Source organism: Streptomyces sp. NPDC051286 (assembly GCF_044455345.1).
In the GTDB taxonomy this organism is placed as follows: Bacteria; Actinomycetota; Actinomycetes; order Streptomycetales; family Streptomycetaceae; genus Streptomyces.
The window spans coordinates 1-44,655 of the sequence record NZ_JBITER010000047.1 but is presented as its reverse complement, the minus strand read 5'-3'; the positions used below and the strand labels follow the sequence as shown (position 1 = coordinate 44,655).

The 44,655-nt window shown below is 69.1% G+C and carries 36 protein-coding genes and 4 pseudogenes; 23 read left to right on the top strand and 17 right to left on the bottom strand.

What is annotated here, in order from left to right:
* From ACIBB8_RS31305 to ACIBB8_RS31295, 3 genes are all read left to right on the top strand, one after another.
* A partial coding sequence (locus ACIBB8_RS31305) for a tyrosine-type recombinase/integrase (protein ID WP_398957852.1) occupies nt 1-701 on the top strand: 701 nt, incomplete at its 5' end.
* A complete protein-coding gene (locus ACIBB8_RS31300; protein ID WP_398957850.1) occupies nt 698-1,030 on the top strand; it encodes a helix-turn-helix domain-containing protein in 333 nt (110 codons plus the stop codon). The genes ACIBB8_RS31305 and ACIBB8_RS31300, both read left to right, overlap by 4 nt.
* A gap of 4 nt (nt 1,031-1,034) precedes the next feature.
* On the top strand, nt 1,035-2,627 hold the full coding sequence (locus ACIBB8_RS31295; protein ID WP_398957848.1) for a hypothetical protein: 1,593 nt from the start codon (nt 1,035-1,037) through the stop codon (nt 2,625-2,627).
* A 52-nt stretch (nt 2,628-2,679) separates the two neighbouring features.
* Here the strand turns inward: ACIBB8_RS31295 and ACIBB8_RS31290 are convergent, their stop codons facing one another.
* The 3 genes from ACIBB8_RS31290 to ACIBB8_RS31280 form a co-directional block, all read right to left on the bottom strand.
* The gene (locus ACIBB8_RS31290) at nt 2,680-3,087 is read right to left on the bottom strand and encodes a hypothetical protein (RefSeq protein WP_398957846.1); all 408 of its coding nucleotides are present in this window, start codon (nt 3,085-3,087) and stop codon (nt 2,680-2,682) included.
* 347 nt (nt 3,088-3,434) lie between these two features.
* Nucleotides 3,435-4,361, bottom strand: coding sequence for a recombinase family protein (locus ACIBB8_RS31285; protein ID WP_398957856.1), 927 nt, complete (start codon nt 4,359-4,361; stop codon nt 3,435-3,437).
* A 569-nt stretch (nt 4,362-4,930) separates the two neighbouring features.
* Nucleotides 4,931-6,868, bottom strand: coding sequence for a BTAD domain-containing putative transcriptional regulator (locus tag ACIBB8_RS31280; RefSeq protein WP_398957843.1), 1,938 nt, complete (start codon nt 6,866-6,868; stop codon nt 4,931-4,933).
* Nucleotides 6,869-6,980: 112 nt separating this feature from the next.
* On the opposite strand from ACIBB8_RS31280, the gene ACIBB8_RS31275 reads away from it, so the two are divergent.
* Nucleotides 6,981-7,859 (top strand): alpha/beta fold hydrolase, encoded by an 879-nt coding sequence (locus ACIBB8_RS31275; RefSeq protein WP_398957840.1) that lies wholly within the window; start codon nt 6,981-6,983, stop codon nt 7,857-7,859.
* A gap of 156 nt (nt 7,860-8,015) precedes the next feature.
* Here the strand turns inward: ACIBB8_RS31275 and ACIBB8_RS31270 are convergent.
* Together ACIBB8_RS31270 and ACIBB8_RS31265 are read right to left on the bottom strand one after the other, a co-directional pair.
* A pseudogene (locus tag ACIBB8_RS31270) lies at nt 8,016-10,997 on the bottom strand (Tn3 family transposase); the annotation flags it as partial.
* Between the two features lie 199 nt (nt 10,998-11,196).
* Entirely contained in the window at nt 11,197-12,372 is a 1,176-nt protein-coding gene (locus tag ACIBB8_RS31265) for an IS630 family transposase (RefSeq protein ID WP_398957838.1), read from the bottom strand.
* Nucleotides 12,373-12,450: 78 nt separating this feature from the next.
* Between ACIBB8_RS31265 and ACIBB8_RS31260 the strand changes: the two genes are divergently transcribed.
* Nucleotides 12,451-12,777, top strand: coding sequence for a hypothetical protein (locus tag ACIBB8_RS31260; RefSeq protein WP_398957836.1), 327 nt, complete (start codon nt 12,451-12,453; stop codon nt 12,775-12,777).
* Nucleotides 12,778-12,932: 155 nt separating this feature from the next.
* Here the strand turns inward: ACIBB8_RS31260 and ACIBB8_RS31255 are convergent, their stop codons facing one another.
* The 5 genes and pseudogenes from ACIBB8_RS31255 to ACIBB8_RS31235 all read right to left on the bottom strand — a co-directional run.
* Entirely contained in the window at nt 12,933-13,583 is a 651-nt protein-coding gene (locus ACIBB8_RS31255; RefSeq protein WP_398957834.1) for an alpha/beta hydrolase, read from the bottom strand.
* Between the two features lie 47 nt (nt 13,584-13,630).
* A complete protein-coding gene (locus ACIBB8_RS31250; RefSeq protein WP_398957832.1) occupies nt 13,631-15,253 on the bottom strand; it encodes an alpha/beta fold hydrolase in 1,623 nt (540 codons plus the stop codon).
* Nucleotides 15,254-15,322: 69 nt separating this feature from the next.
* The gene (locus ACIBB8_RS31245; protein WP_398957830.1) at nt 15,323-17,806 is read right to left on the bottom strand and encodes a site-specific integrase; all 2,484 of its coding nucleotides are present in this window, start codon (nt 17,804-17,806) and stop codon (nt 15,323-15,325) included.
* Nucleotides 17,799-18,995, bottom strand: a complete 1,197-nt coding sequence (locus ACIBB8_RS31240; protein WP_398957827.1) for a tyrosine-type recombinase/integrase — start codon at nt 18,993-18,995, stop codon at nt 17,799-17,801. The genes ACIBB8_RS31245 and ACIBB8_RS31240 overlap by 8 nt, the downstream gene beginning before the upstream one ends.
* Nucleotides 18,996-19,055: 60 nt before the next feature.
* A pseudogene (locus tag ACIBB8_RS31235) lies at nt 19,056-19,232 on the bottom strand (DUF4158 domain-containing protein); the annotation flags it as partial.
* Between the two features lie 86 nt (nt 19,233-19,318).
* Between ACIBB8_RS31235 and ACIBB8_RS31230 the strand changes: the two are divergent.
* The 9 genes from ACIBB8_RS31230 (at nt 19,319) to ACIBB8_RS31190 (ending at nt 30,420) form a co-directional block, all read left to right on the top strand.
* Entirely contained in the window at nt 19,319-19,549 is a 231-nt protein-coding gene (locus ACIBB8_RS31230) for a hypothetical protein (protein WP_398957825.1), read from the top strand.
* Nucleotides 19,550-19,913: 364 nt separating this feature from the next.
* On the top strand, nt 19,914-20,063 hold the full coding sequence (locus tag ACIBB8_RS31225; protein ID WP_398957824.1) for a hypothetical protein: 150 nt from the start codon (nt 19,914-19,916) through the stop codon (nt 20,061-20,063).
* A 298-nt stretch (nt 20,064-20,361) separates the two neighbouring features.
* Nucleotides 20,362-21,777, top strand: coding sequence for a helix-turn-helix domain-containing protein (locus tag ACIBB8_RS31220; protein WP_398957822.1), 1,416 nt, complete (start codon nt 20,362-20,364; stop codon nt 21,775-21,777).
* A 103-nt stretch (nt 21,778-21,880) separates the two neighbouring features.
* Complete coding sequence (locus ACIBB8_RS31215; protein WP_398957819.1) at nt 21,881-24,670, top strand: ATP-binding protein; 2,790 nt, start codon at nt 21,881-21,883, stop codon at nt 24,668-24,670.
* Nucleotides 24,671-24,834: 164 nt separating this feature from the next.
* On the top strand, nt 24,835-25,329 hold the full coding sequence (locus tag ACIBB8_RS31210) for an SRPBCC family protein (RefSeq protein WP_366693507.1): 495 nt from the start codon (nt 24,835-24,837) through the stop codon (nt 25,327-25,329).
* Between the two features lie 1,325 nt (nt 25,330-26,654).
* Nucleotides 26,655-27,176 (top strand): hypothetical protein, encoded by a 522-nt coding sequence (locus tag ACIBB8_RS31205; RefSeq protein ID WP_398957817.1) that lies wholly within the window; start codon nt 26,655-26,657, stop codon nt 27,174-27,176.
* A 45-nt stretch (nt 27,177-27,221) separates the two neighbouring features.
* Complete coding sequence (locus ACIBB8_RS31200; protein WP_189282234.1) at nt 27,222-27,635, top strand: hypothetical protein; 414 nt, start codon at nt 27,222-27,224, stop codon at nt 27,633-27,635.
* 368 nt (nt 27,636-28,003) lie between these two features.
* Nucleotides 28,004-29,269 (top strand): ParA family protein, encoded by a 1,266-nt coding sequence (locus ACIBB8_RS31195; RefSeq protein WP_398957813.1) that lies wholly within the window; start codon nt 28,004-28,006, stop codon nt 29,267-29,269.
* Nucleotides 29,266-30,420: a ParB/RepB/Spo0J family partition protein gene (locus ACIBB8_RS31190; RefSeq protein WP_398957811.1), complete on the top strand. Its 1,155-nt coding sequence runs from the start codon at nt 29,266-29,268 to the stop codon at nt 30,418-30,420. Before ACIBB8_RS31195 ends, ACIBB8_RS31190 begins: the two co-directional genes overlap by 4 nt.
* A gap of 31 nt (nt 30,421-30,451) precedes the next feature.
* On the opposite strand, the pseudogene ACIBB8_RS31185 reads toward ACIBB8_RS31190, so the two are convergent.
* Nucleotides 30,452-31,106, bottom strand: a pseudogene (locus tag ACIBB8_RS31185) (IS200/IS605 family accessory protein TnpB-related protein); the annotation flags it as partial.
* 98 nt (nt 31,107-31,204) lie between these two features.
* On the opposite strand from ACIBB8_RS31185, the gene ACIBB8_RS31180 reads away from it, so the two are divergent.
* Nucleotides 31,205-31,753: a CGNR zinc finger domain-containing protein gene (locus ACIBB8_RS31180; RefSeq protein WP_398957809.1), complete on the top strand. Its 549-nt coding sequence runs from the start codon at nt 31,205-31,207 to the stop codon at nt 31,751-31,753.
* An 87-nt stretch (nt 31,754-31,840) separates the two neighbouring features.
* Here the strand turns inward: ACIBB8_RS31180 and ACIBB8_RS31175 are convergent, their stop codons facing one another.
* Entirely contained in the window at nt 31,841-32,686 is an 846-nt protein-coding gene (locus ACIBB8_RS31175) for a prephenate dehydratase (protein ID WP_398957807.1), read from the bottom strand.
* A 3-nt stretch (nt 32,687-32,689) separates the two neighbouring features.
* Nucleotides 32,690-33,091, bottom strand: a complete 402-nt coding sequence (locus tag ACIBB8_RS31170; protein WP_398957858.1) for a hypothetical protein — start codon at nt 33,089-33,091, stop codon at nt 32,690-32,692.
* On the opposite strand from ACIBB8_RS31170, the pseudogene ACIBB8_RS31165 reads away from it, so the two are divergent.
* The 5 genes and pseudogenes from ACIBB8_RS31165 to ACIBB8_RS31145 all read left to right on the top strand — a co-directional run.
* Nucleotides 33,072-34,049 (top strand): annotated as a pseudogene (locus tag ACIBB8_RS31165) (Mu transposase C-terminal domain-containing protein); the annotation flags it as partial. The gene ACIBB8_RS31170 and the pseudogene ACIBB8_RS31165 overlap by 20 nt on opposite strands.
* Nucleotides 34,043-34,951: a TniB family NTP-binding protein gene (locus ACIBB8_RS31160; RefSeq protein WP_398957805.1), complete on the top strand. Its 909-nt coding sequence runs from the start codon at nt 34,043-34,045 to the stop codon at nt 34,949-34,951. The pseudogene ACIBB8_RS31165 and the gene ACIBB8_RS31160, both read left to right, overlap by 7 nt.
* Nucleotides 34,948-35,439 carry a TniQ family protein gene (locus tag ACIBB8_RS31155; protein ID WP_398957803.1) on the top strand — a complete coding sequence of 164 codons (492 nt, stop codon included), beginning with the start codon at nt 34,948-34,950 and terminating at the stop codon, nt 35,437-35,439. The genes ACIBB8_RS31160 and ACIBB8_RS31155 overlap by 4 nt, the downstream gene beginning before the upstream one ends.
* Before the next feature lie 38 nt (nt 35,440-35,477).
* Nucleotides 35,478-36,146, top strand: coding sequence for a hypothetical protein (locus ACIBB8_RS31150; RefSeq protein WP_398957801.1), 669 nt, complete (start codon nt 35,478-35,480; stop codon nt 36,144-36,146).
* A 161-nt stretch (nt 36,147-36,307) separates the two neighbouring features.
* Nucleotides 36,308-36,898 carry a recombinase family protein gene (locus ACIBB8_RS31145; protein WP_398957799.1) on the top strand — a complete coding sequence of 197 codons (591 nt, stop codon included), beginning with the start codon at nt 36,308-36,310 and terminating at the stop codon, nt 36,896-36,898.
* A 100-nt stretch (nt 36,899-36,998) separates the two neighbouring features.
* Here the strand turns inward: ACIBB8_RS31145 and ACIBB8_RS31140 are convergent, their stop codons facing one another.
* Genes ACIBB8_RS31140 through ACIBB8_RS31130 form a run of 3 tightly spaced genes read right to left on the bottom strand, consistent with a single transcriptional unit; the run spans nt 36,999 to nt 40,362 of the window.
* Nucleotides 36,999-37,835, bottom strand: coding sequence for an ABC transporter permease (locus ACIBB8_RS31140; protein ID WP_398957797.1), 837 nt, complete (start codon nt 37,833-37,835; stop codon nt 36,999-37,001).
* Nucleotides 37,832-39,418, bottom strand: a complete 1,587-nt coding sequence (locus tag ACIBB8_RS31135; protein WP_398957795.1) for an ABC transporter permease subunit — start codon at nt 39,416-39,418, stop codon at nt 37,832-37,834. The genes ACIBB8_RS31140 and ACIBB8_RS31135 overlap by 4 nt, the downstream gene beginning before the upstream one ends.
* Nucleotides 39,415-40,362, bottom strand: coding sequence for an ABC transporter ATP-binding protein (locus tag ACIBB8_RS31130; RefSeq protein WP_398957793.1), 948 nt, complete (start codon nt 40,360-40,362; stop codon nt 39,415-39,417). Before ACIBB8_RS31130 ends, ACIBB8_RS31135 begins: the two co-directional genes overlap by 4 nt.
* 125 nt (nt 40,363-40,487) lie before the next feature.
* Between ACIBB8_RS31130 and ACIBB8_RS31125 the strand changes: the two genes are divergently transcribed.
* The 3 genes from ACIBB8_RS31125 to ACIBB8_RS31115 all read left to right on the top strand — a co-directional run bounded on the left by ACIBB8_RS31125 (nt 40,488) and on the right by ACIBB8_RS31115 (nt 44,368).
* Nucleotides 40,488-41,741, top strand: coding sequence for a sensor histidine kinase (locus tag ACIBB8_RS31125; protein WP_398957791.1), 1,254 nt, complete (start codon nt 40,488-40,490; stop codon nt 41,739-41,741).
* Nucleotides 41,738-42,415 (top strand): response regulator transcription factor, encoded by a 678-nt coding sequence (locus ACIBB8_RS31120; protein ID WP_398957789.1) that lies wholly within the window; start codon nt 41,738-41,740, stop codon nt 42,413-42,415. The genes ACIBB8_RS31125 and ACIBB8_RS31120 overlap by 4 nt, the downstream gene beginning before the upstream one ends.
* A gap of 702 nt (nt 42,416-43,117) precedes the next feature.
* Nucleotides 43,118-44,368: an MFS transporter gene (locus tag ACIBB8_RS31115; RefSeq protein ID WP_398957854.1), complete on the top strand. Its 1,251-nt coding sequence runs from the start codon at nt 43,118-43,120 to the stop codon at nt 44,366-44,368.
* 14 nt (nt 44,369-44,382) lie between these two features.
* On the opposite strand, the gene ACIBB8_RS31110 is transcribed toward ACIBB8_RS31115, so the two are convergent.
* Nucleotides 44,383-44,655: Tn3 family transposase (locus ACIBB8_RS31110; protein ID WP_398957787.1), on the bottom strand; the 273-nt coding region annotated here is incomplete at its 5' end.

Genomic DNA, 44,655 nt, shown 5'->3' with positions numbered 1-44,655 from the left:
CGAGTTCGAACGCACCATCAGCGAAGCACGAGCCGAGCACCACCAGAAGGACCAAGCCGCGTAAGGAAGGCCTCTACGTTTCCAGGGGATTGACAACCTGCCGGAAGTTCGCCCCCACCGCCCGGAACTACACCGCCTCGAAGCTGATGTCCCAGGTCGGCCTGCGGGTGAGCGAGGCATGTGGGCTCGACCTGGACGACATCAAGTGGGACCTGGGCCGCTTCGGCAAACTCCACGTCCGCCACGGCAAGGGGTCCCGTGGCTCGGGGCCGCGCGAGCGGATGGTGCCGCTGATCAATGGTGCCGACCGGACACTGCGGTGGTTCATCGAGGACGTGTGGGGCCAGTTCGATGACGATCACACTCGCCCTGGTGCCCCGCTGTTCCCCTCTGAGCGCAAGAACACCGACGGCTCCGCCCGCCGGGTCGGCGACGACGCGCTGCGCAACGGACTCGACAACGCGGTCCAGGCTCATCTGGCGAGCTGGACGGACAGGTTGACACCGCACGTCCTGCGGCATTTCTGCGCGTCCCAACTCTACGGAAACGGACTGGACTTGCTCGCAATCCAGGAGGTCTTAGGACATTCCTGGATCGCCACCACGATGCGGTATATCCACGTGCAGCAGACCCGGGTCGAGGACGCCTGGGTCGCCGGGATGGAACGGGCCGCGAAGCGGCTGGAAGGACTGGCCCGATGAGGTGGAACCTGCGGCTGACCGCCGCGAACAAGGGCATCTGGAAGGCGTCCGAACTCCAGCGGAGCCTGGCCGAGCACGGCCTGGTGATCTCGGCCGGCAAGATGTCCGGGCTGTGGTCCGGCCAGCCGGTCTCGCTCAAACTGGAGGACCTGGACGTCATCTGCGTGGCCCTCGGCTGCGAGATCGGAGACCTGCTGATCCCCGAACCGGAGAAGGTCCGCTGCCCCGGCGAGGCAGAGGAGACCGAACGGGCCGCGGTCGGTGCGGAAACCGCCGCACCGAAGGTGATCCCCAGGCGCCGGGACGGCCGGTCGCTGCCGCCGGAGTGATTCGGTGGCACGGTTCCCGAAGGGCTACGTCAAGCCCACCGACTCCTGCGACAGCTGCCTGGCCTGGGGAAACTTCAGCGGCCGCCTCTGCCCCACCTGCTACATGTTCGGCCGCGGCCACGACGCGGCCGCATGCACCGGCTGCCACCGCGTCCAGCCGCTGAAGTGGAACTACTGCCGACTGTGCTGGTGCCAGGCCCGCCTCAGCGCGAAGGCCGTCGCCGGCCAGCCCACGGACAATACGGACGTGCGGGACCGGCTCGCGGCCGTCCGGCATCACCAACTGTTCTTCGTCGGGATGCACTACCGCAGGAGACCGACCCCCGCGGCTCGGACCCGCGGAGGACGGCGGGGAGCCCCGCCCAAGCCACCTCCTGCACCGGCCTGGCGCCCGGATCCCGGCTGGCGGCAGCTACCGCTGTTCACACAGATCCCCCGTGACTACAGCCGGCTCGCTCTGGCAGACGCCGACCTGGCCAGCCCGTGGCTGGCCTGGGCAAAGTACCTCGCCCACCGGCTCGCCGAGGCCCGCGGCTGGGGACGCAACATCCGCTTCGCCGTCAACCGCGGCCTGGTCCTCGTCCTCACCGGCTACGTCGAGGGCGACGTCATCCGACACACGGAGATCTTCGCCCCGCTGCGGGCCTTGGACCTGCCGGTCGGCCACACCGTCACGGTCCTGGAAGAGATGGGGATCTTCGAGGACGACAGCGAACCCTCCTTCGAACGCTGGCTCGCCGAGAGGTTGGAGGGTCTCGCACCCGGCATCCGCTCGGAGGCCGAGCGCTGGACCCGAGTCCTGCGCGACGGCGGCCCCCGCAGCCTCCCGCGACGGGAAGGCACGGTCTGGCTCTACCTCAACCGAGCCCGCCCGGCCCTGCTGGAATGGTCGAACCCCTACGACCACCTGCGGGAGGTGACCCGCGACGACGTCCTCACCTACATCAAGACACTGCACGGCCATCAGCGCCACGACCAACTCGTCGCCCTGCGCTCGCTGTTCACATGGGCCAAGCGGAACGGGCTGATCTTCCGCAACCCCACCAGTCGGATCAAGGTCGGGCAATACGAGTACGCCGTGCTGCAACCGCTCGTCCCCGAGCAGGTCGACCGCTCCGTCGCGGCGGCCACCACCCCGGCGACGCGGCTCATCCTCGCCCTCGCAGCGGTCCACGCCGCCCGGGTCGCTCAGATCGCCAACCTCATGCTCGACGACCTCGACCTCGGCAACCGTCGGCTGACCATCGCCGGACGTGTCCGCCCGCTCGACGACCTCACCCTGAAGCTGCTGCTGGACTGGCTGGAACACCGGCGCCGCCGATGGCCGAACACCGCGAACCTCCACCTCCTGATCAACAACCAGACCGCCACGAAGACCAGCCGCGCCAGCAACCACTGGATCAGCGCCGCGATGCGCGGGCAGGACGCGACGCTGGAACGGCTCCGCGTCGACCGCCAACTCGAAGAGGCCCTGACCCACGGGCCCGACCCGCTCCACCTCGCCGAGGTGTTCGGGCTCGACGAGAAGACCGCGATGCGCTACGCGGACTCCGCACGAGCGCTGCTGCACCAGGCCGCTGAACAGCCACTTCAGTGAAGCCTGCTTGACCGGTCCACGCCTTTGCTGAGGATGAGCACGCGAGGCACAGTCAGCATCCGGGGCCGATCGGCGGAGACGACGTCAGGGCGAGGGCAGCGTCCCGCAGCTGGGTCGCCCACGTCTGCTGGTCGAGCCCCAACGTGTACTCGATGCAGCAATCGCATTGCGGGATCAGCGCCACGAACGATTGCTCCGCCGCCGTCTCGACCTCCGTCTCCCACCAGTCGTCCGTCGCCAGGTCAGCAGGAGTTATCTCTCCATCGATGAGCCTCGCCGCCATCCGGCGCAGAGCGTGGCGCCGTGCCAGTCCCCGATCCGGCAACCCGATCCCGGACTCAGCAAGTGCCTGCTCGAACGCGTCGCGAATATCGCGGGCATCCGCGTTGCGAGGCCAACCGGCGAGCTCGCACAATGTCGGGGTGTCCAGTCCGGCTGCGAGCGCCTCAGCCGCGATCATCGGCAGATCCTCCGGGCGTATCTCATCCGCCCGATAACGACACGCAACCTCACCCAGAGATGTGAGCCCACTCTGCACAGAGGTTTCCGGTTCTGGTGTCGTTCCTTCTGCTCTCATGACTCCTACGGTGTCAGCACCGTCTCCAGGGAAGGCACCCAGGGGTGGGCCTGCTCGGCACCCACCCCGCGTGTTCGCATGAACCCGGGGCACGAACCCACGACAACACGACCGTCCGCCCGCGGGTTCCCACGGAAAGTCCTTCAGTTTCCCTGAACTCGCGGGCCTCCACGGGTGTGAGTAGTTGAGGTACAGGAAATCCCGGTGAGATTGATCTTGCTGTGCTCCCCCTACCGGTCGCCGTTCCGGGCCTGCGCGAGCAGCTGGGCCACCAGGTCGTCGGAGCCGCCTTCGGCCTGGCGGGCCAGGTCGTCCAGCACGGTGTCGCGGTTGAGGACCTGCGCGGTGAGCCGTTCCATCAGCGCCGGGTCGGTGCCGCTGCCGGGCCCGGTGATGCAGGCGTGGACCGGACGGCGGGGGTCGATGACTTGTGCATCGTCGGACCCGGCGGCGTCTTCGGCCTCGGCGAGCGCCCGGTAAAGCGAGGCGACCGAGGGGTGCTTGCCCGCGTTCTTGCCGGTCTTGATGGTGAGGTTGCCCGCGATCTCGGGGACGGGAACGCCGCGGTCCCTCAGTGCGCGGGCGAACAGCAGCGAGTCGTCGTCGATGACCTTGGGTCGTCCGCCGTGGTTGCCCTTGGCGGCCGCGGCCTGCTGACCCTCCAGGGTCTTCTCGCGGATGTAGTTGCGGTCGAGCTGGGCGGCGACGGCGAGGACGGCGAAGAACATGGCACCCATGCCGTTGGGGTCGTAGATGCCGGTGAGCGGGCCGGTGAGGAGTTCGAGCTGCACGCCGGCGGCCTGGAGCTGGCCGGAGAGGGTCATCAGCTCGGCGGCGTTGCGGGCGAGGCGCTTGAGCTCGTGGACGGTGAGGATGACCTCCTGGTCGGGGGCGGCCTCCTTGATGTCGTACGCCAGCTTCAGCGCCTTCTCCAGCTCGGGACGGTTCTTGATACGGGTGGAGATCTTCTCGGAGAAGATCCGCTTGCAGACCGGTTCGAGCGCGGTGAGCTGGGGGGCGAGTTCCTGCTGGGCGGTTGAGCAGCGGGCGTACCCGACCCGGATCGGCTTGGCCGCCGGGGCAGCCGGCAGGGACGGGGCGGGCGCGCCCGCCTTCCACGGCCGCCCGGGGCCGCGATCCTCGGGCACGGGCACCATCAGCTCCTCGCGGAGCGCGGGCACGAGGATGAAGCGGGCGGTGTGGTACTTCGTCGCACACTTCCCGCTCCGGGTGCGGCACGGGCTGCCGGCCGGGGCTTCACACTTCGGACAGTCGTTTCGTTCTACCGCGTTTGCCGCTTGATCGGGCGTCAGATCCACCCGGGCAGTGTGTCAGAACTGTCTCGCACAACACGCCGGTTTTGAGAGGGGTTCTGCGAACGGCGACCTGCGGATTTGCGGGCGGTTCCGGGGTGTTCGCAGAACTCTCGCAACTGGTCATTTATGCGAATCGCCGAGCGTCACGCTTGTCACCAAGCAGTTGCAGACGGCCCGCTGGCCCCCACGATGCGGTTGACAGCAGGGACCACCGCCAGGGCTGTCGCCTAGATTGCCGCAGCGCCCTGCGCGAACACCTACGGGCAGTGGATCACCACGCGTGGCGTCGAGACCGTCGCCGACCGCCTGGCGTCGGCGACGAATACCCCTGAACGTCATGGCGACCTGTGATTCCGCCGGGGCCGTGGGGTGAGACGCGGACAGGCACGGCGTCTGCGGATTACGGTCGCTTACCCCGCTCCGGCGCATGCCTCCGCCTCTGTCAGGTACCGCGCCACCGGGCCCAGGGTCAGCATTCCGCTAGCGGCGCCGGCATGTTCTGCACAGGCATCACGCAGGGCAGCTGCAGCGTGCGCGGCGATTCCGCGCTCGCCGAGGCGCACGGCGGCGCGGGCGGTCAGGCACCACACGGCCTCCTGCATGTGGTCACGCGGTGGTTCGGGCACCGCGGCGAGGGCGGTACGGGCCTGCTCGCCCCGGTCCTGGGCGAGCAGCACGAGGGGTCGCGTCCAGGGCCTGTACGGGCCCCAGTCGAGGTGCGGGTCGGTGGGCGCGGGCCGGTCGTGCAGCAGGCGCAGTCCCAGTAGGGCGAGCGGGAACAGGCCACGGTGCAGCCCCGGCATTCCGGCCGTCCGGAGGGCGTCCTCGGCAGCGCGGTAGTGCGCTGCTGCCGTGGCGGCGGTCGGTCCGCCAGGTTCGGCGCTGCGGGCGGCCGTGGCCCGGGCCCTGAACCACCCGGTGAGGACGGAGACGAGGGGCGCCTCGGTGGTGGCGGCTAGCTGGTCGGCTGCATCGGCGTGCGAGGTCGCGGCGTCGAGGTCGCCGAGGGCCGAGGCGGATTGCAGGCGGACGAGTCGGCCGAGTACGGCGAAGTTCGGCAGCTCGTGCCGGGTCGCCAGGTCGAGGAGCTCGGCGCCGGTCCTGTCCCGTGCGGCCGCGAGCCCGGGGCTGCTGAAGGACTGAAGGAACACCCCGTTGAGGGCGAAGGCCAGCAGGGCGGGATCGGCCAGGTGTCGTGCCAACTCCTCGGCCTGACGCGCCGCCTGCTGCGCGTGCTTCAGCTCGGTCCCGGACAGATCGGCGCTGCGGCTCTCGACGGCGACCGTGGCCAGGAGGCGGGCGCGCAGGTCGGCGGGGCCGTCTGGGCCGAGCCCGGTGAGCGTGCGCTCGGCAGCCGCGACGACGGCGCGGGACTGTTCGGGGTCGTCGGCCCGGCTCCAGATGGCGGGCACGTCGTAGGCGCCGATGATCCGGGCGGTCAGGGAGAGGTCTCCCGTGCGTTCCGCCGCCTGGATGGCGGCGAGGCGGTCGCGCCGCGAGTGGACGAGGGCGTCGCCACCCGCCAGTGCGAGAGTGCGGGCCAGATCCACGGTGGTGCGCGGGCCGAGCCGGACACCAGGGCCGGTCCACGCGGTAGGTACTCCTTCGGGGCGCGCGGACCCGTTGAGGATGTCCGTCTCCAGACGCTGAAGGTCGCCACCCGGGTCGAGTCCGAGTTGGTCAACAAGCATCGCGCGGGCGCGGCGGAGGGTGGCCAGCGCGTCGGCCTGGCGGCCCGCGCGGTACAGAGCGCGGGCAAGCAGCTCCCAGGCCGGCTCACGCCACGGGTGTTCGGCGACATGGGCACCCAGTTCGGCGACGAGATCGGCCCCTTCCCCGGAGTCGAGGAGGATCCGGGCGCGCAGTTCCACCCCCTCCAACCTCAATTCCTCCAGTCGGGTCCGCTCGCGCTGCGCCCATGCGGAGCCGGTCACATCGGCGTAGGCGGGTCCGCGCCAGGCCGCGAGTGCCGCGCCGAGGTCGGTCACCCCGTTGGGGTTGCGGCGGGCTCGGGCCAGGGTGTCCTGGAACCGGTGGACGTCCACGTCCTCGCGCGGCAGGCGCAGCGCGTAGCCGGGACCTTCGGTGACGATGACGCGCGGCGGATTGCGGGGCGGCCGGTCGGGTTCGAGGGCGCGGCGCAGCGCGGCGACGAACGTACGCAAAGCGCCCACGGCGCGGGCAGGCGGATCGGTCCACAGGTCATCGACAAGGGTATCGGTGGTGACCATCCGTCCCTCGGCGGCGACGAGCCGGGCGAGTACCTCACGATGGCGGGGTCCGCCCAGGTCAACCGGGCTGCCGTCGTCGCTGAGGGCCCGCACCACACCGAGCACGTCGATTCGCATGCCACCATCCTCCGTGCCAGGGGCCGGCTGCGCCCAACCGTACTGATCGGCTGCTGATCGCCGTCGCCCAAGCTGATCCGGTCAAGTCCCCGACCCGAAAGGACGGTCCCTCATGACGCCCACCATTCCCGGCTTCGATCACATCCGCCTGCCCGGTGCGGACGGTGTGGAGCTGGCTGCAGCTGTCGGCGGCAGCGGCAGCCCGCTCGTGCTGTTGCACGGCTTTCCCCAGACCCACCTGATGTGGCGACACGTCGCCGAGCGGCTCGCCGACGAACACACGGTGATCTGTCCTGACCTGCGGGGCTACGGCGCCAGCGACAAGCCGACGGCCAACGACCCCGATGTGTACGCCAAGCGCACCATGGCCGCCGACGTCGTGACCCTGGCGGCGGCGCTCGACCACGAGCGCTTCGCCCTCGTCGGCCACGACCGGGGCGCCCTGGTCGCCTTCCGGGCGGGGTTGGACCACCCTGAGACCATCACCCACCTGGGCATCCTCGACATCGTGCCGACGCTCGACATGTGGAACGTCCTGCATGGCACCTCGGCGGCGGTCGGCTACCACCTCTTCCTGATGGCGCAGCCGCCGGGCCTGCCGGAGGCGATGATCGCAGGCAGCGCGGACGCGTTCTTCGGCTCGTTCCTCGACGCCTGGGCCAACAACCCGACCACCATGCCCGAGGATGTACGTGCCGAATACCTGCGCGCGAGCGCCGCAGCAGTGACGTCGATCGTCGCGGACTACCGGGCCTCGGCGGACATCGACGTCACGCACGACCAAGCGGACCTGGACGCCGGGTCGCAGCTGGCCATGCCCGTGACGGTCGTCCAGCAGGACTGGGGCGCACAGCTCGGCTACGACGCTGCCGGGGTGTGGAAGGCATGGGCGCCGGACCTGGACCACCGGCTGACCCGAGCAGGCCACTTCATGGCCGAAGAGGCACCCGACGAGATCGCAGCCGCAATCCGAAGCCTGCTGGCCCGCTGAGCCTCCTGCTCTCGACTCGTCGGCTGGGCCACGGCCGGTCGGCGAGCGCCAGGTATTCGGCGATCAGCATTCTTTTCTTGCGCTGGGTACCCAGGCGATGCCGCCCGGCCTGCACGGGGTGCAACGAACGGCCTAACGTCTTGGGTGCGCCGGCGGTCAGTCCTCTTCCTCGTCGTCCTCGGCCGCGGGGTCGCGCAAAGGCCGCAGGCCCTGGCCGGGGCCGCTGGCCGTGATGTTGAACAGGTAGCGGCCCAGGAAGTTGATGTGCCGGTCCTTGAGCGGGGAGAGGCGAGCTGCGTCCTCGTCCTTGATGTCGTGGCCCTCGGCGCGGAGCCGGGCCAGGGCGGCATCCAGGTAGCGGGTGTTCCACAGCACCACCGCATTGAGGGCCAGGCCCAGGGCGGCCAGCTGGTCCTCCTGGCCCTCGCGGTACGCCTGGCGGATCTGGCCGCGGCCGCCGTGGCAGATCGCGCGGGCGAGCCGGTGGCGTGACTCCTGGACGGTGAGCTGCCGGTTCATCAGCCGCCGGTAGGTGTCGTCCACCGGGTCGACCAGGGCGAGCAGGTGCATGGTCTTGTCGATCCGCCCGTACTCGGCGAACGCGGCCCCCAGCGGGGTCGGGTGGCCCTCGCGGCCGAACATCCGCAGCAGGTCATAGGCGCGGACCTGGTTGGTGATGAGCGACCCGGCCACGCGGAGCATGTCCGGCCAGTGCGTGGCGATCTTCTTCAGGTTGACCTTGTTGCAGGCCACGTCGTCCAGCGGCCCGTACCCGACGGCCGGCTCACCGCCGTCGTCGGGCAGGTCGACCCGCCAGAAACGCTGATCGGCCAGGTCCCGGAAGCGCGGAGCGAAGCGGAAGCCGAGCATCTTGTACAGGCCAAACGCCATGTCCGAGTACGAGGCGTTGTCGGTCGCGACCATCTCCGGCTTCACCCCGCCGTCGAGGTTCAGCAGGGTGTCCAGCGTGTACAGGCTGTCGCGCGGCGTGCCGCGCACGACCATCGCGCCAATCCCCGCCACCTGGTCGTTAACTGCATTGAGCCAAGTCACGCCCCGTTTGTAGCCGTAATACTTGGGCGAGGGACCCGTGTTGATGCTCTTGACCGGGACGACGAAGCGCAGCCCGTCGACGGATGCGAGCAGCCCGCCGCCCCACATCTGGGCCAGCTCGATACGGGACTGGGCAGTGATGAGCGCGGCGTTCGCCGCGGCGATGGCGTCGGCGCGCACGTAGTTCTGGTCGACGTGGGACAGGCGCGAGCGGGTCAGCGCCTTGTTCTCCGTGTCGATGACCGGGGTCAGGCCAATGTTGCAGCTCTGGGATACCAGCAACGCGACCAGGGAGACGAGCAGGCCCTCCATGCGGGTGCGCCGCTCGGAGACGTGGCCGAAGGCGTCGAGGAACCCGGTCCAGGAATGGACCTCGAACAGCAGGTCCGGCAGCTCGATCCGGGGGAGCATCGCCTCCGTGGTCTGCTTCAGCCAGGTCAGCGACTCCGGCTCACCCACCGCACCCAACTTGTCCACCGACAACTTGGCCCTGCCGCCGCCCTCAGGGACGACGACCTCCACCTTCGCGTCGTCACCGGCCTCCGCGAGCCGGTCGGCCATCTGCCGCCATGCGGCATCCAGGCCCCGGACCAGCTGGTCCAGGTGCTCGCCGACGTCCTCGGACAGGGACAGGCCCGCCAGCACGTCCGCCTTCATCGCCTCCCACCGTGGCCCGTCCAACAGCCTCGCGCGCGGGTCCGCCCACCGGTTCGACGGCGAGGCGAACACGTCCCGCCGGTTCAGCGCGCGGTGCAGCTGCTCCAGCACGCACACCACGTACGCGTCCCGGTCGACAGCGCCCTGCGGCAGCTTCGCGTTGGAGAACACCGCCCGCTTCCACATCGCCGGCACCAGCTCGGCGTCGACCTCACGGGGCAGCAGCGGCCGGTCCTTCACCCGCCGCCGCGACAGCGCGGGCAGACGGCGCACCGCGGCGAGCACCCGCCGCCCGGCCAGGGCCGCGCCGAGCGCGTCCGACTCACCCAGCAGAGACAGGAACGGCCGGACGGTGTTGTAGCGCAGGGCCAGCTTCTCCCGCATCGCCGCCTCGGCCGACCCGTCGTCCTCCGGCACCAGGGCCTCCACGGTCGCGACCGCCCCCGCGACCGCCGTACGCGGCACGGCCTCCTCGACTGCCGCCCACAACGCGCCGACGTCCAGGTCCGTCCCGGCCTCGGCGACCAGCTCCAGCTCCAGCTCCTCGGTCAGGATCTTCGACGCCTTCGCCAGGATGCGGGCCGCCTTCTCCAGCTGCGGCAGCATCGCGAGACGATCCCGGTCCGACGCCCGCCGGGCCGGGCTGATCAGCCGGTTCGCCATCAGCACCGCGAACAGGTCCAGCGCGTCATCGACCGCCTGCGCCTCCAACTGACGCACCACCGCCGTCAACAGCGCGGTCCGCCGCGGCTCCGGCGCCCGCTCGATCGTCTGCGCCTTGCTCAACTGCCCATACTGGGCCAGCGTGGACAGCCGGTTCACCGGCACCCGGGACAGGTTCACCCGCCCCAGCGCGAACGCCGAGATCTCCTCCACCCGCTCCATGGCCCGCACCATCGCCGTACCCGTCGACTTGGTCGGCGGAATACGCAGCCGCTCCAGCTCAGAGACCCGCTTGCCCGCCGGCACCACCAGCAGCTCAGCCAGCGCCGGCGCGAGCGACGGATCAGCCTGGGACGCGGCGCGGGCCACCGCCTCGTACAAGCGCCGCTCGGCAACCGTCCGGGCCTCCGACACCTGCCGTGCCAACACCGAAACGCCGGGCAGCAGCACCCGGTTCTTCCGCAGCCACGTCACCGCGTGGTTGAACAGCGCCACCGGCCCCTCGGCATGCGTCCACGCCCGCCCGTACAGGAAGCCGCGGAACTCCCGCCCCCACTTCCGATCCGCGAAGTCCCGGTACTTGAACCGCTTCTGGATCTCCGCCGCGTGCTCGTACACCGTCGACCGGCGCTCCGGGTACCGCTTCACGCACGAGGCATCGGCGATGCCGAGCTGTCCGGCCAGGTACTCCACGGCCTCCCACGGCACCGCGAGTGGGTCCTCACCGAGGAACCGGCCGATGTAGCGAACCGTGCTTCTCTGCACCAAGTCAAGTCAGGCGAACACTGAAGGCGGTGCCGAGAGTACGAGGGGACGTTGCGCAGCCACGTGATCCGCCAGGACGGCACGCGCCGTGACTCGCTGTACTACAGCATGCTTGCGGACGAATGGCCTGCCCCGCGCGACAAGCTGCTCACCAGGATCGCGGCTAAGTGGTCGGCTCTCGAAGTCCTTCGGGGGTTGATCACGCTGCCAGCTCGACGGAGGATTCTTCCTGGTGACCGGTGGTGTGCCGGTCGAGTCTGGCCAGCAGATCGTTCAGGTCGGAGGTGGTGAACCTCCACTGGAACGGCTGTGCCGTGGCGTTGTAGCGGTCTTCGAAGGCTCGGAGCCGGTCCCCGACCTGGGCTAGGTCGGTGAAGTCGTTGGGCGAGACGACCTTGCGCTGCACGACGGAGAAGAAGATCTCCACCTGGTTCAACCAGGAGGCGTGCACCGGGGTGTGCACCAGCACCGCGTTCGGGAAGGCGGTGGCCAGCCGGTCGGCGGCCTTCTTACCGCGGTGGGAGGAGCCGTTGTCGACGATCCAGAACACCCGCTTGGCGCTGGCGTAGGGCTCCTGGCTCATGACCTGGGCGACCAGGTTCATGAATGGGTCGATGCCGGTGCGCGGCTCGGTGCGGCCGAACACCTTCGCGCGGTGGACGTCGTAGGCGGCCAGGTAGGCCAGCGCGCCGCCGCGGCCGTAGGTATGGTTCACCCGCATCGCCCTCGCCTGTCCGGGTGCCAGGGTGGGGTGGCAGCGGCAGCGGGCCTGGATGGAGGTCTTCTCGTCGGCGCTGATCACGTACTCGTCCACGCCCAGGGGCCGGCCGTCCCAGGTGCGGGCGTACAGGTCCAGGACGCGCTCGGCCTTGCGGCGGAAGTCGGGGTCGGTGATGAAGATCCAGGAGCGGTGCTGCCAGGGCTTGATCGCGTCTTCGCGCAGCCAGCGCCGCACGGTGGAGGCGGAGATCGAGCCGGCGATGGCCCGGGCGGCCACTTCACGGGCCAGCTCCGGGGCCGACCAGCGCGAAAGCGGAACCCCGCTCTCGGCGGGCAGTTGGCACGCCAGTGCCTTGACCTGGGCGGCTTGCAGGGCGGTGAAGCGGGCCGGGCGCCCCGAGCGCTGACGGTCCGCCAGCCCGACAAGGCCCCGCGCGGCGAAGCGGCCCCGCCACGTGCGCACGGTGTCCAGGTGCAGCCCGGTCTCGCGGGCGATGCGAGCATTGGAGCGCCCGCGGGCCGCGTGCAGGACGACCTGGGCGCGCATCCTCAACCGGTGCTCGGTCTTCTGTCCGTAGGCCATCTTCTTCAGCCGGGCGCGTTCGGCGGCGGTCGGGGCTATCGGGCGGGCAGTGGCAACGGGCAAGGCAGACACGCCGATCCGGAGTAGTTGATCACTGTGCCCGGCATTCTGCCGCGGCCGTGGACCGGGCCATGGGGCAGGATGGTCCTCGTGCCCACGCCTACGGAGTACGTCCGCCTCTCCCTCGAGCAGCAGCTGCTCGAGCACGCCGACACGGCCTGGCCACAACTGGCCGCCCTGCACATCCGGCACCGTGGCGCATTCGCCTACGTGGAAGGCCGGCTGCCCGGCGGCGACACCGTCAAGCTGATACGCCTGCGCTACCTGGGGACCGCGAGCCGCTGGGGCTTCGCCCCCTACTCCGCCGCCGGCGCCCGCTACGAGGACGCCCTCCTGCCCAGCGGCAGCCCCAGTGGCAGTCCCGCAGAAGCCCTGGACTGCGTCTGCAGGCTCCACCTCACCGCCCTGGGCATCTGACCGCGGACACACCCACGACCGGCTCCGAAGTCAACCCCCGAAGGACTTCGAGAGTCGACCACTAAGTCCAGCGCCTGATCACTCAGTTGCCTGTGCCTGGGACATCAACGAGCAGTTGTGACCCCTTCATCGGGCTGGCGCGGGGTATCTGCGGTTCAGAGCAGTTCCTGCAGAAGTTCAACGACGAGATCGGGCCGTCCTACGAACGGAGAGTGGCCCGTCTGCCACTCGTGCACGTCGCTGCAGCGCGAGGCCATCTTCCACTGCAGGACCGGGTCGATGGCCCGGTCCTGCGCGCAGACGATGTAGGTGGAGGGAGTGTGTTTCCAGCTGTGCCGCTCTGGGATGCCTCGCCCGCAGCCGGAGGCTTGCGCACGCAGCAGGCCAGCCGCCCAGGCGGCGAGAGGTTCGGGACAGTCGCCGTAGAGGGTGTCGGCAGCCCGGTCGGGGTGCAGGCTGGTCGAGCCGTCGGGTTCAGGGGTGATTGCGTCCTGGAGTTGCGGGGACGCGCCACCCAGACCGGCCGCACTCTCGCCGACATCCGGCACGAAGGCCGCCAGATAGACCAGGTGTCCCGCCCCGTGCACCCCGGTGATCACTGACCCGCCGTAGGAGTGACCGAGCACGGTCGGAGGCTCCGGTAGCGAGTCGATGACAGCCTGGACCGCGGCTGTGTCAGCCGGCAATGAGCCCTTGTGGAGCTCGGGAACGACGACCTCGGTTCCTGCGGTCCGCAAGAGTTCTGTCACCAGGGCGAAGTGTTCGGGACAGTGATACAGGCCATGAACGAGCACCACGGCGGCCAATACGCACGCCTCCTCGGGTCGGTGTCAGGCGAGTGATCCAGGGCTGGTCAGCCGTATCGTTGCAGTAGTCCGTCCACGTACGCCTCCAGCCGTTCTCCCAGCACCTCGGACGTCAGATCGTCCCGCCCCAGGTCACGCCACGGCCCGGCCAGCTTCGCCGCGTCGGGGCAGTAGTGCAGGGCGTCCAGCAGCCGCCAGTACAGGTGGTCGGGGTCGTGGGCGAGGTCGCGGCCGCCGTGTGCCTCATACCGCTCGCGGAAGTCCAGCCCGTACGCCGGCCCGTGCAGCAGCGCGAGCGCGGTCGAGCAGTGCGCCACGTCCAGGTCGGCAGGTCCCCACGAGGTCTCGACCCAGTCCACGACACCGATGATCCGCAGCGTGGGCCCGGTTCCCGTGAAGAGCACGTTCCCGGGGTGAAAGTCGCGGTGGAGGAAGCAGCCGTCGTATGGCGGCGGGTCGCGGCGGATCACGTCCACGGCCCGCTCCCACAGGGGGCCGTCCGGGGTGCGGACGCGGTCCGGGGTTGTCCATGCCTGGTAGGTGCGTGGTCTTTCGGCCGGTACGACGCCGTGGACGCGGACGAGCTGGGCCGCGAGCAGGTCCAGGCGGCGGTCGAGGTCGTCCTCGTCGACGCGGACGCGGCCCGGTAGCGCGGACATCAACAGCGTCGGGTGGTCGCACTGTTCGGCCGTGGCGTCCACAGCGACGAACCCGGGTGCCGGGATGCCTTCCTGCCCGGCGAGCAGCGTCAGGATGGACGCCTCGCGGGCCAGCAGCCCGGGTCCGTGGTGGCGGAAGAACGGTTTTACGAAGGTGCGTTGCACCAGAGCCGTGCCGTCGTCGAGCGTGAGCCGGCGCATCTGGGAGCTCCAGCCGCCGGACAGCAGGTGCGAGTCGGCGACCGTGCGGCCGTGGCCGAGCTGCTTGGTCACCCACGCACGCGTCGCCGTCCAGCCACGGTCGTCGAGGCCAGTCAGCACTGCCTCAACGAACTCCCGCCGGTCGTCGCCGTTGTCGCGGAACCACAATCCCAGCTGGTGCTGTGCGTCCGGAAGGTCGAACCGAGTGTACTGGGCGCGCGCGGCCAGGGCGTCCTGTACGGCCTCAGTCACCGCCGACGGGATCACCGCGTCCGTGCCCGGCACGGCGAGCACCGCCCGGCCCTCGTACGCCCGCAGCACGTCAAGCGCGGGTGCCTCCCGCCAGCTGTCCGGCTGCCGGATGATCCCGCTGAACCGGCCGTTCCCATCCTCGAAGGGCACGTCCCATGCCTCGGCGGTATACACGGCTGGCGCGCACAGCCCCAGCGCCGCTACCCGGTCTCCGTAGTGCCGGACGAGATCGGCCACGGTCTGGCCGCTCATGCTGAACCCCACCAGGGCCAGCGGCCCGTCCTCTCCCGCATACGCGTCGATCACTGCGACGGCCTGCTCGAACCGTCGTCGCAGGCTTAACTCACTGAGCTTGCCGGTGCTTTCGCCGTGCCCGGAGAAGTCGAAGGCGATCCCGCGACAGCCGTGGGCCACAAACTCCCGGACCAGCGGGAGTAGTCGCTCCGTGCTGCTCGTGCCCGCGCCATGCAGCACCACGGCGGTGACCCCGGAAGGGTCACCGCCGTATACGCCGCTGAGCCGTTCACCGTCGTGGTCGTGCGTGAAGTCGAAGAGCATGTCCCCTATTCACTCACGCCGTGGCCTCCGTCTTTCGGGAGTGTCACCGCCAGCGTCCGCCCCTGGGCGTCATCTGTTCGATGATGGGACGGTTGGGATGCCGAGGGCGACGGGGGACCGGCGCGTGAGACGGGCCGCGTCGGCCTGCTTGGTGCGGACGAAGGTCAGGGTCAGGTCGATGCCCTCGATCTCACCGAGCCACTGCTCCTCCTCGGCTCGCCTGCGACGGAGGATCAGGTCCTTCTCGATCTCTGCGAGCCTCGGCAGCATCTTCGGGCTGACCTGCAGCATCGGGCATCGCACGCAGGCGTGTTCATGCTGACAGGGTGATCCATAGGGACGAGCGCAGTTGCCGAGTTCGACCTTGCGTTTGTCGAAGTGCTCCTCGAACTCCGCCCACTCCTCCGGGGTGACATCGCCGTATTCGTGCTCGGGACGCAGATCTCGACGGTGGTTCAGGAACTCCTGGTAGTGCTTGACGATGTCCTCGGCGAAGACCGCGACGTAACCCTGTGTCGTCTGGAGATTCAGGTGTCCAAGGAGGGCGGCACCGATATGGATTGGAAGGCCGCCGTTGACGATCTCGGTCGCGAAGAGCCGACGGAAGTCGTGCGGCGTGAACTTGGTGCCGGCGAACGCCGGGGCGCTCTCGGCGATCTCCTCGCAGCTGCGCGCGAGCATGTTGAGGATCGTGTGCGGGGCGATGACATTGCGGACAGTCCCCAGCTGACGCTGGAACAGAAACGGCATAGGTTCTGACCAGAGCTTCTCGTGCGAGTCATATCGGGTCACGAGGGAAATGGCCTGGCCGTTGCGGGTCTGGCGGCGGATGATCTGCGCGATGGCATGGAACAGCTCGGCGGACATCGGGATAACCCGCTCGCGTTCACTCTTCGACGGGGCGACGACCAGGAGAGCGATGACCTCGCCGTTGGGCCGTTCGTATTGGCGAATGCTGAGGTGGGTCAGTTCAACGAGCTCTTCGACCCGGATGCCGCTGTGCCGCAGGATCTCAACTGCCACCCACTCCCAGAACGCGGACTCCTCCGCTATGGTCACGTTGATCATCTCGCCGGTGCTGTGGTCGATGATCCGGACGGACGGCTCGGCCAGGGTCTTGGCCCGGCGGCGGTCCTCGCGGGAATCCGTGCGGCTGTAACGACGCTCCTGGTGTTCGAACGGCTCGCCAAGAGGGACGGGACGGGCAGCCTCCAGCAGGTCCACCAGGCGCTCGTAACGTTCCTCAACATGTCGGACGAGGACCGGCAACAGAGGCTGGCGAGCGCGGGTGCGGTCGGCCATCCGCCGGTTGATCTCGCGGCGCCGCTTGCCGAACCCCTTGAGATCTCGCGGCAGGATCGGGCAGGGAGCCACCCACTGAGCCCACCGCTCCGGTTCGGCGACGGCCCAACTGTGAAGGTCAACGTAGAGGCAGCGGACGGCCAGCAGCACAGAGGCAGCGTCTTTTCGCAGCCGGGTCCGGTCGGCCTTGCCGTTCTTCCGCCAGTACTGGATCTCGGCCCGCCACTGGTCGTAAAGCTCCTGGCCGAGATGCAGGTCCTTCTGCTCGGGGTTGAGTTCCTCGATGACGGCCCAGAACAGGCTGGCCAGCTGGCGGGCGAGACCTTCGAGGGTGATGTAGTCGGTGTCGGCCTTGCGCCGGGCCAGATAGTCGATCAGGAGCTGCCGGACCGCGGCGTTCTTGATGTTGTAGCGGTCGACGAGTTCCTCGACGCTTCGCTGACCGTCATAGATGAACGTCCTCAGGGTCGGGGCCGTCCCAGGAGGGAAGTGCCCCATCCTGTGCAGGATCTCCCAGGCGCCCAGAGCCGCGAAACGCGTGGTCCTCTTGGTCGCGCCGGGCGTCAGCCCCAGACGCTTGTTCTCCAGCGAGTAGTGCAGCAAAGCCGGCGGGGTCAGGTCCTCCAGGTTGATGCCCTGCGTCGTGAGCGCGCAGGTCAGATCGAACTTCGCCCGCTGCCGGTGCATCGTCGTGAGCCGCTCTTGAGCGTCGACCGTCTTGAAGAACTCGTCCAGCCGGGGGTCCTGCTGGATCTTCCGGAACGGCTCGGCGTAGTCGGAGAACTTGTTCGCCCGGAACCCAGAGAGCGAGGGCTGGATGATCCGGGCGGCGAAGGCCATCTTCAGCGCCGAGACCATGTTGCTGCCGTCGTAGCCGACCCCTGGCCGTCCCAGGACATTGACCGAGAGGGCGTTCTCCTCGTTGAACCCGCTGGCCTCCCAGCGCTCCTGCCAGGTCTGCCCCGACAGCGACTCCAGGTGCCCGAAGAGCATCCGGATGCCGGCCGTGCGTTTCTCCACCAGTGAGCGCCCCTGGTTCGGCCACGCGTGACGGGCAAGCCCGCACAGATCGTCGATGCTGGCCTGCGACAGGTCCCCGAACGGGGCCGGAGGCTTCGCGGGCCGGGGAGCTGGGGCCGCCTTCAGTGATGCGCTGGTGAACCTTCTCGGCTCCGTCTGACTGGGCGCCGAGTCGTAGTTCTGGCGCCGGTTGCGGACCGTGTAGGTCTCTACCGTCGTGCGGTTAGGCACCGAACACCGCCTTGACGTCGTCGGGGTCGTAACCAGCGGCGAAGCTCCGTTGCACCCGCGGGCGGTTGTAATGGGCCTGCAGGGCGTCGAAAAGGTCCTCGACTCGGGCATTGAGGTAGCGGCCGGTGGTGGCCAGGTCGGTGTGCCGCATGATCGCGCGGACCTGGGCGAGGGTGAGGTTGGGGTCGTTCGCCATCCGAGTCGCGGCGGTGTGGCGCAGGTCGTGCAGGGTCCAGTTCGTGCCGAGTCTCTCGTTCGCGCGCTGGATCACGCGCCGCATCGCCCAGTAGGTCAGCGGCCGGTCCGGGCCTCGGCGGGTGCGGAGAACCGGCTCGTCGGCCGACGGCAGCCCGATGTGGTCGAGATATGCGGCCAGGACCGTCAGCGCCTGCGGGCTGGCCGGGACTGCCTCGCGGTCGTCGGTCCCCTTGGTGATCACCCAGATCAGTTGCTTGGCCCAGTCGATGTCTCCCGGGGTGACCCCGAGGAGTTCGCTGGCGCGGGAGCCACTGGAGACATAGAGCAGGACCGCGGCCCGGTCACGGTCGCAGGTCATCGCCCCGAAGAACTCGTCCCACATCGAGTCGGGAATCGAGCGGGGATCGGTCCGCCGGACCCGCTGGCGGAGTCTGGCCCGCCGGAATTGAGGGACTGCGCTGTCCGGGGCCCGGTGAGCGAGGGCCCGGCGCTGTGCCCGTGACTCCGGAACCGGGTTGACGAGCGGGCCCCGGCCGTAATGCCGGTGGTAGGCGTAGAAGCTGCTGACCACGGTCAGACAGTGGTTGATCGTGCTGGGGGCGTAGCCAGCCTTCAGGTACGGCTTGCCCGTGCGGGGGTTCACCGAGCCGGGCTGCGGTGCGTTCGGGTTCTGTCGGCGGCGCTGCGGATTCGGGGCGACCCGGAGCCATCCGACCAACGCGGACGCTTCTGCCTCCGTCGCCCGCTCCCAGGGGATGCCGAGGAACCACAACAGCCGGTACCAGCGCAGCAGATCGTACGCGTAACTCTTGGCGGTCAGCGGCCGGTTGTCGTCCAGGATCAGGCCGCGGAGGTACGGAAGGACGGGGGCGACGGCGGCCCCGTCAGCGTCGAGAACGGTGTACCGAGGTATGGATTCCAGCTCGATGACCGAGCCGACGCGCGGCACATCGGCCCGGCCCTCGATCAGCTGGCGATGCAGGTCTTGCAACACACTCTTCCTTGCAGGCGGAGATCATCTCGCTCCATGATCGGAGGCACTGGTGCAGTTAACACACCAGATCTGCAAGGCCATGCCCAGGCGATGTGCGTCCATACGCCGCAGGGCGATCAGGTCGCGGTCGTCATCGTCGAGGAAGAAGAACCGCTCCAGTTCCGGGCGGGTGGGCACCTCGGTGAACGTCCCGTACGCCTCGGCCTGCTCATCAGTTAAAAATTCCACCGGCATGCGGCGGACGGTAGCCATGCCCCGGCAGCGATCGAGGATCTTCCTCCGAACCCCCGCACCAGGCCGATCGCGTGTGCTAGACGACCATGATCATTCTCGCCGGGATTTCCTGTACCTCAACTACTCACACCCGGTTCAAGCGGCTGATCACCGCGCATGAGCTGCATCTCTTCTTCACACCGGAGCGCTCACTGCTCGGAATCATCTCCCGCACGGCGTATTGGGTGGATGGGTGGCGTCGCTTCGGGCCCGCCTCCGGCAACGAGCCGAAGCTGAAGGACCCCTTCGGCCGGTACGTCATCACCACCTTCGTGTAGGGCACCAACATGGGGCCCTACGAGGCCGCCCGCCACATCCCCGAATCGGGTCGACGCGCTCGGCACGGAGGCAGCAGAGGCGCTCCTCGGCGCTGGCGTGGTCGCGGCTCATTGCTCCTGCATGTCCGGCGCCGGTGAGATCGTTGCGCCGGCCTCGGCGACGCCGGGCTCCGGGTACCGCCCTTGGCATCGACCACGCCCTTTTCCCCGTCGTCCGATTTCGCGCCGCGCTCGCCCGCCACGGCGACCCGGTAAAAAGTCCACCCCCTCGGACGGCGGCGACCTTCCGCAGGCGGGGGAGAGCACGCTCGACCGGCCGGTCACGGACATCCAGGGCTGCGACTTCTTCTCGGCACAGCGCCCGGTGTGCGACGCAGACCAGGGCGAGGTCCTCCAAGTCGACCTGGACCGCGCGCTGGACGGTGAGCGGGTCGAGAGCAAGGTGACTGACGTGCTGAAGCTGCCGAGGATCAGCAAGTGCTCGGGGGCGTACGAGGCCGAAGGCGTCGACTAAGACACGAAGACGAGGACACTGCGCGCGTCCATGCTGTCTCTCGGCCTGTGCAAGGGAGCGACGGTGATCTTCTCCCACCACTGGGGGAGGAGGACAGGACCTGGAAAGACAAGTATGTCTGCCGCCGGGAGAGCGCCTTGCCTGACGTTCGCATCTCGCGCCTTTTTCCGTCACGAATTCACCATGCGAGATGGCTTTTTAACGCTCAATCCAGAACTGTTACCTTGACGCCGTTTCCGAAGCAGCGGCGCGGGCTCCCACAGACGTGTCGGCACGCGGCCCGGCGGGGTGGGTGGGGATGGACGAGAAGACCTTCGGTCGGCTGCTGCGCGAGGCGCGGCAACGTGCGCTGTTCACGTTGGAGCGCCTTGCCGAGGTGTCCGGCGTGAGTGTGCGGGCCATCAGCGACATGGAACGTGGTCACAGCCTGCCGCGGCAGGCGACTCTGCGCGAGCTGATGGACGCCCTGGGACTGGACGAGGACGAACGGCGGCGCCTCGTGGGGGCGTCCACGCGGTCCGCCAGGCAGGTGCCCCGGCAACTGCCGCCCGATCTGGCCGTCTTCCGCGGCCGCGAGGAGGCGCTGACGGCCGTCCACACAATCACCTCGCAGGTCGCCGCGCGGTGCGGACAGGTCGTCATCGCCGCGGTCGGCGGGATGGCAGGTGTGGGCAAGACCACCCTGGCGGTGCACTGGGCCCACCGGGTGGCGGAACATTTCCCCGACGGTCAGCTGTATGTGAACCTGCGTGGGTTCGAGAACTCCGGACGGCCCCTGGACCCCGGCGAGGCCCTGGCCGGGTTTCTCGGCGCGCTCGGGGTGCCCAGCAGCGACATACCGCGCGGCACCGAGGAACGCAGCGCCCTGTTCCGTGAGCAGGCCGCGTCCCGTCAGCTCATCGTCGTACTCGACAACGCGCGGGACGCGGACCAGGCCAGGCCGCTGCTGCCCGCCGCCCCCGGGTGCCTGACGATCCTCACCTCACGCTGCCGGCTGTCCGCTCTGGCCACGACCGAGGGCGCCTCGCTGATCAGTCTGGACGTGTGGACACAGCCGGAGGCTGTCGCCGCGCTCGCCGCCAGGATCGGTGCGGACCGGTGCCGGGCGGAGCCCGAGGACGCCGCCCGTCTGGTCGAGCTGTGCGGACACCTGCCGCTGGCGATCGCCGTCGTCGGAGCGCAGCTGAGTGCGGAACCGCGGATGCCGTTGCGTCTCGCCGCCCGCGAACTGGCCGAGGCCCGGCTGGACACCCTGTCGGCCGGTGACCGGCGGGCCGACGTCCGTGCCGTCTTCTCCTGGTCGTACCGGGCCCTGACACCTGACACGGCACGCTTCTTCCGGTATCTGGCCCTCCACCCCGGGGCGGTCGTGTCCGCCGAGGCCGCCGCCTCGCTGGCGGGCGCGGAGATGACGGTGGCCCGCCGGCACCTGGGCGAACTGACCTCGGCCAGCCTGCTGTCGCGGGACGCCGACGGGCGGTACATGCTGCACGACCTGGTGCGGGCCTACGGCACCGAACTTGCCGAGCAGGAACAGGACGACCGCTCCGCCGCCGAGACACGTCTGCTGGACTACCTGCGCCACAACGCCCACGCGGCCAACCACTTCCTCGACACCCGGCGCGGGATCGAACCGACCGAACCGCCGGCCCCCGGAGCGGTACGTGTCGCCATCGGCACCGGCTCGGTCCGCAGGGGGTGGACCGTACGCTGAGACGGATGATTCCGTACGCTACAGAGCCAAGTGTTGACATGACTCGATTCGATGGACAGCACCGCAGCTCGGTTTCATCTCAGCCCTTGGAGACAGCAGCCCGATGAACGACCTGGACCGCCCGGCCCGTCCTGCCTCAGCGCGACTGATCGGGCGGGACAAGGACCTGGAGTTCATACGGTCCCACTTCAACGGTTCCGCCATTCACGGAGCGGCCCTGCTGCTGTCCGGCGAGGCCGGCATAGGCAAGACCGCGCTGCTCGACGCGGTGGCGGCGGAAGCACGGCGCGAGGGCACGCGCGTGCTGCGGGCGAGCGGGGTGCAGTTCGAGGCGGACATCAGCTACGCCGGACTCAACCAACTACTCGTACCACTGTTCGACTCCTTCGACCGGCTGGACCCCAGCCACCGCGATGCCCTGCGCGTCGCGGTGGGCATCGGCAGCGGTCCCCCTCCCAACCGCCTTCTGACGTCCACCGCGGCCCTGCTGCTGCTGCGTCAGATCGCCGCCGACACTCCGCTGCTGGTCGTCATCGACGACTTGCCGTGGCTGGACCGCGCCACCACGTCGGTACTGGGCTTCGTGGCCCGGCGGCTCATCGGCAGCCGCATCAGCTTCCTCGCGGCCTCCCGCGTCACCTCCGACGGCTTCTTCGAGGCGAGCGGCCTCACCGAACACCGGCTGCAACCGCTGGACGACAGGTCGTCGTCCGAACTGCTCGCCCACACCCACCCCGGAATGTCCCGCGCCGTGCGACGCCGGATCGCGGCGGAGGCACACGGAAACCCGCTCGCGCTCGCGGAGCTGCCCGCCGCCCTGGACAACGAACAGCGCACGGCACAGGTGGCGGTGCCTCCGGTACTGCCCCTCAGCGAGCGCCTCCAGCAACTGTTCGTCTCCCGGGTGGCCGATCTGCCGGCTCCGAGCCGGGAGCTGCTGCTGATCGCGGCGTTGGAGGGCACCGGCGACCTCACCGTGCTCGAGGCGGCCGCGGCCGGCCGTCCTGTCATCGACATGCTCGAGTCCGCGGAGCGCGACCGGCTGGTCGCGATCTCGGGCCCGTCCCGGCGGCTGTCCTTCCGGCATCCGCTGATCGGTTCCGCAGTGGTGGTGACGGCGACGGCAGCCGACCGCCGCAGGGCGCACCAGGCGCTCGCCGCCGCGCTCACCGACCAGCCCGAGCGCCGCGCGTGGCACCTCGGAGAGGCGGCGCTGGGCCCGGACGAGACGGTAGCCGACCTCCTGGAACAGGCCGCCCGGCTGCGCCTGAGGCGCGGGGATGCCCTGGGCGCGGTGGCGGCGCTCACCCGCGCCGCGGGGCTCAGCCCGGTGCCGGCCGACGAAAGCCGCCGCCTGGCGGAGGCCGCCTACATCGGCACCGACGTCAGCGGCGAACTGGCGGATGCCTCGCGCCTGCTGGCCGGGGCCAGACGGGCCGACCCTACCGTCCAGGAGTCGCTGCACGCGGCAGCGGCATCCGCCCTCCTCCTGATCAACAAGGACGGTGACATCAACACCGCGCACCGACTGCTGGTCGGCGCGATCGAGGCCGGAGGGCACCGCTACGACGCATCCGACGACGCCCTCATCGAAGCCCTGTTCACCCTGATCTCACTGTGCTGGTTCAGTGGTGATCCACAGAAGTGGCCGCCGCTGTTCCGAGCGCTGGAGCGGCTGACCCCGCAAGCACCCGACCTGCTGTGGGCGTGCGCGCAGACCTTCGCCGACCCGGCCCGCACCGGGCACCGGGCGCTGGGCGTCCTCGACGCACTGCTGGCCGACATCGGCCAGGACCCGACCCGCGTCATCCGCATCAGCACCTGCTTGGTGTACACGGAACGGCTGACGGCCTCGCGGAAGGCGTCCCTCCACCTGGTCGACCAGGGCCGCGCGGGTACCGCGCCCGTGAGCAGACATCTGGCCGCGCTGGTGCACCTGAGCCTGGATTACTACTACGCGGGCCGCTGGGACGAAGCCGTGGAACTGGCCGGAGAGGGGCTCGTCCTGTGCGAGGAGTACGACTACCCCTTCTTTGCCTGCAAGCTCCAGTTCGTGCAGGCGCTCGTGGCCGCGGCCCGGGGCGACACGGAGACGAGCACTGCCCTGTCCGAGGAGATCGTCAGCTGGGCCGTCCCCCGCGGCGCCCACGGGGCCCGGGTCCTGGCCTGGCATGCCGGCGGGCTGGCCGCGCTCGGCAGCGGCGACTTCGAGGCCGCCTACCGGCATGCCGCCGCACTGAGCCCGCCCGGAACCCTCGCGCCGTACCTTCCGCAGGCCATGGCCGGCGCGCTGGACCTGGTGGAGGCCGCCGTCAGAACCGGGCGGGCCGCCGAAGCCGCCGCACACGCGGCGGCCATGCGGGAATCCGTGATGGCCGAGCTCTCGCTGCGCCTCCACATGCTTGTGCTGGCCTGCCAGGCCCTGACCACACCCAGCGATGACGCCTTCGCCCTCTTCGACCAGGCACTGTCCCTGGCCGAGCCCGGGGACTGGCCCTTCGACGTGGCACGGGTACGCCTCTTCTACGGAGAACGCCTGCGGCGCCGGCGCGTGACCAGGGAAGCCCGCGAGCAGCTGGTCCAGGCATTGACGGCGTTCGAGGAGCTCGGGGCCACACCGTGGGTGACACGTGCCACGGCCGAACTCCGCGCGAGCGGCCACGGGGCGGCGGCCCTCGCACAGCCGGGAAAGGGCCCGCTGACCGCCCAGGAGCGGGAGATCGCGACGCTGGCGGCCACCGGCCTGACCAACAAGCAGATCGCCGAGCGGCTGTTCCTGTCGCACCGGACCATCGGCACTCACCTGTACCAGATCTACCCCAAGCTCGGCATCAACTCACGAGCCGCGCTGCGCGACGCCCTGGCCGCTCTCGACCTGGAGGGCGTCGGCTGAGGGGACACCGGCTGAGAGGACCCGACGGCCGCACAGTCATATGACGTATGCAAGATGGTGTCTCCACCAGCACACTGAGCGGAGGAACGCCCCTTGGCTGTCGTGCCACCGACGCCGTCGGCAGCCGTACCTGAAGTCGAACAGCAGCGCGAAAGAGAAGTCGAATGCACGACCCCTCGGACAGCCATCCGGAGATCCACTGGCCATCCGGTTTCTCACCCGAGAACGCCCACAGCTTCCACCGGGCGCAGGCCGTCGTGCCCGGTCCGCCGGAACGGATCTTCCACCTGCTCACCGACGTGGCGAGCTGGACGAGTTGGGTTCCGGAGTGCGAGGAAGTGAGCACCGACACCTTCACCCAGACCTTTGACGTGCACTGGGCCGGATACCGGTTCGAGGTCTTTGTGGGGGAGCATGTACCGCCCCGCCGGCTCGGCTGGCTGGGAATCGGTGCCGGTGTACAGCTGTACCAGGCGTGGCTGCTCACCGAGGTCGAGGGCGGCACGCAGGTGGTGGCCGAGCACGCGGTCCGTGCCGGCGCTCCCAAGGCGGTCGACACGTTGTCCCGCGCGTGGGGACAGCGCCTGAACGAGCTGTGGCTCGCCCAGCACGCCAAGATGTTGCAGACCCCTCCAGGCGAGGGCCGGGAGACCCGATAACCGGGCCCCGCCCTCAGACACTTGCGTCTGAGGTGTCGTCGATCACGGGCAGGCTGAGGAGACACGGTGCCGGAGAGGAGTCTCGGAGCACCCGTCCGCCGGCCGACGGGCCACCGAGGCGTTCCTGCTGCTCGCCGGTGTGGCCGTCGCCGGACTCGCCTCCTGTCTGCTCATACCCGGCGGAAAGTCCCGGACGGCGCAGAGCAAGGAGACCGCCGAGGAATGCGTCGCCGCGCTCGTTGACCAGCACACGAGCTGACCGATGCCGTTCTGCGTGCCTTGCTGCGTCGAGCGGCCGGCCATGGCCGATCGGCCACCCTCGCCGCTCGCATCGTTGTTCAAGCGATGACCCCGGCTGCCGTCCGCATGACCCGCGGCCAGGTCCGTTCCTTCGGTGGCCGCTCACTGTGGTACATAGCTGCGGAGATCAGTAGTCCGCCAGGTGCGGCAGCTCCTCAGCCCTGGCGGGCTTGCGGTGCCCCGCAGGGGCGGCTGAGCCTGTCCCTGCGCTGCCGACCGGCCGACGGTGAGGAAAGACCAAGTGCCTCGGCTGAGCATTGCCGTGGTGCAAGTGACCACTGATCGCCGTCGTAACAATGACGCGTTGACACAACTCCCTTTCGGTGGCACAGGTTTCAGACGCGGTTCGACTTGGCTGCGGCGCAAAGGGAGCGTCCGGCCAGTCTCTTGTCAGGTGGAGACCGAGCGCGGCGGTTCTTGTATAAGAGGCCCGAACGCGAAAACCCGCCCTGACCTGCATTTTTATCGGATCCATGGTGTCCGTCAGAGCACATTTCGTATGCGGAGATGTCAACCTGGCCGTCACATTCGTTCCGAGAAATCAAGCAGGGCTTGATCTGTTGGGTTTCGCGGCGGAGGTGACGTCCCCCCTGGTCAGAGAGGTGGAGGGGTGGGGGGCGACGTGGCGGCGCTGCTATGCCGGGTTCGAAGAGTGTGCGCCCTATGCGACACATGAAATCAAGTGACGCTTGACTATCCGATCCCGTGCATCAGTTAAATCAAGCCTGACTTGACTTTCTGCGCAGCCTGATCGCAGGAGCCGTACATGCGACGTCCGAAGGCGCGCCGGTGCTCCAAAAGACAAGTCCCCGTTGATTTTGCGGATAGTGTCTGCCACGCCTGAGTACTAAGGAGGTCTTGTGCCATCTGAGCAGCCGGCCCGGCGTCGTCCGGGCGGGCCACGAGCCGTTCCATCCCACGCGCCTGACGACGCCGCCTACGACGACATCCTCAGCGTCCTCGGGAGGCAGTTGGGTGAAGCAGCTCAGACTGCCGACCCCCGCAGCCGCCGCAAGCTGAAGGGTGTGACGTTCGAGTTCGAGAACGACGCGCGCGCCGTACACACCATGGCGGGCAATGCCGGGTACAGCCTGGCGAGCAACTGGTTCACCCAGCTCCTGGCTCAGCTGGCCGTGGCCAACTCCATCACGAAGTCGCAGCTGTGCGTCTTCCTCTTCGTGGCCGGGGGGCAGGTCCCGGGCACCGGAATCGCCCAGTACACGCAACAGGAGATCACCGATGGACTGAACAAGCTCGCCGAGAAGAAGGGCGGCAAGAAGATCACCCGGTCCACGGTGAACCGCGCCATCGGGGCCCTGTGCGGCTACAAGTGGGTCGAGAAGGCCGGCAACGGCAAGATCCGGCTCAACGTCACCCTGTGGTTCCAGGGCAACAGCAACGCCCAGCACGAGGTGCTCGCGGAAATCGCCTCCGAGCACGACCACGACCCCACTGCCTTCCCTCATGACATCGGCCCCGACCAGCCGCATCAGGAAGAGTTCGACTTCGGGCAGGACACTTACACCAGACAGAAGAGAACCGGCTGACCCCGCGCACGTACCCTGGCAGCCGACAACGAGGAAGGTGGCCTGATGGCTGAGGTCTTGTCCCCGATCGTTTCCGACCGGATCTGGGCCGTACCGGTTTCCGGAGCAGCAGTGAAGTTCCTCAGTTACCTGGTATTCCGCTCCGAGTTCGGAGGGCACCTGCCCGTACGTCAGAAGGACATGGCAAAGGAGTACAAGATCACGCCACAGGCTGTCAGCCTCCTGATGGCGCCACTGTGTGATCTCCACATCGTCCTGCGCCCTTCCAGCGACGGGCGAGGAGGTAACAGCTACCGGCTCCACCCACTCGCCGCGAAGTACAAGAGCCACGACGACATGGAAGCGGCGTTCAGGCACACCCTGCAGGCCATCAAGGCAGGCGAGCTCCCGAACCTCAAGCTGCCTTCGTACGTCTCAGCCCCACCCAGCGAGGGCCGACCGAACCTCCAGGTCGCATGAGGCGAAACAAGGGCCCCACCAGCTTCTGGCGGGGCCCTTGTGCCTGAGTACGAGGTACGTCACGAACTATACCCGTGAGGGCCGACAGTTGCCTGTCGTGGCGTGGACGGGCCGGCACTCTTGGCGAAAGGCCTCAGCTCACCCGCGGCCGAGGTGCGGAAACGTGCCGTCCACCCATCGCCGAGATTGATGGGTGGACACACCACGACCTGGACACCTCCCCGACCACCGGCCGCGCACGGCTGTCCTGCCGCCGAGCGGAAGAAATCTTGCGCCGTAATCGGGATAGGAGCGCCGGCGCATCACCAAGTCGTGCTAACTAACGTGCCGGTGCAGCAGATGATCTAGGGCGTTAGTAAGGTAGCGTCATGCATATGCCAGCCACCTCGAGCGACCGGGCAAAGGTCGTCTCCAAGCTGCCGGGATGGCTCCGGCAGAATCTCAAAGTCAGAACCGCCCAACTCGGCATCGAGATCCAGGCCGCAGTGGAGCAGGGGATCTCCGCCTGGTGCAGCCTTGCCTCAGGGACTGCCTCGGTCGACACGGCCGGAGCCGAGTCCTTCTCCACCTTCCTTCCTCCTGGGCAGTGGGAGGAGTTCCGGAGCATCACGGAGGACCGCAAGGTCTCCCTCATCCAGGGGCTTGCCCAGTCCGTCCAGCTCTGGCTCGATACCAATCCGGCTCCGGATGTGCAGCGGCCCGACGTCACTCGGCGGATCGTGGTCTGCAACCAGAAGGGCGGCGTCGGGAAGACCGCCATCAGTGCCGGTGTGGGGGAGGCGCTGTCGGAAGACTCCAACAGGCTGTATCCCGTCCGAGTGGCCAAAGCCTTGGCTACCGCCCTTCGCGCCGGCAGGACGGAAGGCGGTGCAGCGGAGTCCGGCAACGGCCCACTCGACATCGAGAAGCTTCCAGGGCTCGGGCTGCGCGTCCTGCTGGTCGACTTCGACCCGCAATGCCATCTCACCAATCAACTGGGCGCCGCACCGCTGCCCATGAACGGCGACAGCCTCACCAACCACATGGCGGGCGATCCCAAGGGAGAGCTCAGGGACCTGATCGTCTCCATCGAGGACGAGCACTTCGGTGGACGACTGCACCTGCTGCCCGCCTGCCATGACGCGTTCCTCCTCGACGTACGCCTCTCCGCTGTACGCGCTCGCGAAGCAGCCCTCGAGCGGGCGCTGATGCCACTTGAGGTTGACTACGACGTCATCCTGGTCGACTGTCCACCCAGTCTTGGCCTCAGCATGGACGCCGCCGCCTACTACGGCCGCCGCCGCGACGGTGAGCGACCTGGCCAATCCGGCGCCCTCATCGTCGTCCAGGCCGAGGACAGTTCCGCGGACGCCTACGACCTCCTGACCAATCAGATCGAGGACCTCCGCAACGACCTCGGACTCGACATCGACTACCTGGGCATCGTCGTCAACCTCTACGACGGCCGACGCGGATACATCGCCACATCTTCCTTGCAGGGATGGATCGACATAAAGGATCCACGCGTGGTCGGTCTCATCACTGACCTGAAGGAACAGAAAGAAGCAGTGCGCATGAAGCAGCCCCTGCTGAGTTACGCCCCCGCCTCGCAGCAGGCTGTCGGCATGCGTGCGCTGGCTCGGGAGATTTCGTGAGCAAGGCCGACCAGCTCGGATCTGGACGCTTCGGAGGCAGTGCCCGGCCCGTCAGCGCCCGACGTGCCGCAATCGGCACCGCTACCGGCGTGCCCACGGAAGGCGTTGCTCCTCCGACTCGACTTCCTGTCTCTCGTATCAGTCCCAATCCCGACAATCCCCGTTCCGCACTCGGTGATCTCACCGAACTGGCGGGCAGCCTCCAGGAGCACGGCCAGAAGCAGGCCATCACCGTCATGAACCGTGATGCCTACATCAAGGCCAATCCCGAACGGGAAGGGGATCTGGAGCCCAACACGACCCACGTCGTCGTCGATGGCAGCAGTCGTCTGGCTGCTGCCCGAGAGGCCGGCCTCACACACCTCGGCGTCATGGTCGACGACGCCCAAGGCAGCGACGGCGAAGCCATCCTCGAGTCGGCGCTTGTCGCCAACATTCACCGTAAAGACCTGGACCCGCTGGATGAAGCTCGTGCCTTGCAGCGGTTGCTCGCCCTTCATGGGTCACAGGTCAAGCTCGCGAAGCGGCTGAGGAAGTCTCAGGGCTGGGTATCGCAGCGCCTGGCCTTGTTGAACCTGACTCCTGAACTACAGGCGGTCGTTGGCGAGGAGCCCGTTGAGCTCCTGCGCGCCGTGGCCAAGGAACCCCAGGACCGGCAGGGAACAGCCCTTGAGCAGCTCAAAGCCGAACGCGCCCGTAAGGAAGTGGAACGGCAGGCATCTGCCGTGGTATCGACGGGAGTTGCGAAGCCGAAAGACGCTGCAGGGCCGCGGTCGACTGTGGAATCCGCAGTGCCCGAGGTATCCGGCACTCAGGCGATCGTGCCGTCCGCTCGCCTGGATGAGGCTGAGAGTCGGCCCACGCCCGTTCTCTCCACTCCTGTGGCACAGGTTGAGGACGCCCAACTTACAGGTGCTACCACGCCAAGGGGGAGCGGCGAGTCGGCCGAGGCCGTTGCTGTGCCTCGGTCCGACAGCGTGTCTGTACCGGAGCCCGACCTGGCCGAGGCAGGCGTGTCACCGGATTGGCAACTTCCTTACCACGACGGCATGTTCATCGCGATGCACCTCATCCACAAGATGAGCGACAGCGAGTTCGACCGGATGCTGGACATCCTCATCAAGCACCGCGAGGAGCGCGCCGAGTCGTAGGCCTGTGCTGACGGATCACGTTGAATTGTTCCTATCCAGGGCGCATGAGTGAGTCCTGGACCCACTGCTGTGTACTGGGCGCATCCCGAACGGTGTTGGATGCACTGGGTTCCCGCTTTCGCGTCCCGTTCGGTGACGGCTCTCCAGGGGGCCGGTCCATTGCGGGTGGGCGGGTGCCCTCATGTCCTCGGGTGCTCGGTCCGGCCTGGGCGGTCCGATGCCCCGCACGATCACTCCGGTCGTGTGGGGGCGGTGCCGTCCTCCCCCAAGCTCTCAACTCCGTTCGAGCAGGGGATACCCCATCCCGGATCGGGTGTCCGAGAGGGCGTCGTCCGATCGTGATGCCCGCGGCATCGTGACGAGACTCCTTTCGGCGTGGGGTGACCAGCGGCTTCTGCCAGTGCTGGCCACCCCACTGGGAGGTGTAGGCGGGGGTTGACCGCGACGATGCTCAGGCCGTGTTCGGTGGCCATCGACACCAGCCGGGTCTTGAGTTTCCCGGTCGGGATGCCGGAGATGAGCCGCCGGAACCGCTTCTTGCGGCCCTGCTTCTCCCGGGTCTTCTCGGTGGTGAGGTCGAGGTCTTCGATGCCGATCGCGGCGACACCGGCCTGCTTGGCCCAGTGGATCAGCCGGGTCAGGGCGTGGCGGATCTGTGCGTCGCGGTGATCGGCGGTTCCGGACAGACCTTGCACGGCTCCGTAACCAATCGAGCGGGTGATTCTGTGCGTCGATCGCGCGCCGGGGTGTTGCATCTTTGCGAGTCACCAGTCAGTATGGTTACGTGAATCATGCCTTTCCCTGTGGGACGCTCCCCCTCGACTTCGTCGGCACGCTGCGCGCGCGACGCAACGCCGCGCCGATGGAGAAGCTCGCCACCCCTGAGCTGCTCGACGACTGGTTCGTGGAGTCCGGAATGCTCGATCTGGCGCCCGGCGCCAACGAGGCCGATCTCACCATCGCCCTCGAGCTGCGCGAAGCGATCTACGACCTGGTCGCAGCACGCCTGGAGGACCAGCCACTGCCTGCCGAGGCGGTTGCCGAGGTGAACCTTCAGGCGTCGGGCCTGCCCGTGACGCTGAGACTCGGTCCCGACGGCACGACACGCACCGGCTCGGTCTCGCAGGGGCTCGCGGCTCTCGCCCGTGAGACGGTCGAGATCCTCGGTGGCGACGAGGGGGCGCTGCTGCGCGAGTGCACCCGCCCCGAGTGCACCCAGGTCTACCTCGACCGCTCGCGTGGCCACCGACGGGAATGGTGCGCCATGAAGACCTGCGGCAACAGGGTCAAGGCCGCCGCCTACCGGGCACGCCAGCACAGCGTGAAGAGCTGAACGCCCGGAAGCCGGTGACGGGACCGGCGCCGAGACGCGACGACGGCCGCCCTTTCCGGGGTGGCCGTCGACACGGGGTCGTGGGGGTCAGCCCATGCGTTCCCGCAGGCGGTGCGGGTGGGCCGGGTACACGCCGAGGATCCGCACCTCGCTGGAGAAGAAGCGCAGTTCCTCCAGGGCGAGCGCGACGTGGGACTGGTCGGGGTGAGCCTCGATCTCGACGTAGAAGCAGCTCGGGTTGAGACCGGCACCCATCTGGTAGCTCTCGATCTTGGTGAGGTTGACCGCGCTGCTGGCGAAACCGCCGAGCGCCTTGTAGAGGGCGCTGGGGATGTTGCGTACCGCGAAGAACAGACTCGTCATCGTCGGCTCGTCCGTGACGGGCGCGAAGGCGGCCTCGCGGGAGAGAACGACGAACCGCGTGGTGTTGTCCGAGTCGTCCTCGACACCCGCCCGCAGCACCTCCAGACCGTAGTGCCGGGCCGCGGCGGGTGGGGCGAGCGCAGCGTGCCGGACGTCGCCCAGCTCCGCCACCTCGCGGGCAGCGCCCGCCGTGTCGTCGCTGACAAGGGTGCGCCAGTTGCCCTCACGCAGTACCTTCCGGCACTGCCCGAGCGCGTGCACATGGCTACGGACGCACTTGACGTTGTCGAGTGTCGCGCCGGGGACGCCCATGAGGTCGAAGCGGATGGCGAGGAAGTACTCCCCGATCACGAACAGGCCCGACTGCAGGAGCAGATGGTGCACGTCCGCGACCCGTCCGGCGGCGGAGTTGTCCACCGGGATCACCGCCAGGTCGGCGGCGCCGAGCGTCACCGCGTCCAACGCCTGTTCGAAGCTTGTGCACGGCAACTCCGCGCTACCGGGAAACAGATGCTGGGTGGCGGCCGCCGAATTTGAGCCCGGTTCGCCTTGGTATGCGATGGTCGTCACGTGTCACGTTCCCGTAGCGGAGCCGACGTCTTCGATCAGCAGGAGGTCCACCGTAAAACGTAGGTGCTGGAGGACCGCGACGCTGTCCACAACGAGAGACTCCAGAGGATGCTGTCCGTCTTTCGTGGGGAAGGGGATCGCCTTCTCGTACGCCGCTGTCACCACGTGGTGCACCAGCATGGCCACACGCCGGACGCGGTCCGCCAGGGACTCACGGGCGGCGAGGGAGATGAGCCGCCCCAGCCCGGGGCCGTTGTACGGCTCTGCCGTGAAACCCAGCCGCTCCTGGCGCAGCAGCGCCGACAGCTCGGCAGCCGTGGCGGCGGGGGAGAAGAACGGCGGGGCCACGCTCGGGCCCAGCACGGCCAGCTCGTCCGCCAGCCGGCTCGCAGCGCCCAGCGCCATGCCGGCGACCGCGGCCTGCGACAAGCGGCCGTGGCTGGAGCGGCTGGGGGCGGAGGCAGTCTGGCCGATGAGCGGCAAGCCGGGCGGGCTGTACGTGGACAACGCCGCCGAGTTCAAGAGCGAGGCCCTGCGCCGGGGTTGCGAGCAGCACGGTATCGGCTTGCGGTACCGGCCGCCGGGCCTGCCGCACTTCGGCGGGATTGTCGAGCGGCTGATCGGCACGATGATGGAGCTGGTGCACGAGCTGCCGGGCACCACGTTCTCCAGCACCGCCGAGCGCGGCGCCTACGACAGCGACAAGGCGGCCGCGCTGACCGTGCGGGAGCTTCAGCGGTGGCTGGCGCTGGCGGTGGCCTGCTACCACGGCCAGGTGCACGAGACCCTGGGCCGCACGCCGGCCGGGGTCTGGGCGGAGAAGGTCACCGGGGCCGCGTTGGTGACCGTGACCAATGAGACCGCCTTCCTGGTGGACTTCCTGCCGGTGGTCCGCCGGACCCTGTCCCGGTCGGGGTTCGTGATCGACTACGTGCAGTACTACAGCGACGCGCTGAAGCCGTGGATCGCCCGCCGCGAAGATCTCGGCCGGTTCGTCCTGCGTCGTGACCCGCGGGATATCAGCCGGATCTGGGCCCTGGACCCGGACGGCACCGACTATCTGGAGGTGCCCTACCGGGTGCTGTCGCGGCCCCCGATCAGCGCGTGGGAGCAGAAGGCGGCCGTCACACGGCTGCGCGAGCTGGGCCGCGCCGAGGTGGACGAGGACGCGCTGTTCGCCATGGTCGCGCAGATGCGCCAGATCACCGATGCCGCCGCGGTGGCCACCCGTAAGGCCCGACGCGACCGGCAGCGCCGCGCCGAGACGCTGCTCCGGCAGAAGTCGGCACCCCCGCCCAAGCCACCGGCCGACCAGGACGGGGACAGTGTGGCCATGCCGTTCGAGGTGATCGAGCAGTGGTGAACGAGGACGGGGATCTCTCGCACCTGCACCCGGCCGCGCAGCAGATCGCGCGGCTGCCGGATACCGAGCGGCTGTGGTACGTACGGGCGGACCGGTGGATCGGCTATCCACGCGCCGCCGAGGCCCTGGAGCGGCTGGAGACGCTGTTTGCCTGGCCGTCCAAGCAGCGGATGCCGAACCTGCTGCTGATCGGGCCGACCAACAACGGCAAGTCGATGATCGTGGAGAAGTTCCGCCGCACCCACCCGCCCATCTCGCACCCGGACCGCGAGGAGATCCCGGTACTGGCGATGCAGATGCCCTCCGACCCGACGGTGATCCGCTTCTACACCGCGCTGCTGGCCGCGCTCGGCGCCCCACTGCGGGCCCGCTACCACCGGCTGGCCGACGTGGAACAGTTGACGCTACGGCTGCTTCGGTCGGCCGGGGTGCGCATGCTGGTGATCGACGAGCTGCACAACATCCTCGGCGGCCGCGGCGACAGACGCCGGGAGTTCTTGAACCTGCTGCGGTTCCTGGGCAACGAGTTGCGCATCCCGCTGGTCGGTGTCGGCACCCGGGACGCCTACCTGGCCATACGGGCTGATGACCAGCTGGAGAACCGGTTCGCCCCGCTGACACTGCCCCGCTGGGAGAGCGACGCCGACGCCTGCTCGCTGCTGGCCAGCTTCGCCGCGGCGTTCCCGCTGCGCCGGCCCTCGCCGATCGCCACCGCCGAGATGGCCGGCTACCTGCTCACCCGCAGCGAGGGCACGATCGGAGAGCTGGCCCACCTGCTCACCGACGCCGCCCTCGCCGCGATCACCTCCGGTGAGGAGGCCATCAACCAGCGCACCCTGCTGCTGGCCCCGTACGCCGGGCCCAGTGAGCGACGCCGGCTGTTCGAGCGCGAGCTGACGTGAGCTCGGTGCGGCGCTGGCCGCTGCACCCGCAGCCCGGCCCCCTGGAGTCGCTGTCATCGTGGCTGGAGAGACTGGCTCGCCCGTACGAGATCCGTGTGGCGGACCTGCTGACTCGCAACCTCGGCCTGGTGGACGTAGCCGTGCCGGATGACCTCGACTACGACCCGCCGGCGACGATGCTCGCCGCGCTGGCCGAACGCACCGGCGTCGAGATCGCCCGGCTGAGGGCGATGACGCTGGCCGGCTGGGAGCCGTGGCTGATCGAAGGGCTCATCGCGCCGATCGAGGACACCCAACCGGTGTTCGACGCCTACGTCCGGGACAACTCGTGCTCCTGGCCCCCGGCAAGGCAGGCGTCAACACGGTCTCGCCTTTCCGGCGCTGGCCGGGGCCGTGGCTGGGATACTGGGGGCTATATCGGGACTGCCCTGTGTGCGCCGCCGATCCCGAGCGAGGGAAGGCCCTGGTGTGGCGGCTGCCTCTGGTAACCGGCTGCTTCGAGCACGGGTGCCGCCTGGAGGACGCCATGCAAGTCCACCGTTCGGTCGCCTTCGGCCACAAGGGTCCGGTCCCGACGCCGCTGGTCGAACCTCTGGCCACCGTGGACCGCTACACCTACGAAGGGCTCACTACCGGGCGGGTCGTCCTCCCGGGCCGCACCGTGCACGCCGGGGTGTGGTTCCGGCTGCTGCGGTCCTTGCTGGATGAGGTCAGCCTCTCCTCGACGAGCGGCCGAGGCAGGCACGGCCGGGCCGTCCTGGAGCACGTCTGGCAAGCCACCGGCCGCAAATACCGTGCCGGACTGAACATCTGGCGGCCGTACGAGAACCTCAAGCCCGACATCCAGGAGGCGATGCTGCATGCCGCCGGCACCGCGCTGCACCTGGCCGCCGCCCGGACGATCATCGCCCACGGCCGCCTTGCCTCCGCGCTGCAGCCGCCACCCGACCGGCACGTCTACGCCGGCGACCGGCCTCACCGCGGCTCCTGGGCGGGGGAGATGGCCCGATGGGAGACAGGGCTCGCCCCGGCCCGCACGGACCGGGATGCCGCGCGGCGACTTCTGGCCCGGCTCACCCGGAACTGCCCCACCCTCTACTGGTTCGAACAAGAGCGCGCCTTCCTTCTCGATGTCGGCGTCCCCGCCGACTTCCTGCCCAGCGCCCGCGAACTCGGCCGTACCGATCTCGCCTGACATCTGTGTTCCACATCCTTGGAAGTGGAACATGACTCCCGATGCTCCGTCAGAAGAGATGTGTCCTGGGCAGATCACTCCGGCCGTCGTTCCGTAAGTCGTTCCACAAGAATCGTTCCGAAAGGCTCGTACGGAGCCAACTTCCGGTACGGTGTGCCGTCATGGGAACCGACAACCGCCCTGCGGGCGGACTCGAACTCGGATACGCCCGAGTCTCCTCCACCAAGCAGAGCCTGGAACGCCAGCTCGACTCCCTCGGCGAGGTGGGCATCCCCGAGAAGCAGATCTACGTGGACAAGAAGAGCGGTGCCACGGTCGAGCGCCCCGGCCTGGCCGACCTGCTCGCCTACGTCCGCCCTGGAGACACCATCGTGGTGCACACCCTGGACCGGCTCGGCCGCAATCTGCGCGAAGTCCTCAACCTCGTCCACGATCTCAACGAGAAGCAGATCGGGGTGCATTCACTGGCCGACCCGCTGCCGATCAACACCGCCGACGAAGGCATGGGCCGTATCGCCTTCCTGCTACTGGCCCTGTTCGCCGAGATGGAGCGGACCTTCACCACGGAACGGGCCGCCCACGCCCGCGCCGTGGCCGAAGCGGCAGGCCGCCGCATCGGCCGGCCCGTGGCCCACCCAGCCGACAAGATCGAGTACGCGCGTCTGCTCCAAGGTCAAGGCGCCAGCTACGGGGAGATCAGCGCCAAGACCGGCATCCCCAAGACCTCCCTGCACCGCTACCTGAAGGGGTAGCGGTGCAGGGAGCAGGGGTGGCCGTCGTATAGGTGCTATCGGTCCGTTCCCAGAGTCGTTGGGGCCCGAAGCCACCGTCCTCGCGGACGGCTCGATTCGGCTACGCGTCGCGCCTGTGCAGCAGCAGGCTGCCGACCAGCAGCGCGGCCGCGGCCCACGTGGCGAGCACGCCCAGGCCGGCCCATGGGCCGATGGGCAACTCGTGCAGATGGACGGTGGCTTGGACCGCGAGTCCGGCGGTCATGGGCGAGATCTGCTGGAGGTGGCGCTGCCACTCCGGGTCGTTGACCACCCGGGTGACTACCGGGAAGAGGTAGAGCAGCCCGAGCACGATCCCGATAGCGCTCGCCGCGTCCCGTACCGCCGTCGCCACGCCGAGGCCGATCAGGGCGATCAGGACGAGGTAGAGGACCGAGCCCACGGCCGCCCGCAGGGTCGGGCCGTCGGCCAGGGAGAGCGGGGCATAGTCGTGCGCCTCGGTGAATCCGTTGCCGGGCAGGATGTAGCGGCCGGCGAGGAGGGAGGCCAGGACGGCAGCCGTCCCGGAGGCGAGGACGACCGTGGTGAGAATCGTCGCCTTGGCGGTAAGAACGGTGATCCGGTTCGGCACTGCCATGAGCGTGGTGCGGATCATCCCGGTGCCGTACTCGCCGCTGATGGCCAGCACCGCGAGGACGGCGATGACCGCCTGCCCGACGGTGACGCCGGTCAGGGCGAGCTTGACGGCGTCCTGGCCGCACCCCGCGTCCGGGCACTTCACGGCCTTGGCGGTGCCGCAGCCGACGGCCACGGTCAGCGCGACGGCGAGCAGGAGCAACCTGCCCATTTCCCCTGCGGTGCGCAGCTTCGTCCACTCCGCGCGCAGGGCGCGGCCGAAGTCCCCTCGCCACGCGCCGTCAGCCGTGCTCGTGAGTCGTGCACCGCTCAGGAGACTCATACGTCCCTCCCGCGCAGCCGCACCACGGCCAGACCGAAGGCGAGCGCGGCGTATCCGCACAGCACGGCGAGGCCAGCCCAGGGCGCCAGCGGGTAGTAGCCGGTCGACGGCTCGTACACGCTGAGCACCTGCGTGTACTGCGGCAGGGTCTGCTGGATGGCGAAGCCCGCAGCCGGGGTCACTCGCAGCAGCCACTCCGAGACGCCCGGGGGCAGCACGCCGGAGGTGGCAAGCAGGAAGGGCAGCACGATTGACGCGATGACCAGGGCGACCGCCGTGCCGCTGCGCCGCAGCAGGGCACCGACGCCGAGAGCGAGCACGGCGGCGGCCGTGCAGAGCAGGCCGGTTCCGACCATGACGCGCACTTCGGTCGCCGACGTGACGGGGAAGACATGGAAGCCCCTGCCACGCGCGCTGCGTTCCCCGACGGGAATGGTGATCGCGGCGGCGACCAGGCCGATGGCGAACGCGACGCCCCCGGCCACCAGCGCCTTGGCACCAAGCACCCGGCCTCGCAGGGGAGTTGCCGCCATGGTCGTACGCAGCAGACCGCGCCGGTACTCGCCGGTGATGAACACCGTACCCACGGCGATCACCACGATCAGTCCGGCGAAGGTGCCGACGAGGAAGTTCTCGACGGAGAAGCCGACGCCCATGACGGGCCCGCCGACGACCGGTGCGATGTCACCGGCCCCGGTCACGGTGAACCCGCCGCCGTCGGTCACGGTGAACCCGCCGCCGTCGGTCTGGGTGAAGCCGCCCTCGGTGGTGTTCGTGTAGCTGCCGGAGGTGCCCGCGTCGCCGCCCACCTGTGTGCCGCTCCACGCGCTCTGGGACCAGTCGCCGGTGAGGGCGGGGCGGCCGAAGGTGCCGGTGGCCACGGCGGGGCTGAAGCCCGTGCCCGCCGCGGTGTCCTGCTTCGCCTCCGGTGACGTGGCGAAGAGCCCGGCCTGCACGGTGCGCGCAAGCCCAGGCAGCTTCGCATGGCCGACCTTGGTCCAGTGGGAGCCGTCGGTGGAGGTGTAACCGGCGAGGCTGTCGCCGGAGCGGACCAGGCGCAGCCAGCGCGGGGACTCCTGGGTGACCTTGCCGGAAGGACCCGCCGTGTCGTGCGTGTAGTCGTACTGCATGCGCACGCCGTGACCGCCGGTGGCCATGACCGCCGCGTACGGGGATCCCTGGGTGAGGCTTTCCTTCACGATGATCCCGGCCTTCGCCCAGGGCTGGGCGCCCTGGGCCGTCTTGCCGATCCCGGTGTCGGCCACGCCGGTCAGGGACCGCAGGGGAACGGTGAGGGCACCGTCGCCGGTGAGCGTCCTGCGGACGAAGTAGAAGCTGTCATTGACGGCCTCGCCGGCGGGGCCCTTCGGATACGAGGCGGAGTCGGCGCCGCGAGCGCCGGGGGCGGGGGCGGCCGTGCCGAGCAGGCCGACCACGATCGTCACCAGGAGCGCCCCCGCCATGGCGAGGACCCAGCCGCGTACCGTACGGAACTTCGTCCACTCGGCGTGCAGCGTCCTGAGGAACCCGCTCCGCTCAGCGCGCCTCGTGGCCGGGGGGCGAGGGGTGAGGGTGGCTGTCATCGCGTGGCCTCCCCCGCCGGGATGCCCCGGTACTCCACCGCGTCCCGGGTGAGCTCCATGTACGCCTCTTCGAGCGTCGCCCGGTGCGCGGACACCTGGGAGAACGGCACCCCGTTCCGGGCAAGCAGGGCCACGATCTCCTCGTCGGGCAGGCCCGTGACGCCGAGGGTGTCGGGGCCGGTGGCGAGAACGGTGGCGCCCGCGCCGTACAGGACCTGGGTGGCGCGCGGAGGCTCGGAGGTACGCAGGGTGACCCGGCCGCTGGACGCCTCGGCGAGCAGCTCGGACACGCTGGTGTCCGCGACGACCCGGCCGCGACCGATCACCACGAGATGGTCCGCGGTGTCTTCGAGTTCGCTCATCAGGTGACTGGAGACCAGGACGGCGCGGCCCTGCCGGGCCAGCTCCACCAGGAAGCCGCGCATCCACACGATGCCGTCGGGGTCGAGGCCGTTGAACGGCTCGTCCAGCATGACGACCGGCGGGTCGCCGAGCAGCGCCGCCGCGATCCCCAGGCGCTGGCGCATGCCCAGCGAGAAGCCGCCGGCCTTGCGCCGGGCCGCCGTGCCCAGGCCGGCCTGCTCGATGACCTCGTCCACCCGCCGGGCCGGCACGCCCTGTGAGTGGGCCAGCCACAGCAGGTGGTTACGGGCGGTGCGGCTCGGCTGCAGCGCGGAGGCGTCGAGCAGCGCCCCCAGATGCCGAAGCGGGCGACGCAGGGTGCGGTAGGGCACCCCGCCGACCAGGGCCTTTCCCTCCTCAGCCGCGTCCAGGCCCAGGATCACGCGCATGGTGGTGGACTTGCCCGCGCCATTCGGGCCGACGAAGCCGGTCACCCGTCCGGGCCGCACGGTGAACGTCATCCCGTCCAGAGCCAGCTGTGGCCCGAAGCGTTTATGCAGACCGATGACCTTGATCATCGCCTTCGTACTCTCATCGCTCATGGGCCTCACCCTGTGACGGAGCGGGTTACAGGGGCCGAACGGCCACTGTCATCTCGCTGTTAGGCGCCTCGGCTTAGCCTGGCCTCGTACGTGTCCTGGTGCGGCGGAGAGAGGGGAGCATGCGGATGGAATGGGGTCCGCCTCGACGGCTCGCGGGCCGGACCGCCCGGCTCGGCCTGCGCCGTGGCACTGCCCGCACCCGCTTCACCGCCTTGTACGTCACTCTGTTCCTGCTGTCGGGAACGGCGCTGCTCGCCATCGCAGCCGTGGTGGCATCCGGCGGATCGCGCTCCAGCCAGACCGCCCCCGATGGCGGCACCGGTCAGCCCGCCACGGCGGCACAGGCCCAGGGCCGCATCGACGAACTGGAGCAGCAGCTGACCCAGGCGCACGACACCCAGTCCCGGCAGATCCTGATCGGCTCCGCCATCGCCCTCGGTGTCATGGCAGTGATCTCGGTCGGCCTCGGCTGGTTCGTCGCCGGCCGGGTGCTGCGCCCGCTGCGCGTGATGACAGCGGCCACCCGCCGGATCACCGCCGACAGCCTGCACGAACGCCTGGCCATCGGCGGCCCCGGCGACGAGGTGAAGGACCTCGCCGACACCATCGACGACCTCCTCGGCCGCCTGGAGGGCTCCTTCGACGCCCAGCGCCTCTTCGTCGCCAACGCCTCCCATGAGCTGCGCACCCCGCTCACCACGATGCGGGCCTCCTTGGACGTGGCCCTCGCCAAGCCGGGCCCGGTACCCGAGACCACGGCCGCGCTGGCCGCCCGGATGCGCGCCGAACTAGACCAGGTGGACCGGCTGCTGGAGAGCTTCCTCGTCCTGGCCCGCACCCAGCACGGCGAGTTCACCGACTCGGAGCCCCTCGCCCTCGGCCAACTCGCGCTGACCGCCCTGACCGGACGGGCAAAGGACATCGCGGCCAAGGGCCTGACCGTGCGCGAAAACCGGATCGACGAATCCGCGTGGGTGTGGGGCAGCCAGACGCTGCTGCGCCGCGTGGCCGACAACGTGGTCGACAACGCGATCGCGCACAACGACCCCGGGGGCTGGATCAGTGTCGCGGTACGGGCTGAAGGAGACGACGCGGGCGCGGTGTCCCTCGTCGTCGAGTCCAGCGGACCGGTCCTCGACCAGCGGAGGGTGGCGGACCTCGCGCAGCCCTTCCGCCGCCTTGGCGCCGACCGGACCGGCACCGGCCAGGGCAGCGGCCTCGGCCTCTCCATCGTCGCGTCCATCACCCAGGCCCACCACGGCACCCTGGACCTGCGCGCCCGCCCCGACGGCGGCCTGCGCGTCACCGTCGCCCTCCCCCGTACGGACGGCAGGGCGACGGTGGAAGCCCGCGACACAGAGGCGGGCGGGGCGCATTGAGAGTCCTGGTGGTCGAGGACGCCCGCTCCCTCGCCGAAGTCATCGCCGAGGGACTGCGCGACCAGGGCATGGCCGTGGACGTGGCCCACGACGGGCTCGACGCCGCGGTCAAGCTGGACGTCAACGCGTACGACGTCGTTGTGCTCGACCGCGACCTGCCAGGCATCCACGGCGACACCCTCTGTCAGATGATCACCGAGCGGGACGGCCGCGTGATGGTCCTGATGCTGACCGCCGCCGACTCACCCGGCGACCGCGTCAGCGGCCTGACCCTGGGCGCCGACGACTACCTCGCCAAGCCCTTCCACTTTCCCGAACTCGTCCTGCGCATCCGCGCCCTGGCCCGCCGTCGCCCCGCCGCCCGGTCCCGCGCCTTGAGCACGGCGGGCATCGAACTCGATCCGATGCGCCGCACCGCCAGCCGCGACGGCCACCAGCTCGACCTCTCCGTCAAGGAACTCGCGGTACTCGAAGCCCTCCTGAACGCGAGCCCCGCCTTCCTCAGCACGGAGAACCTCCTCGAACAGGTCTGGGACGAACACGCCGACCCGTTCACCAACACCGTCACGGTGACCATCAGCCGCCTGCGCCGCAAACTCGGCGACCCCCCGGTCATCGCCACCAAACCCGGCGTGGGGTATCGGATCATCGACCCAGCCGTCCCACCCGACTGAGCAGCCGCCAAGGGCCGGCGGCCCGCGAGCGGAGGCGGTGCTCAGTGCACCCGACTCCAGTCATCTGCGCAGCCGACTTCGGAGACTGACAGTGGGGGTCCGGACTCACCCCCGGATCGTTTCATGAGGGTGCTTCATCTGTCCCGCTGTTTGCAACAACTCATGAAACATGATCGCCGCAGGTCGTGCGCCGCGGGTCGAGGTGTTTCACAGGCGAACACCTATGAAACAACAACCTCAGTGTCCGCGTTGTCGTCTCTTCGAGTCGGCGGACGTCCTCGGCCACCGCCTACGACACCGGTTCGTACCTGTGACGTACTGGCCGCTGGCGTGTGGCACGTTTCGCTCGTATTCCGGTTCCACCCCAAGGACGAGGTTCTGCCGGGCGGTGGACTGCTGGTCGGTCGAGACCCGCTTGTAGACCAGGTTCGCCACTCGTGAGCCCCTTCCGTACGGAGGATCGGACCCTACCTGTCGTCAAACCCTGTCAGTAATCACCATCGGATCTGATTGGATTCGCGCCGCCGTGAACCCCCGGACTGCACGGGTTCATTGGACGCGACGGCTGCCTGTCGTCAAACGATCGTTTGACGACAGATTCCTCGGGGTGGCGCGGTCCTGGTCCGGGCCCCTGGCGGAATCAGAGCACGCGACCTTGGTGCTACTCCCGCTGGATCTGCGAACGCTGCTAGCGTGCCGTCCATGATCAAGGGCGACTTGGCGGGTCGAATAGGCCGGATGGCGGGGGACAGTGCGCCGGAGCGCGTGCTGGTCGCCGCGAGTTTCGTCAACCGAGTCGGCAATGGTCTGTTCAACGCGGCGTCAACGCTCTATTTCACCTTGGTCGTGGGCCTGCCTGCGGTGAAGGTCGGTGCCGCGCTCACCATCGCCGGAGTGATCGGCCTGTGCGCGGGAATACCAGGCGGGCATCTCGCAGATCGGCGAGGGGCGCGCACGATCATGATGTTGGCCCTCTCTGTCCAGGCGGTGTCGATGGCGGCCCTCGTCCTCGTCGAGAGCTGGGCCGCGCTCACGATCATCGCGACGGTCGACCAGATCGCCGCGGCGGCTGGTGGGGCGGCGTGGGGCGCGCTGGTGGTCCGGGTCGGGGGTGAGCGCCCGGCCCTGTTCCGTGCCAAGCTGCGCACGTTCGTCAACCTGGGCGTTGTTCTGGGAACGGTAGGTGCAGGGCTGGCGCTGGCCGCGGACACCCGCGGTGCCTATGTCACGCTGATCCTCGGCAACGCGGCGAGCTTCGCCCTGTGCGCGGTGCTGTTGCTCCTGCTGCCCCGCTATCCGGTGCTGGCAGCGCCGCCGCGCCAGCGTCGCTGGCTCGTCTTCGCGGATCGTCCCTTCCTGGCGTTCACTGCCCTCTACGGGGCCATGGGACTGCAGTACCCGGTGGTCTCGCTACTCCTGCCGATCTGGATCTCCGAGCACACCGAGGCGCCGCGCTGGACGGTGGCCGCGCTGTTCGCCGTCAACTCCCTGTTCTGTGTGCTGATGCAGACCAGGATCGGCTCGCGGATCGAGACCCCGCACGACGGCGGCCTGGCGTTTCGCACGGCGGGGCTGCTCTTCCTCGTCAGCTGCCCGATGATGGCGCTGGCGGCGTACACCCCTGTCTGGGCGGCGGCGGGACTGGTCCTGGCCGCGATCTTCGTCCACAGTCTGGGAGAGGTTTGGGAGTCATCGGCGGGCTTCGCCCTGGGCTTCGGTCTTGCCCCCGACCATGCACAGGGCCAGTACCAAGGTGTCTTCGGTCTCGGCTTCAGCGCGGGCCAGGCTCTCGCCCCCGCGATCCTCACCACGGTGGTACTCGGCCTCGGCACGACAGGCTGGCTGCTGCTGGCGGTGTTCTTCGCGGCACTGGGCGCTGTCGGTCCATCTCTTGCCCGCTGGGGCATGCGGACCCGGCCGCAACCAGGCGTTGCGGCGGAAGTGACGGGATGACCGCGAGTTAGGTGTCAGAAGCCTTCTACCTCGTCGTCCTCGTCCAGCTCCAGCGCGTCCGGGTCGCGCAGCGGGCGGAGGGCGCCGGCGGACGGGACGCTGGCGGTGAAGCTGTAGCGGCCGAGCAGGTTGAGATTCTTGTGCTTGAGCGGGGAGAGCCGGGCAACATCCTCGTCGCGGATCTCGTGGCCCTCGGCCTTCAGCTGGGCGACGGCGGCGTCGATGTACTTCGTGGTCCACAGCACGATGGCGTTGAGGACCAGGCCGAGCGCGCCGAGCTGGTCCTC

Bases quoted from the DNA above. Each gene is read 5' to 3' on its own strand.
- ACIBB8_RS31140 (WP_398957797.1), bottom strand. From the start codon at position 37,835: ATGAGTCTCCTGAGCGGTGCACGACTCACGAGCACGGCTGACGGCGCG.
- ACIBB8_RS31210 (WP_366693507.1), top strand. From the start codon at position 24,835: ATGCACGACCCCTCGGACAGCCATCCGGAGATCCACTGGCCATCCGGT.
- ACIBB8_RS31200 (WP_189282234.1), top strand. From the start codon at position 27,222: ATGGCTGAGGTCTTGTCCCCGATCGTTTCCGACCGGATCTGGGCCGTA.
- ACIBB8_RS31145 (WP_398957799.1), top strand. From the start codon at position 36,308: ATGGGAACCGACAACCGCCCTGCGGGCGGACTCGAACTCGGATACGCC.
- ACIBB8_RS31150 (WP_398957801.1), top strand. From the start codon at position 35,478: ATGCAAGTCCACCGTTCGGTCGCCTTCGGCCACAAGGGTCCGGTCCCG.
- ACIBB8_RS31195 (WP_398957813.1), top strand. From the start codon at position 28,004: ATGCATATGCCAGCCACCTCGAGCGACCGGGCAAAGGTCGTCTCCAAG.
- ACIBB8_RS31115 (WP_398957854.1), top strand. From the start codon at position 43,118: ATGATCAAGGGCGACTTGGCGGGTCGAATAGGCCGGATGGCGGGGGAC.
- ACIBB8_RS31275 (WP_398957840.1), top strand. From the start codon at position 6,981: ATGACGCCCACCATTCCCGGCTTCGATCACATCCGCCTGCCCGGTGCG.
- ACIBB8_RS31285 (WP_398957856.1), bottom strand. From the start codon at position 4,361: ATGGTGCCCGTGCCCGAGGATCGCGGCCCCGGGCGGCCGTGGAAGGCG.
- ACIBB8_RS31290 (WP_398957846.1), bottom strand. From the start codon at position 3,087: ATGATCGCGGCTGAGGCGCTCGCAGCCGGACTGGACACCCCGACATTG.
- ACIBB8_RS31130 (WP_398957793.1), bottom strand. From the start codon at position 40,362: ATGAGCGATGAGAGTACGAAGGCGATGATCAAGGTCATCGGTCTGCAT.
- ACIBB8_RS31280 (WP_398957843.1), bottom strand. From the start codon at position 6,868: ATGCGAATCGACGTGCTCGGTGTGGTGCGGGCCCTCAGCGACGACGGC.
- ACIBB8_RS31250 (WP_398957832.1), bottom strand. From the start codon at position 15,253: ATGCTCTTCGACTTCACGCACGACCACGACGGTGAACGGCTCAGCGGC.
- ACIBB8_RS31215 (WP_398957819.1), top strand. From the start codon at position 21,881: ATGAACGACCTGGACCGCCCGGCCCGTCCTGCCTCAGCGCGACTGATC.
- ACIBB8_RS31170 (WP_398957858.1), bottom strand. From the start codon at position 33,091: ATGGCGCTGGGCGCTGCGAGCCGGCTGGCGGACGAGCTGGCCGTGCTG.
- ACIBB8_RS31220 (WP_398957822.1), top strand. From the start codon at position 20,362: ATGGACGAGAAGACCTTCGGTCGGCTGCTGCGCGAGGCGCGGCAACGT.
- ACIBB8_RS31125 (WP_398957791.1), top strand. From the start codon at position 40,488: ATGGAATGGGGTCCGCCTCGACGGCTCGCGGGCCGGACCGCCCGGCTC.
- ACIBB8_RS31300 (WP_398957850.1), top strand. From the start codon at position 698: ATGAGGTGGAACCTGCGGCTGACCGCCGCGAACAAGGGCATCTGGAAG.
- ACIBB8_RS31135 (WP_398957795.1), bottom strand. From the start codon at position 39,418: ATGACAGCCACCCTCACCCCTCGCCCCCCGGCCACGAGGCGCGCTGAG.
- ACIBB8_RS31230 (WP_398957825.1), top strand. From the start codon at position 19,319: ATGATCATTCTCGCCGGGATTTCCTGTACCTCAACTACTCACACCCGG.